At 62.9% G+C, this 57671-nt stretch carries 53 protein-coding genes (2 of these 53 only partly in view); 31 read left to right on the top strand and 22 right to left on the bottom strand.

Annotation, left to right across the window (positions count from 1 at the left end):
- The 4 genes in view from G533_RS0106415 to G533_RS20825 are tightly spaced (at most 45 nt apart) and all read left to right on the top strand, a layout consistent with a single transcriptional unit that may run on beyond the window.
- Positions 1–634, top strand: the end of a protein-coding gene (locus G533_RS0106415) for an ABC transporter ATP-binding protein (RefSeq protein ID WP_027949250.1). The gene continues 953 nt to the left of window position 1, outside the view; the window shows 634 of its 1587 coding nt (coding positions 954–1587); the start codon falls outside the window, past its left edge; its stop codon occupies positions 632–634.
- 45 nt (positions 635–679) lie between these two features.
- Positions 680–2029, top strand: a complete 1350-nt coding sequence (locus G533_RS20830; RefSeq protein ID WP_035526791.1) for an MFS transporter — start codon at positions 680–682, stop codon at positions 2027–2029.
- Positions 2030–2069: 40 nt separating this feature from the next.
- Complete coding sequence (locus G533_RS0106405; RefSeq protein WP_035526790.1) at positions 2070–2885, top strand: DUF6502 family protein; 816 nt, start codon at positions 2070–2072, stop codon at positions 2883–2885.
- 2 nt (positions 2886–2887) lie between these two features.
- The gene (locus tag G533_RS20825; RefSeq protein ID WP_035526788.1) at positions 2888–4732 is read left to right on the top strand and encodes a DUF5666 domain-containing protein; all 1845 of its coding nucleotides are present in this window, start codon (positions 2888–2890) and stop codon (positions 4730–4732) included.
- 24 nt (positions 4733–4756) lie between these two features.
- Here G533_RS20825 and G533_RS0106395 read toward each other — a convergent pair whose 3' ends face one another.
- The 11 genes from G533_RS0106395 to msrB form a co-directional block, all read right to left on the bottom strand.
- Positions 4757–5212: a SufE family protein gene (locus G533_RS0106395; protein ID WP_035526786.1), complete on the bottom strand. Its 456-nt coding sequence runs from the start codon at positions 5210–5212 to the stop codon at positions 4757–4759.
- A gap of 12 nt (positions 5213–5224) precedes the next feature.
- Positions 5225–5767 (bottom strand): putative Fe-S cluster assembly protein SufT, encoded by a 543-nt coding sequence (gene sufT, locus G533_RS0106390; protein WP_035526777.1) that lies wholly within the window; start codon positions 5765–5767, stop codon positions 5225–5227.
- Positions 5768–5781: 14 nt separating this feature from the next.
- The gene (locus G533_RS0106385; protein WP_027949245.1) at positions 5782–6138 is read right to left on the bottom strand and encodes a HesB/IscA family protein; all 357 of its coding nucleotides are present in this window, start codon (positions 6136–6138) and stop codon (positions 5782–5784) included.
- Positions 6139–6148: 10 nt separating this feature from the next.
- Positions 6149–7381 (bottom strand): aminotransferase class V-fold PLP-dependent enzyme, encoded by a 1233-nt coding sequence (locus tag G533_RS0106380; protein ID WP_027949244.1) that lies wholly within the window; start codon positions 7379–7381, stop codon positions 6149–6151.
- A gap of 14 nt (positions 7382–7395) precedes the next feature.
- Positions 7396–8700 (bottom strand): Fe-S cluster assembly protein SufD, encoded by a 1305-nt coding sequence (gene sufD, locus G533_RS0106375; protein ID WP_027949243.1) that lies wholly within the window; start codon positions 8698–8700, stop codon positions 7396–7398.
- A complete protein-coding gene (gene sufC, locus G533_RS0106370) occupies positions 8700–9446 on the bottom strand; it encodes a Fe-S cluster assembly ATPase SufC (RefSeq protein WP_027949242.1) in 747 nt (248 codons plus the stop codon). The genes sufD and sufC overlap by 1 nt, the downstream gene beginning before the upstream one ends.
- Positions 9447–9496: 50 nt before the next feature.
- Complete coding sequence (gene sufB / locus G533_RS0106365) at positions 9497–10936, bottom strand: Fe-S cluster assembly protein SufB (protein ID WP_027949241.1); 1440 nt, start codon at positions 10934–10936, stop codon at positions 9497–9499.
- 166 nt (positions 10937–11102) lie between these two features.
- Positions 11103–12527, bottom strand: a complete 1425-nt coding sequence (locus tag G533_RS0106360) for a tetratricopeptide repeat-containing sulfotransferase family protein (protein WP_027949240.1) — start codon at positions 12525–12527, stop codon at positions 11103–11105.
- A gap of 85 nt (positions 12528–12612) precedes the next feature.
- Positions 12613–13068, bottom strand: coding sequence for an acyl-CoA thioesterase (locus tag G533_RS0106355; RefSeq protein WP_027949239.1), 456 nt, complete (start codon positions 13066–13068; stop codon positions 12613–12615).
- Positions 13065–13754, bottom strand: coding sequence for a type II secretion system protein GspG (locus G533_RS23370; protein WP_051230040.1), 690 nt, complete (start codon positions 13752–13754; stop codon positions 13065–13067). The genes G533_RS0106355 and G533_RS23370 overlap by 4 nt, the downstream gene beginning before the upstream one ends.
- On the bottom strand, positions 13751–14212 hold the full coding sequence (msrB, locus tag G533_RS0106345) for a peptide-methionine (R)-S-oxide reductase MsrB (protein ID WP_027949238.1): 462 nt from the start codon (positions 14210–14212) through the stop codon (positions 13751–13753). The genes G533_RS23370 and msrB overlap by 4 nt, the downstream gene beginning before the upstream one ends.
- Positions 14213–14421: 209 nt before the next feature.
- Between msrB and G533_RS20815 the strand changes: the two genes are divergently transcribed.
- From G533_RS20815 to G533_RS0106305, 8 genes are all read left to right on the top strand, one after another.
- Positions 14422–15078, top strand: coding sequence for a putative ATP-dependent zinc protease (locus G533_RS20815; protein WP_051230039.1), 657 nt, complete (start codon positions 14422–14424; stop codon positions 15076–15078).
- A complete protein-coding gene (locus G533_RS0106335; protein ID WP_205622565.1) occupies positions 15075–16598 on the top strand; it encodes an inactive transglutaminase family protein in 1524 nt (507 codons plus the stop codon). Before G533_RS20815 ends, G533_RS0106335 begins: the two co-directional genes overlap by 4 nt.
- The gene (locus G533_RS0106330; RefSeq protein ID WP_027949236.1) at positions 16595–17587 is read left to right on the top strand and encodes an alpha-L-glutamate ligase-like protein; all 993 of its coding nucleotides are present in this window, start codon (positions 16595–16597) and stop codon (positions 17585–17587) included. Before G533_RS0106335 ends, G533_RS0106330 begins: the two co-directional genes overlap by 4 nt.
- 139 nt (positions 17588–17726) lie before the next feature.
- Positions 17727–19097 (top strand): DEAD/DEAH box helicase, encoded by a 1371-nt coding sequence (locus tag G533_RS0106325; RefSeq protein ID WP_027949235.1) that lies wholly within the window; start codon positions 17727–17729, stop codon positions 19095–19097.
- Positions 19098–19193: 96 nt separating this feature from the next.
- A complete protein-coding gene (locus G533_RS20810; RefSeq protein WP_051230038.1) occupies positions 19194–20921 on the top strand; it encodes an alkaline phosphatase D family protein in 1728 nt (575 codons plus the stop codon).
- Between the two features lie 61 nt (positions 20922–20982).
- Complete coding sequence (locus tag G533_RS0106315) at positions 20983–21348, top strand: outer membrane protein assembly factor BamE (protein WP_027949234.1); 366 nt, start codon at positions 20983–20985, stop codon at positions 21346–21348.
- The gene (locus tag G533_RS0106310) at positions 21341–21940 is read left to right on the top strand and encodes a hypothetical protein (protein ID WP_027949233.1); all 600 of its coding nucleotides are present in this window, start codon (positions 21341–21343) and stop codon (positions 21938–21940) included. Before G533_RS0106315 ends, G533_RS0106310 begins: the two co-directional genes overlap by 8 nt.
- Positions 21941–22011: 71 nt before the next feature.
- The gene (locus tag G533_RS0106305; RefSeq protein ID WP_027949232.1) at positions 22012–23685 is read left to right on the top strand and encodes an AMP-binding protein; all 1674 of its coding nucleotides are present in this window, start codon (positions 22012–22014) and stop codon (positions 23683–23685) included.
- 39 nt (positions 23686–23724) lie between these two features.
- Here the strand turns inward: G533_RS0106305 and G533_RS20805 are convergent, their stop codons facing one another.
- Both G533_RS20805 and folE read right to left on the bottom strand, forming a co-directional pair.
- Positions 23725–25065 carry an MFS transporter gene (locus G533_RS20805; protein ID WP_084638836.1) on the bottom strand — a complete coding sequence of 447 codons (1341 nt, stop codon included), beginning with the start codon at positions 25063–25065 and terminating at the stop codon, positions 23725–23727.
- Positions 25066–25201: 136 nt separating this feature from the next.
- Entirely contained in the window at positions 25202–25879 is a 678-nt protein-coding gene (folE, locus tag G533_RS0106295; protein WP_035526773.1) for a GTP cyclohydrolase I FolE, read from the bottom strand.
- A gap of 146 nt (positions 25880–26025) precedes the next feature.
- Here folE and G533_RS0106290 point away from each other — a divergent pair, with 146 nt between their 5' ends.
- The 4 genes from G533_RS0106290 (at position 26026) to G533_RS0106275 (ending at position 31353) form a co-directional block, all read left to right on the top strand.
- Positions 26026–27045 (top strand): type I glyceraldehyde-3-phosphate dehydrogenase, encoded by a 1020-nt coding sequence (locus tag G533_RS0106290; protein ID WP_027949230.1) that lies wholly within the window; start codon positions 26026–26028, stop codon positions 27043–27045.
- The gene (gap, locus tag G533_RS0106285; RefSeq protein ID WP_027949229.1) at positions 27045–28043 is read left to right on the top strand and encodes a type I glyceraldehyde-3-phosphate dehydrogenase; all 999 of its coding nucleotides are present in this window, start codon (positions 27045–27047) and stop codon (positions 28041–28043) included. Before G533_RS0106290 ends, gap begins: the two co-directional genes overlap by 1 nt.
- On the top strand, positions 28037–30691 hold the full coding sequence (ppc, locus tag G533_RS0106280) for a phosphoenolpyruvate carboxylase (RefSeq protein ID WP_027949228.1): 2655 nt from the start codon (positions 28037–28039) through the stop codon (positions 30689–30691). Before gap ends, ppc begins: the two co-directional genes overlap by 7 nt.
- Positions 30692–30777: 86 nt before the next feature.
- Entirely contained in the window at positions 30778–31353 is a 576-nt protein-coding gene (locus G533_RS0106275; RefSeq protein WP_027949227.1) for a YSC84-related protein, read from the top strand.
- On the opposite strand, the gene G533_RS20800 is transcribed toward G533_RS0106275, so the two are convergent.
- The 6 genes from G533_RS20800 to G533_RS0106245 form a co-directional block, all read right to left on the bottom strand.
- The gene (locus G533_RS20800) at positions 31350–32057 is read right to left on the bottom strand and encodes a LutC/YkgG family protein (RefSeq protein WP_051230036.1); all 708 of its coding nucleotides are present in this window, start codon (positions 32055–32057) and stop codon (positions 31350–31352) included. The genes G533_RS0106275 and G533_RS20800 overlap by 4 nt on opposite strands.
- The gene (locus G533_RS0106265; RefSeq protein WP_027949226.1) at positions 32050–33477 is read right to left on the bottom strand and encodes a lactate utilization protein B; all 1428 of its coding nucleotides are present in this window, start codon (positions 33475–33477) and stop codon (positions 32050–32052) included. The genes G533_RS20800 and G533_RS0106265 overlap by 8 nt, the downstream gene beginning before the upstream one ends.
- Positions 33474–34265 (bottom strand): (Fe-S)-binding protein, encoded by a 792-nt coding sequence (locus G533_RS0106260; RefSeq protein ID WP_084638835.1) that lies wholly within the window; start codon positions 34263–34265, stop codon positions 33474–33476. Before G533_RS0106260 ends, G533_RS0106265 begins: the two co-directional genes overlap by 4 nt.
- Positions 34266–34370: 105 nt before the next feature.
- Entirely contained in the window at positions 34371–36278 is a 1908-nt protein-coding gene (locus G533_RS23365) for a hypothetical protein (protein WP_144079807.1), read from the bottom strand.
- A gap of 38 nt (positions 36279–36316) precedes the next feature.
- Entirely contained in the window at positions 36317–37549 is a 1233-nt protein-coding gene (locus G533_RS0106250; RefSeq protein ID WP_027949223.1) for a saccharopine dehydrogenase family protein, read from the bottom strand.
- Between the two features lie 19 nt (positions 37550–37568).
- The gene (locus G533_RS0106245; RefSeq protein WP_027949222.1) at positions 37569–39116 is read right to left on the bottom strand and encodes a peptide MFS transporter; all 1548 of its coding nucleotides are present in this window, start codon (positions 39114–39116) and stop codon (positions 37569–37571) included.
- Between the two features lie 178 nt (positions 39117–39294).
- On the opposite strand from G533_RS0106245, the gene G533_RS0106240 reads away from it, so the two are divergent.
- Positions 39295–40953, top strand: coding sequence for a M28 family metallopeptidase (locus tag G533_RS0106240; protein WP_027949221.1), 1659 nt, complete (start codon positions 39295–39297; stop codon positions 40951–40953).
- A gap of 35 nt (positions 40954–40988) precedes the next feature.
- Here G533_RS0106240 and G533_RS0106235 read toward each other — a convergent pair whose 3' ends face one another.
- From G533_RS0106235 to G533_RS20790, 3 genes are all read right to left on the bottom strand, one after another.
- Positions 40989–42068, bottom strand: a complete 1080-nt coding sequence (locus tag G533_RS0106235) for a cytochrome-c peroxidase (RefSeq protein ID WP_035526771.1) — start codon at positions 42066–42068, stop codon at positions 40989–40991.
- A 95-nt stretch (positions 42069–42163) separates the two neighbouring features.
- Positions 42164–42922: an SDR family NAD(P)-dependent oxidoreductase gene (locus tag G533_RS0106230; RefSeq protein WP_027949219.1), complete on the bottom strand. Its 759-nt coding sequence runs from the start codon at positions 42920–42922 to the stop codon at positions 42164–42166.
- A 31-nt stretch (positions 42923–42953) separates the two neighbouring features.
- Positions 42954–43940, bottom strand: coding sequence for a tRNA dihydrouridine synthase (locus G533_RS20790; RefSeq protein WP_051230035.1), 987 nt, complete (start codon positions 43938–43940; stop codon positions 42954–42956).
- Positions 43941–44081: 141 nt separating this feature from the next.
- Between G533_RS20790 and G533_RS0106220 the strand changes: the two genes are divergently transcribed.
- The 14 genes from G533_RS0106220 to G533_RS0106155 form a co-directional block, all read left to right on the top strand.
- Positions 44082–44345: an OadG family protein gene (locus tag G533_RS0106220; RefSeq protein ID WP_144079806.1), complete on the top strand. Its 264-nt coding sequence runs from the start codon at positions 44082–44084 to the stop codon at positions 44343–44345.
- A 26-nt stretch (positions 44346–44371) separates the two neighbouring features.
- Positions 44372–46231 carry a sodium-extruding oxaloacetate decarboxylase subunit alpha gene (gene oadA / locus G533_RS0106215; RefSeq protein ID WP_027949217.1) on the top strand — a complete coding sequence of 620 codons (1860 nt, stop codon included), beginning with the start codon at positions 44372–44374 and terminating at the stop codon, positions 46229–46231.
- A gap of 4 nt (positions 46232–46235) precedes the next feature.
- Complete coding sequence (locus G533_RS0106210) at positions 46236–47540, top strand: sodium ion-translocating decarboxylase subunit beta (protein WP_027949216.1); 1305 nt, start codon at positions 46236–46238, stop codon at positions 47538–47540.
- A gap of 106 nt (positions 47541–47646) precedes the next feature.
- Entirely contained in the window at positions 47647–48594 is a 948-nt protein-coding gene (accA, locus tag G533_RS0106205) for an acetyl-CoA carboxylase carboxyl transferase subunit alpha (RefSeq protein ID WP_027949215.1), read from the top strand.
- A 20-nt stretch (positions 48595–48614) separates the two neighbouring features.
- Complete coding sequence (tilS, locus tag G533_RS0106200; RefSeq protein ID WP_027949214.1) at positions 48615–49976, top strand: tRNA lysidine(34) synthetase TilS; 1362 nt, start codon at positions 48615–48617, stop codon at positions 49974–49976.
- A 122-nt stretch (positions 49977–50098) separates the two neighbouring features.
- Positions 50099–51727, top strand: coding sequence for a CTP synthase (locus G533_RS0106195; protein WP_027949213.1), 1629 nt, complete (start codon positions 50099–50101; stop codon positions 51725–51727).
- Between the two features lie 21 nt (positions 51728–51748).
- Positions 51749–52600, top strand: a complete 852-nt coding sequence (kdsA, locus tag G533_RS0106190; RefSeq protein WP_027949212.1) for a 3-deoxy-8-phosphooctulonate synthase — start codon at positions 51749–51751, stop codon at positions 52598–52600.
- 22 nt (positions 52601–52622) lie between these two features.
- Entirely contained in the window at positions 52623–53918 is a 1296-nt protein-coding gene (gene eno / locus G533_RS0106185) for a phosphopyruvate hydratase (protein ID WP_027949211.1), read from the top strand.
- Positions 53872–54237 (top strand): septum formation initiator family protein, encoded by a 366-nt coding sequence (locus G533_RS20785; protein ID WP_240472386.1) that lies wholly within the window; start codon positions 53872–53874, stop codon positions 54235–54237. Before eno ends, G533_RS20785 begins: the two co-directional genes overlap by 47 nt.
- Complete coding sequence (gene ispD, locus G533_RS0106175; protein ID WP_338035393.1) at positions 54234–54944, top strand: 2-C-methyl-D-erythritol 4-phosphate cytidylyltransferase; 711 nt, start codon at positions 54234–54236, stop codon at positions 54942–54944. Before G533_RS20785 ends, ispD begins: the two co-directional genes overlap by 4 nt.
- On the top strand, positions 54941–55432 hold the full coding sequence (gene ispF / locus G533_RS0106170) for a 2-C-methyl-D-erythritol 2,4-cyclodiphosphate synthase (RefSeq protein ID WP_027949209.1): 492 nt from the start codon (positions 54941–54943) through the stop codon (positions 55430–55432). Before ispD ends, ispF begins: the two co-directional genes overlap by 4 nt.
- Entirely contained in the window at positions 55429–56484 is a 1056-nt protein-coding gene (gene truD, locus G533_RS20780) for a tRNA pseudouridine(13) synthase TruD (RefSeq protein WP_084638834.1), read from the top strand. The genes ispF and truD overlap by 4 nt, the downstream gene beginning before the upstream one ends.
- Entirely contained in the window at positions 56477–57139 is a 663-nt protein-coding gene (locus G533_RS0106160; RefSeq protein WP_027949208.1) for a protein-L-isoaspartate(D-aspartate) O-methyltransferase, read from the top strand. The genes truD and G533_RS0106160 overlap by 8 nt, the downstream gene beginning before the upstream one ends.
- Positions 57140–57143: 4 nt before the next feature.
- Positions 57144–57671: the 5' portion of a DUF368 domain-containing protein gene (locus G533_RS0106155; RefSeq protein WP_027949207.1), read on the top strand. 375 nt of this gene lie beyond the right edge of the window; 528 of the gene's 903 nt are visible here — the first part of the coding sequence; the start codon lies at positions 57144–57146; the stop codon falls past the right edge of the window.

Below are 57671 nucleotides of genomic sequence, written 5' to 3'. Positions count from 1 at the left end.
GTCGACCATAGGCCGTTCGCTGTTGCGCCTGGTACCGGTGACCAGTGGCGAGGTGCTCTTTGATGGCACCGATGTCACCGGCCTTGCCGGCGCCGGCTTGAAACAGATGCGGCGCCGCATGCAGATGATTTTCCAGGACCCCTACGCCTCGCTGAACCCGCGCATGTCCGTGTACGACACCCTGGCCGAGCCCTTGCTACTGCACGGTATTGCCACGCGCAAAACGGTCGAGCAGGGCGTGCTGCAGCTTATGGATGACGTGGGCCTGGCGCGTGCGTTCGTGCGCAAGTACCCGCATGAGTTCTCCGGCGGCCAGCGCCAGCGCATTGCCATCGGCCGCGCGCTGGCAACGCGTCCGGAGTTCGTGGTGGCGGATGAACCGGTGTCGGCGCTGGATGTCACCATCCAGGCTCAGATTCTCGAGCTGATGCTGGAACTGGGGCGTGAATACGGCCTGACCATGCTGTTTGTCTCGCACGATCTGGCGGTTGTGCGACATATCGCCGACCGCATACTGGTGTTGTACAAAGGGCGTGTAGTGGAGCAGGGCACCGGTGATGCGCTGTTCAACGCGCCAAAGGAAGACTACACACGACAACTGCTGCAGGCGATTCCCGGGCGTGGCCTGCTTTGATTCGACCCGGTATGAACGCGGTTTGCAGCCACGGTGACTGATCCCGTGGTATCTTCCCCGGCGGGTGCAGACGGGTATCCTCCGGCAGCTACAGCCAACTACGCACTGATACTGCTGTTGCTGGCGTACATCCTGTCGTTTATCGACCGCAATGTCATGGCAGTGCTGATTGGCCCCATTCGCGCCGATTTCGCCATCAGCGACTTTCAGTACAGCCTGCTGCACGGCTTCGCCTTTTCCATGTTTTACATCGTTATGGGGTTACCTATTGCGCGCCTCGCCGACCGCCACAGCCGCAAGTGGATTATCACCGCGGGGCTGGTGGCCTGGAGTGCGATGACCTGCCTGTGTGGTGCCGCCCGCAGTTTCGGTGGCCTGTTTCTCGCGCGTGTCGGGGTTGGCATCGGTGAGGCCACGCTCTCGCCCTCGGCGTTTTCCATGCTCGGTGATCTGTTTCCCCGCGAAAAGCTGGCGCGTGCGCTGGCGATCTACAGTCTGGGCATTACGCTGGGCGGTGGCATGGCTTACGTGGTGGGCGGTGCAGTGTATGCATGGTTTGCTCAGGGCGCTCCGGTGACGCTGCCGTTGCTGGGTGAAATGCGTCCGTGGCAGATGACCTTTATTGCGGTGGGCGCGCCGGGCCTGCTGCTTGCGGTATTCTTCGGGTTTCTCCCGGAACCCGTGCGCCGCGAAGACGTGGCCCGCACTGGAACGCCGGGTGAGCAGGAGCCCGCCCCCAGCCTCGCAGCGATCATGGCACACCTCAAGGCACACGGACGTGCCTATCTGGCGCCAATCGGCGCGGCGTCGGTACTGAGTATTCTTGGCTACGGCACCATGGCCTGGTACCCGGAATTCCTCATTCGCAGTTTCGATATGCCGCGGGCTGAGGCGGGCAGCCAGTTTGGGTTGATGTTTCTGCTGGCGGGCAGTGCGGGTGCGCTTGCGGGAGGCTGGTCAGTCGAACCGTTGCGGCGGCGGGGTTACGCCGATGCGCCGCTGCGCATCGTGCTGCTGGTTGCTGCACTGTGGTTGCTGCCCGCCGTTGCCGGGCCAATGAGCGGCAGTGCCGAGCTGGCGATCTGGTGGGCTGCGCCGATCGTGTTTTTTCTCAATGCGCACTTTGGCGTGGGTGTGGCCGCCGTGCAATTCATGACGCCCAATCGAATGCGCGCGCAGGTGTCGGCCTTGATGTTGTTCTTTACCAACCTGTTCGGACTCGCGTTTGGGCCCAGTGCCGTGGCAATGCTTACCGACTTCGTTTTTGCTGATGATCAGGCGCTGCGCTATGCGCTGGCTCTGCTACCGCTGTTGGTTTGTCCGTTGGCAATCGCGCTGGTTGTGCAGGGAATGCGGCCCTATCGCGAGTGCATAGCGAAAAAGCATCCGCCGTAGGCGCTTGACGCCCACATCATTTGGGAATATATTCCCAAATATGGATATGCCAATACATCAAGTGCTCAGTGACGCGGTGGTCCGAATCATGCGGCCTCTCGCCCGTGTGCTCCTCTCCCACGGCATGGCGTACGGTACCTTTGCAGAGCTCGCCAAACGCGCGTTCGTGGATGAAGGGTTTCTTCTGGTCGAGCGCGATGGAAAGCGCGCGACAGTCTCTGCTGTGTCGGCGCTGACGGGATTGACGCGCAAGGACGTCAGCCGCATCCGGGAGTCTGAGGCACTTTTGGATGGCGGCGCCAGCCAGCGTTATAACCGTGCGATACGCGTCATCAGTGGCTGGATCAACGATCCGGCGTTCAACGATGCCAGCGGGGAGCCCGCTGCTCTGCCTCTTGAGGGCGGTGACTGGAGTTTTGCGGCACTTGTGCGGCGCTACAGCGGTGACATTCCGGCTGCTGCCATGCTCTCCACGCTTCAAGCGAGCGAGAACGTCGAGGTGCGAGCTGGCAACGCGGTGCTGGTGGAGCGTGCTTATATTCCCAAGGCAACACCCCTGGAGAAGATCAATATCCTGGGCAAAGACGTAGGGGAGCTGGTTCACACCATTGGCCACAACCTTGAGGTATTGCCCGAGCAACGCTTCTTCCAACGAAAAGTGTCTAACGCCTCGATTGCTGCTGCAACAGCGACGGAGTTCCGGGCATTGTCCACCCGCAAGTCTCAGGCGTTGCTCGAAGAGTACAACGCGTGGTTGACGCAACACCAATCGGAAAGCGATGAAACGGTGGGTGAGCCCCTACGTTACGTTGCAGTTGGCATTTATTACATCGAACTTCCCGAACAGGAGCAGTAGCCATGAAGAGTCCATTCGTGCCGCGTCCCTTGGTAACCTCCAGCGCATTGGCGCTGGTCCTTTCCGCCTGTGGTGGCGGTGGGGGTGGCGATAGTCTCGTAGCGGTGAATCCATCTCCCCCTACCGGGGGTGGTGGTATCGGGGGGTCAGGCCAGAGCACGACCAGCAGCGGTACCATCGACGGTTTCGGGAGTATCTTCGTGAATGGTGTGCGCTATGAAACGGATGATGCCGAAGTCATCATTGATGGCCAGGTGCTGGATGATGATGCCTTGCGTCTTGGCATGGTTGTCCTGGTCACTGGTCAGGTCGACGATAGCGGCGTGAACGGGAATGCCGAGCGCGTTGTATATGACAACGAGTTGAAGGGACCGATATCCAGCATAGAAGTGTCTGCGGACGGTGATGCAAAGCTGCTGACTATTCTTGGCGTCAATGTGATTGTTGAGCGAGCCGGTACGGTATTCGAAGATGTCGACTTCGACAGCGTAAGTGTTGATGACTTCGTCGAGGTATCCGGGTTCACTGGTCGTGGTGACAGCCTGCGAGCCACTCGCCTGGAACGAAAGGACCCGTTTGTTCCCGGGCAGTCACTCGTTGAGGTCCGTGGCCGCGTCGGCGTGGTCTCGGGGAGCCAGTTCACCTTTGGCGATGTCAGCGTGGACTTCAGCACAGCAACGCTTGAGGATTTTGGCAGCGTGGCGGTCAGCGAAGGGCAATTGGTAGAGGTGCAGGGGACGCTTGCAGAGGGGCTCATTACCGCAACGCGTATCGAACTGGATGGGGATCCTGCGAGTCGCTTCACGGACGGCGCAACCGTTCAGGTTCAGGGCGCAGTGACCGGGTATCTGGACTCAACAAGTTTCCAAGTAGGTGGTGTCGAGGTGGACGCTTCCAATGCAATGCTGCAGCCCGCAGGTCTGATTCTCGCCAATGGGGCGGTGGTGCAGATCAATGGTATTTGGGAAGCCGGGCGGCTGCTCGCGAACACGGTCCAGTCGCGCCGCGGTCGTATCAGGGTCGAGGGCCCGCTTGGAGCAGTCGATGCAGAGGCGGGAACCGTCACGCTGCAACTCGTGCCGGGGTCGGTCACCGTAAGCATCGATTCCGCGACGCGCTTTGATGATGACACCGATCGCTCCAGTATTTTGCGCATTGGCGACCTCGTTCCCGGTGATTTTCTTGAGGTGGAAGCATACCTTGACGGCGACCGTTTGGTAGCGACAACGCTTGATCGTGACGATGACGACAATGAGCAGGAACTGCAGGGTCCGGTAGACAGTTTCGTAGCAGGTGCAAGCGTCACCATACTCGGCCTGACCTACAGCACCACTGGCGCCGAGTTTGAAGGACGTGACGATGTTGATATCAGTGCCGACACGTTTTTCGCGAACGTGCAAGCTGGCGATCTGGTCAAGATCAGCGACGACAGCATTGCCGACGGGATTGCCGATGATGTGGAGTTTGAAGACCGGGTCGCGCTGGCTGGTGAGCGAGAGTTCGCTTGCTTTGGTGACGACGACTCTGAAGATGACGACGAGACGGACGACTCCAGTGAAGGTTGTGATGACTTCGACGATGACAACCCCTTGGCGTCAGACGATGACCTGACGGATGACGACGACCTGACGGAGGACGATGACCTGACGGAGGACGATGATCTGACGGAGGACGATGATCTGACGGAGGACGACGACCTGACGGAAGACGACGACCTGACGGAAGACGACGATCTGACGGAAGACGACGATCTGACGGAAGACGACGATCTGACGGAAGACGACGATCTAGTGGATGACGACCTCGACGATGATGAGGACGATGACGTCAACGATGATGACGACTGACGTTAAATCGACTTCTTGAGAGTCTTATGGGGTCGACCTGGCAGGGTCGGCCCCCGCAATCTGCCGGATACGCGCGACCATCGCCCGCAAGCCATTGCCCCGCGTGGGAGAGAGGTGGCGCAACAGGTCGAGCTGCTCGAAATAGCTGTCTATATCGAACGCCCGGATGTCCTCGGGAGTCTTGTTGTTGTAGGCGGCCAGCACAACACCCAGCAGGCCCTTGACGATAAACGCATCACTGTCGACTGACAGCTGCAGGCGGTTCTGTTCCAGTCGGGTATCGATCCACACCTGGCTCTGGCAACCGCGGATCTTGCGGTCGTCCGTGTGTAGCTCATCGGGCATGGCGGGCAGCTCTCGGCCCAGATCAATGATGTACTTGTAGCGGTCTTCCCAGTCGTCGAAAAAGGCGAGGGTTTCGACAATGTCGTCACTGGTGATGCTGTGGCCAAACGGGTTGGCGGGCGCCGGGTCTGGCACGATGCACTCTCCCTAGTAAAACATGCCGGTTTCGAGCTGTGCTTCCTCGGACATCATGTCGCGGCTCCACGGCGGGTCGAACACAAGTTCCACATCAACCGTGTTGACGTTGGGTACCTGTGAAACACGGTATTTTACATCGCCCACCAGCACGGGGCCCATGCCGCAGCCCGGCGCCGTGAGCGTCATGCTGATGGCGACACTGGCGGCGCTCTGGTCGATATCCACGCGGTAGATAAGCCCGAGGTTGACCAGATCGACCGGCACTTCCGGGTCGTAGACCGTACCCAGCGCCTCCCACACCTGTGACTCATCGATCAGCCCGTCTGCCGGCGGAGTAAATTCCAGCCGCTGCGGCGTCAGCCCCAGGGCGTCGGCATCGGTGCCGTCTACCCGCACCATGTTGCCGTTGTGGATGACGGTGTAATTACCGCCCAGGGCCTGGGTCAGGGTGACGAAGGTATGCGCCGGGATGGTGACCGGGTCGCCCACGGGTACCAGACGGCCCGGGCAATCGCGCTGGGTGGTGAGCAGGGTTCGTTCCTGGGCGCTCATGCAATTTTCACCAATCAACTGATACTGAAGCTTTCGCCACAGCCACAGGCGGCAGTGACGTTCGGGTTGTGGAACTTGATGGTGCGATTCAGCCCTTCCTTTTCGAAGTCCAGCCGCGTGCCCTGCAAAACAGGCAGCGAGGCGCGGTCCACGAAAATATCCAGGTCGGCATCCGGATGCAGGGCGAGGTCATCCTGTTCGCCGCTATCCACCTCATCCATGACATACATGAAGCCGGTACAGCCACTTTCCCGCACACTGATGCGCAATGCCCGCTTGCCTGACTGGCCGAGCTGTTTCTTCAGGTAGGCTGCCGCTGCGGGGGTAACCTGCAGGGCATCGGTGTTCACGTCAAACGTTTCAACGCTCATAAGTAACCTTCTAGCCAAAGAGGCGTTTTGCTTTGTGGATGCCGGCGAACAGCCGCTCCACGTCATCTGCCGTATTGTACAGTGAATAGGACGCGCGTACGGTTCCCGGCACCTGGTAATGCGCCATGAGTGGTTGCGTGCAATGGTGGCCGGTGCGCACGGCTATGCCCTGTTCGTCGAGCAGCATGCCCAGGTCGGAGGGGTGCACGCCCTCCAGTACGAAGCTGAATATGCCAACGGTCTGCGCGGGGTTGCCGATGCGCCGCAGCCCGTCGATGTCACCTGCCAGGTCGATGGATTGCTGCAGCAGGCTGCACTCGTGAGCCGCTGCGGCGGTAATGTCGATGCCCGCGAGGTAATCGATGGCGGCCGCCATGCCAATCGCGCCGGCAATATTGGGCGTGCCGGCCTCGAATTTGAAGGGCAGTGCGTTCCAGGTGCTGCCGCTGAAACTCACCGTCTCGATCATTTCACCGCCACCGAGGAATGGGGGCATGGCGTCGAGCAGCGCTTCCTGCCCCCACAACACTCCCATGCCGGTAGGGCCAAACAGTTTGTGCCCGGAGAACACGTAAAAGTCGCAGCCTATGGACTGTACATCTACGGGCATGTGAGCAATCGCCTGGGCGCCGTCGACCAGCACTTTTGCCCCCGCCGCATGCGCCAGCCGGCTGATCTCCGCCACCGGGTTGATTGTGCCAAGTGCATTCGACACGTGATTCACGGCCACCAGCTTGACCCGCTCGTCGAGTAGCCCCCTGAATGCTTGCAGGTCGATGTCACCGGCCTCCGTGATGGGAATCGGCACGACTTCGGCACCGGTGGCGGCGGCCGCCAGCTGCCAGGGCACGATGTTCGAGTGATGCTCAAGGTAGGACACGAGAATCCGGTCGCCGGCACGCAAATGCGTGTGCCCCCAGCTGTAGGCAACCAGGTTGATGGCCTCGGTAGCACCCCGTGTCCAGATGACCTGATTGTTGCGCGGGCTATTGATGAATCGCGCAACCGTTTCCCGCGCCGCTTCAAAGGCAACGGTGGCCCGGTCGCTGAGTGTGTGTGCGCCGCGGTGCACATTGGCGTTGTCACGGCGGTAGTAGTTGGCAATCGCCTCAATAACCACCTCGGGTTTCTGTGTGGTGGCGGCATTGTCGAGGTACACCAGGGGTGCGCCATTGACGGATTGCTGCAGGATAGGGAAATCCTCGCGCAGGGCGGCGGGGTCAAAGGGGGCTGCAGAGGCCATGGCGGTCGATGCGTTCACAGGATATGCCTCGTCAGGCGTGCATCGCGCGCGAAACGCCTGGCCAGGAGGGGCTTGAGAAACGCCTGCACGGCCGGTTGCGCGATAGCCTCCACCAGTTCGTTGATAAAGCCGTAGCTCAGCATCACTTCAGCCTCTTCGCGCGGCACACCGCGGGTGCGCAGGTAGTGCAGGGCAAGCGGGTCCAGCTGGGCAACGGTCGCTCCGTGGGCACACTGCACGTCATCGGCGTAGATTTCCAGCTCCGGCTTGGTGTTGATTTCCGCCTTGTTGCTGGTCAGCAGGTTCTTGTTGCTCAGCTCCGCGCGGGTTTTCTGTGCCTGCGGGTGGATATGAATCCGCCCGTTGAAAACCGCAGTGGCTTCATCGGCGATGATGCCGCGGAAGCGCTCCTGGCTGGTGCAGTGCGGGACAGCATGTTCAATGCAGGTGTGGTAGTCCACGGTTTCGGTGCCGCGGGGCAGGTACAGGCCGTCCAGTGCGCAATGGGCGCCGCTGCCCTGGTGGTCCACTACCAGATCAATACGTTTCAGCGCGCTGCCCAGGGCGAGGTGAAAGCCGTTCAGCAGGCTGTCTGCTTCCTGCCGTGCATGTACGCCGCCAATATGCACCGCGTCACCCTGCTCCAGGTGCAGGCGGTAGTGGTTCAGCTGCGCGCCGCGGGCCAGCAGCAATTCGGTAATACCGTTGGTGAATGCCGTGCCTCCGGTCGCCGTGTTGGCGAAAGACTCAACCAGCGTGGCGCTGCTGTTCTCGGCGAGACACACCAGCAGGCGCTGGGTGATGCTGATCGATTCATTCTGCCCGGTGGTTAGCCAGGCAATGTGCACCGGCGTATCAATATGGGCGTTGGCCGCGACCTCCAAGAACACACCGTCGGCGAGCGTGGCGTCATTCAGGGGCGCGAAAACATGGCGGCCAGGCTGCAGGGCACTGCCCAGAGCGGCCGCAATGCGCGCTGCCTGCTCGCTGTTTGCATCGGCGAAGCGCACCAGGTTCAAGCCGGCGGGAAGTTCACCGTGAGACAGCTCGGCGCGGTAGTGGCCGTCGGCGAATACCAGCGTTGGGCCGTCCAGCGCAGGCAGCGGGATGTCGTCAAGCGGTGAGCGCGCGGATTCAGTAGCCGGTGCGCTGAACGTTTGCTGCAGGGGTTGCAGACTGGTGTATTTCCAGGCCTCGGTTTTGCGCGTGGGCAGTGCCGTTTTGGACCATGCGTCGCGGCCGCGGGCCTGAACGGGCTCCAGCCAGGCCGGCGCGGTGCGCGCGGCGGCCGCCAGCGCCTGCTGCATGAAGTCACTCATCAGGCTACGTCCTCCAACCAGGCATAGCCGCGTTCTTCAAGCTCCAGTGCCAGCGAGTGGTCACCGGACTTCACGATGCGACCGCCGGACAGGACATGCACCCGGTCCGGTTTGATGAAATTGAGCAGGCGCTGGTAGTGAGTCACCAGGATAAAGCTACGCTCGCCGCTGCGCATGGCGTTGATGCCGTTGGCGACAACCTGCAGCGCGTCGATATCCAGCCCGCTGTCGGTTTCATCCATGATGCAAAGCTTGGGTGCAAGCAGCATCATCTGCATCAACTCGTTGCGCTTTTTCTCGCCACCGGAGAACCCTTCATTGACACCGCGCTTGAGAAATGCGGCGTCGAGGTCTACCGCCTTGCAGGCTTCGCGGGCCTGTTTCATGAAGGTCACGCTGTCCAGCGCGGCTTCGTTGCGGTGTTCACGCACGGCGTCGACGGAGGCCTTGAGGAACTCCATGTTGCTGACGCCGGGAATTTCCACCGGGTACTGGTAGGCGAGAAACAAGCCCAGGTGCGCACGCTCCTCCGTGTCCAGTGTCAGCAGGTCCTGCCCCAGCAACTGTGCGCTGCCTGCCGTCACGGAATAGCCGGGTCGCCCGGCGAGTACGTGCCCGAGTGTGCTTTTGCCCGAGCCGTTGGGCCCCATGATAGCGTGTACCTCACCGGGGCCGACCGTGAGGTCCAGGCCCTTGAGGATAGCCTTGTTCTCCACGCTGGCGTGCAGGTTGTCGATCTTCAACATGGTTCTCTTGCTCCGAAGTGCGACCGCAGGGCCGCACGCTAGTGTTTGCCTTAGCCGACAGAACCTTCGAGGCTCACTTCCAGCAATTTGCCCGCTTCCATGGCAAATTCCATGGGCAGCTCCCTGAAGACTTCCTTGCAGAAGCCGTTGACGATCATGGACACCGCTTTCTCGGCATCCAGCCCGCGTTGTTGGCACAGGTACAGCTGATCGTCGCTGACCTTGGAGGTCGTGGCTTCGTGTTCCACAACAGCCGAAGGATTGCGGCTTTCGATATACGGGAATGTGTGCGCAGCGCAGCGGTCACCAATCAGCAGGGAGTCGCACTGGGTGTAGTTGCGTGCGCCCTCTGCGCGCGGGCTCATGCGCACCAGCCCGCGGTAGGCGTTGGAACTCTTACCCGCGGAAATCCCCTTGGAAATGATGGTCGAGCGAGTGTTCTTGCCCAGGTGGATCATCTTCGTGCCGGTATCCGCCTGCTGCGCGTTGTTGGTCAGCGCTACCGAGTAGAACTCCCCGATGCTGTTGTCGCCACGCAGTATGCAGCTGGGGTACTTCCAGGTGATGGCCGAGCCGGTTTCCACCTGGGTCCAGGAGATCTTGGCGTCGCGGTGCGCCACGCCGCGCTTGGTGACGAAGTTGTAGATGCCGCCTTTGCCTTCGGCGTCTCCGGGGTACCAGTTCTGCACGGTGGAGTACTTGATTTCGGCACCGTCGAGTGCCACCAGTTCAACCACCGCCGCGTGCAGCTGGTTCTCGTCGCGCATGGGGGCCGTACAGCCCTCAAGGTAGCTGACGTGGCTGCCTTCGTCGGCGACGATCAGCGTGCGCTCAAACTGGCCGGTGTTGGCTTCATTGATGCGAAAGTAGGTGGACAGCTCCATGGGGCAGCGCACCCCCTTCGGGATGTAGACAAAGGAACCGTCGCTGAACACCGCGCTGTTGAGAGCGGCGTAGAAGTTGTCTTTGCGCGGCACCACACTGCCCAGGTATTTCTTGATCAGCTCGGGGTAATCGTGCACCGCCTCTGAAATCGAGCAGAAGATCACGCCGGCTTCCCAGAGCTTCTCGCGGAACGTGGTGGTGACGGACACTGAGTCGAACACGGCATCGACGGCAACGCCCGCGAGCGCGGCCTGCTCATGCAGGGGGATGCCGAGCTTGTTGTAGGTTTCGATCAGCTCCGGGTCGACTTCATCGAGGCTCTGGGGCCGGTCCTTCATCGCCTTGGGCGAGGAGAAATAGGAGATTTCGTTGAATTTGACCGCCGGGTACTGCACATGCGCCCATTCCGGCTCAGCCATCTTCAGCCAGTCGCGGTAGGCCTCCAGACGCCATTCGAGCAGCCACTCGGGCTCGTTCTTGCGGCCGGAAATGAACCTGATGGTGTCTTCATTCAGGCCCGGTGGCAGGGTGTCGGACTCAATATTCGTGGTGAAGCCCGCAGCGTACTCCTTGCGTATGGCGTGTTCGATGTGTTCCTGCGACATAATCAGTGACCTGTGCTGACGGGCGAGACGACGGTAACGGTGATTCAGTGCATTTTCGCACGCGCTGCACCCGAATGGCGACAAGCGCGATGGGGTGCCGATGAATACCCGAGTATTTTAGTCGACTATTGCGGTCGGTGCAACGCACGGCAGGCCGCCAGCGCGTTTACCGTGCTGTAGGGCGCTTGCGCCGTCGCTCCCGGTAACCGCCTGACTCCGGTGGGCTGCTCAGGCGGGGCCGCGCGAGCTCATCCTCGTAGGCACGCTCAAGCGGCGCCAGTTGGTGGCGAAAGCGTTTCGCAAACCCCACCAGTGCCGGACTGATCTCGCCAACGGCATCCAGGGACCGGCTGGGAAACACGCGCCAGTTCTGCCCCGGGCCGGAGCCATTCGGCGCGGGCCGACGCGCAGCGTCGAGTGCGAGCAGGGACATCAGCTGGTCGCGCACCGCAGCCGGCTCGCTCACCAGTGTTTCGTACCGGATCTCAAGCAGGGGGTTGGGCAGGGCCGCCCGCCAGTGGGCGATGAGCTTCTCGGCCAGGGCAATTGCCCGGCCAATAGTGGCCAGTTGGTAACTGTAACGGTGCCCGCTGCGAAAGTTCTTGAAAAACAGCGCGAGCCCGAGGTCCAGCGGTGCCCGGCGACACAGGACCACTGGTATGTCCGGGTGCAACAGGCCCAGCCAGCCGAGACGGCTGAGGTTTGCGGGCGACGTGTCCACGAGGTAGCGTACGTCACGCCCTGCAAGCGGCGGACACAGTGCCACCAGGGGCGAACCCGGTTCCGCTGCCAGCCTGGCTGCCTGGGCCTGGACGTTCTCCCGCGTCGGGAGGTTGGCGGCCAGTTTGCGCGCCAGCGCCAGTTCACCCCCTGCCGCCACTCCGGGGTGTTGCGCCAACAGTGTTTCAACCAGGCTTTTGCCAGAGCGGGGCAAGCCGGCTACCACCAGCAGTGGGCAGGCAGGCGCCGGGTGTTTGCGCGGGTGGCGTTGAAAGAACTGCCGATCCATGACGGCGGCGCTGGGGGAGACCTGGTACTCGCGGTTTCCCGCGATGTCCTTTGCGGCAAAGCGGTTGGCCTGCTCGTAGAAGGCGAAGCCAGGGTTGTCGAGACCGGATTCCGTGTAGATTTGTCCGAGTAGGAACAGCGCCCGGGCACGGGCTGAATGGCTGCGCTCGGTATCCAGGGCAAGTTTCAGCAGGGTTGCCACTTCCGGGCTGTCGAGGGGAATCTCACGGAAATTCAACAGGCCGCGGTAGGCATCGGTGAGGCTGGCGTCCGCCGCCATTGCCCTGCTGAAACAGTCGCAGGCTTCGTCCCCGCGGTTCTGTCGGCTTAACAGGTGGCCGAGTTGCACCAGCAGGCGGGGTGCGTCACGACAAGCGCCCAAGCCGTTGCGATAGCTGGCTTCGGCCTCTGCCAGGCGCCCCAGACCCTGCAGCGATTGCCCCTGCAGGCTCCACAGCTCCGCCATGTTGCTGTTCTGTTCGAGCAGCAGCGTGGATTCACGCAAGCTGCGCTCGAACTCCTTGCCTTGTACCTGCTCGCGTATCACCGCAAGCGCTGTTTTATAGTCAGGCCGCTGGGGCATGAGCCGCTTTCCTGCTAGGACGCCCTGACGCGCGGAATCGCGGTTTGCGCCAACAGCTGAATAGTTGCGCAGGGTGCTGCTGTGGTCAACTGCTTTGACCGCGCTGTTCGGTGTTGAGTTCGGGCTGGCGCGCCAGGATGGCAGCGCGGAAGTGGGCGGGAATGCTTATCGCCTTGCGGCTCTGTTTGTCGGTGAACACCTGGGTGAGGCTGCCGCGGGCAAGGGGGCGGCCACTGTCTTTCTCCTGCAGGTTGAAGGCGAGCTCGGCACTGCTGCGGCCGAGGCGGGTGTAGCCAAGCTCCACGGTGACGGTTTCGTAGGCCCGGCATTCACCCAGGTAGTCGCAGTTGATGTTCACGGTGAAGATGAAGCAGGGTGCTGTTTGCGGGTTCATCGCGCCCAGGCCCAGTTCTTCCATGTAAAAGCCGGCGACTTCATCGGCGTAAACCAGGTAGTTGGCAAAGTAGAGATGTCCCTGGGCGTCGGTGTCGCTGAAACGCACCACCATGTCCCCGCTGTAGGCTGGTTTGGCTGGGCTCACGGCTGCGCAAGCTCCAGGGCGTGTTGCAGGTAATGCAGTTCATTGAGGGAAATGTCCGCGTTTTCGTCCACGCCGCCCGGGGCATTGTCAGCGCCGAGGGTCAGCAGTGAAGGCGGTTGGCGCGAGCCTGCAAAGTCCGGCGCGGCGTAGCGGTAGGGGCGCTGCCACGGGTCTTGCGGAATCACTTCAATATAGCCGCCGTCCCTGAAGCGACCGGCACGACGCATGCTGCCAATGGGGCGTACCAGGCTCTCAAGGCCGGGTTCGCTTTGCGGGAAATTCGCCATGTCTTCGTAGTACGCGTCCAGTGCCGCTTGCAGGCGGGTGAGGTCATCCGCAACCTTGTGCAGCTCTGCGCTCGGGGTAGGGGAGGTCTGGATGCCGGTCATTGCATACAGCACCGCCTGCGGTTGTTCCGAGCAGAACACCCGGATGTCTTCGGCAGTGGGTAACACATCCGCCCGGCCGGCGCGGAAAATGAACGGCTTGAACCCCGGGCTGTCGCCATAGCGCTGGATGGAGCGATAGTCGCCGCACACCACCTTGCCGGGGTAGTTGGCCAGCTCCCGGAATTCAATGGTCTCCACTGCGGGCAGGGCCGTTGTCACGGCTTCCTGCGCTCGCTGGGCCTGGTTGGTACATGCGGTCAGCCCGGCGAGGCCGAGAATGAGGAGCAGCTGTTTCATTGCGCATCCTCGGCGTCCGCGAGTTTGCGCAGCGCGACCGCGTTCATGCAGTAGCGCAGGCCACTTGGGGGCGGTCCGTCCGGGAATACGTGCCCGAGGTGTGCGTCACAGGTGTTGCAGGTGGTCTCGATGCGTGTGCGCCCGAAGCCGTGATCGTTGTGGTAGGCAATTACGTTGGCTTTTACCGGCTGTGTAAAAGAGGGCCAGCCGCTGCCCGACTCAAACTTCTGCTCGCTGTCGAACAGCAGTGTGCCGCAGCAGACGCAGGCGTAGTCGCCGGGCTCAAAGCGTGAGCACATCTCGTTACTGAACGCACGCTCCGTGCCGGCCTGGCGGGTGACGTGGTACTGTTCCGGCGTGAGCAGGGCGGCCCACTCCTCATTGCTGCGTTGCAGCCTTGTATCAGGTTCGGGATTGCCTTCGTTGGCGAGGCGACAGATTTCATTCCAGGTGAGCATGGCAACAACCTCGTAGTGACATGTGAGCCAAACACGTTCAGCGGGCCCGGTCGGCGCACAGTAGGGGCAAGCCGCGGCAAGATCAAGAGGTAGCGAGCGCGTTGCCGTGATGTAAAAACTGCGCTTTTCACGCAGGTGCTTTGCCGAGAGCGGGTGCAGTATACTGTGTTTAAAGGTCGCCTTGGTGGCGGCTGCGATAAGGGGTTTTCATGGTTTTGCGATTCACAGGAACAGCGCTTGCGCTGTGCGTGGTGTTGGCGGGTTGCCAGAGTTTGCCCGAACAGGCTCCGGAGGCGGTCGCCTGCCCCGAGGTGCCGGTGGTGGAATGTCCGGTGTGTCCGCTGCAGGAGTGTCCGGAGCCCCGGGTGCTGGAGAAAATCGTGCTGCGCCCCGCAGCACCGATGGCGGTGCCTGTGCGGCCGGAAACCGCCGGGGAACTTGAGCTGCCTATCATTGGTGTGCTGGAGTTCATCCGCGTGGAACCCTCGGGCCTGACGCTGGAAGCCGTCGTGGATACGGCGAGCGAGCACACCACGATTGCTGCGCGCGATGTGCGGCTGCTGGAAAAAGACGGCAAGCGGTTCGTCAGCTATGTGCTGGTCGACCCGGCCAGCGATGAACAACATGCGCTGGAGGCACCACTCCTGCGCCGTGCTTCGGTGGTTGACGCGCACGGCGGGAGCGCGCGCAATTACGTCGTCACCATGTGGCTGACCCTGGGCGACAACCGCACCCGGGTAGAGGTCAGCCTGTCTGAAAACACCGATATGCCCTATCCGTTGGTGATAGGGCGCAACCTGCTGACTGACGTGGCCATTGTCGACGTCAGCCGGCGCCACACTCTCGAGCATCCGGCGGCCCCATGATTGCATCCCGCGCCAAAGTCGGCATCGTTGCCGGCGCACTGATCCTGTTCGGTATTGCGGTCGCGGCCTACAAGGTGGTCGGGCTGGATCTGCCGCTGTGGCCGGGCGAATCCCGTGAAGTGTGGACCATCGAGACGAAAGTGAGTTTCAAGCCGGCCAGCGGGCCGGTCGAGGTAGATCTGGCCCTGCCCTCGGGCCTCGGTGGCTGGGTGACACTGGAAGAGCATTTTGCCTCTTCCGGGTTTGGTTTTTCCGTTTCCGAGGAAGCCGGTGGCCGGGTGGCGCGGTGGTCGCGGCAGTTACTCGAGCACCCGACCACGCTCTATTACAAGCAGCAGGTGTATCGGGCGCGGCGCGCCCAGCTGCCCGACATGCCCATCGAAACGCCGGATCCGCCGCTGCTGGAACCTGATCAACAGGCCGCCATGGAGCGCTTTGTGGCGGATTTGCGCGAACGCTCCAGCAGCCCCGCGACGCTGACCGCACTGATGATTCAGGAATTGCGCAGGCCGCAGCCCAGCCAGGATGCGGAATTCCTTCTTGGCACCTATAGCGATACTCCCCTGCGGGTGATGTTCGATGTGCTGGCCTATGCCGACGTTCCCGTCTATCCCGTGCGCGGTATCGCGCTGCAGGACGGCCGGCGTCGGCAGACACTGAGTACCCTGCTGCAGGTTTACGATGGCAGCGACTGGGAGGTGTTCGACCCGGAAACGGGGCAGGCCGGCCTGCCCGAGGATTTTTTCGTCTGGCGTCAGGGCAACGGCGCGGCCCTGCGGGTGCTGGGAGGGCGTGATTCCAGGCTGGAGTTTGCCCTGGTCCGCAACAGCCTGTCGGCGAAAACGGTGGTCAGCATGGAAGAGCGCAGCGATGAGTTCGCGCTGCTGGACTTCTCCATTTATGCCCTGCCGGTTGAGCAACAGGGTATCTTCAAGGGGATTCTGTTGCTGCCGGTGGCTGCTTTCGTGGTGGTGATGATGCGTGTGCTGGTAGGCATCAAAACCTCGGGCACGTTCATGCCGGTGTTGATAGCGCTCGCCTTTCTGCAGACCACGCTCTGGGTGGGTCTGGCGATCTTCCTCCTGCTGGTGAGTGTGGGGCTGTGGATTCGATCCTGGCTCAGCCATCTCAACCTGTTGCTGGTGGCCCGTGTTTCGGCTGTGGTGATTGTGGTGGTGTTGCTGATGGCTGCGCTGTCACTGATCAGCTACAAGTTGGGTGTGGACCAGGCGCTTACGGTCACCTTCTTCCCCACCATTATTCTCTCCTGGACCATCGAGCGCATGTCGATACTCTGGGAAGAAGAGGGGGGCAGGGAAGTCATGATGCAGGGGGGTGGCAGCCTGTTGGTCGCCGTACTCGCCTACCTCACCATGTCGGTGCCTCTGGTTGAACACCTCACCTTCAACTTCCCGGAGCTGTTGATCAGTCTCCTGGGTGTGATTCTGCTGACCGGAAAATACACGGGCTACCGCTTGTCCGAGCTCTATCGTTTCCGCGACATGGCGCAGATGAAATGATCAAGCTGGTAAAGCCCTCCGTGCTGCGTGAGCGTGGCATTCTCGGTATGAACAGGCGCAACCTGACGTTTATCGGCGCGAATAACCCGCGGCGTAATTACCAGCTCGTGGACAACAAGTTGCTCACCAAGAAAGCGGCGCTGGAGCGCAACGTGGTGGTGCCGGAACTGTACGGGGTGATCGAGCACCAGTTCCAGATCAACCGGATGCTGGAGATGCTCGAGGGCCGTGAGGCATTCGTCATCAAGCCGGTGCAGGGCAGCGGAGGCAAGGGTATTCTGGTGATCACCTCGCGCGATGGCGACCACTTTGTAAAGTCCAGCGGCGGTGTGATCGATGACCGCGACCTGCGCCGGCACACGTCGAACATCCTGGCCGGCTTGCACAGCCTCGGCGGGCGCAACGATGCTGCCATGATCGAGGCGCTGATCGACTTCAATCCGCTGCTCGCGGAATATAGCTACGAAGGTGTGCCTGATATTCGTGTGATTGTTTTTCGCGGTGTGCCGGTGATGGCGATGATGCGCTGTGCCACACATGCCTCGGACGGCAAGGCGAATCTGCATCAGGGTGCCGTGGGTGTGGGCCTTGATATTGGCGAGGGCTTCAGTGTCGCTGCGGTACAGCATGGCAGCCTGGTCACCCATCACCCGGATACAGGCGCGTGTTTCAAGTCGCTGCGGCTGCCGGATTGGGATGCCATTCTCGACCTTGCAGCCAGCTGCGCAGAAATGACGGGGCTGGGTTATCTGGGCGCAGACATTGTGCTCGACCGCACGCGCGGGCCGATGTTGCTGGAGCTGAACGCCCGTCCCGGGCTGGCGATTCAGGTAGCCAACCAGGAGGGCCTGATTCATCGCCTCGGTATTGCGGCCGAGATTGCCCGCACTGCAGCGGATCACGACGCGCGCATCCGCGAGGCCAAAATGCGCTTTCATCGCCCGGAAGCCGTGTTGCAGGCCTCTGACAGCGCGGCGGCTGGGAGCTGACCAGCCGGGCAAACTTGCATTCAGCTTGCATTCGAGTACCATGCCGCTCGCACCCGCTGACGGTGCAAGTCCTCGTCAGCATTACCCCGCCAGACATTGCCATTTTTCTGGCGACTTATTTATCCAGAGATTGCTGACCATGACTTTTGATTCTCTCGGGCTGTCCGCCAGCCTGCTGCGTGCTGTTGCCGACCAGGGCTACGCAACCCCTTCACCCATCCAGGTAAAAGCCATTCCGCTGATCCTTGCAGGCAGGGATGTCATGGCCGCCGCACAAACCGGTACCGGTAAAACCGCGGCGTTCACCTTGCCACTGTTGCAGCGCCTCGCAGGAGGCCCGCGTGTGCAGGCCAACCGCTGTCGCGCCCTGGTGCTGACGCCGACCCGCGAATTGGCGGCTCAGGTGCAGGAAAGCGTGCGCGACTACGGCAAGTACGATGGCTATCGTTCCGCTGTCGTGTTTGGTGGCGTGAACATCAATCCGCAAATCGCGCAGCTGAAGCGTGGTGTCGACGTGCTGGTCGCCACGCCAGGCCGTTTGCTCGACCTCCATGGGCAGGGTTTCGTGGACTTCCGCGACCTGGAAGTGCTGGTGCTCGATGAGGCTGACCGCATGCTGGACATGGGCTTTATTCACGATATCCGCCGTATCGTCAAATTGCTGCCCGTAAAGCGCCAGACGCTGATGTTCTCCGCCACTTTTTCCACCCAGATTACGCAATTGGCACAGGGCTACATGCAGGGCCCGGTCAAGGTAGAGGTCAGCCCGCCGAATGCCACGGCCGAAACAGTGCAGCAGTGGGTGTATCCGGTGGACAAGAAGCGCAAGCCCGAGCTGCTGAGCCACCTGGTGCATGCCAACAGCTGGGAACAGGTTCTGGTGTTTACGCGTACCAAGCACGGCGCCAACAAACTGAGCCAGCAGCTTGAGAAGAACGGTATCCGGGCGGTTGCCATTCACGGCAACAAGAGCCAGAACGCGCGCACCCGAGCCCTCGGCGATTTCAAGCAGGGGCGGGTACAGGCTCTGGTGGCTACCGACATTGCGGCACGGGGTCTGGACATTGAGCAGTTGCCGCAGGTGGTCAACTTCGACCTGCCCAACATCGCGGAAGATTACGTGCATCGTATCGGCCGTACCGGGCGCGCCGGCGCGGCCGGACAGGCCTATTCGCTGGTCAGTGCCGACGAGGCGGATTACCTGTACGGCATTGAACGCCTGATCCGCAAAACATTGCCGCGGGAAGAGGTGGAAGGCTTCGAGCCCGAGCACTCGGTTCCGCAGGGTCGCCCGACAGCGGCGCGCCCGGCTCAGGGGCGCCCGGCTCAGAGGCGTTCAGCGCCGGAGGGGCGCGGGTCGCAGCGTGCGCGCGCAGGCAATGCTGGTGGGCGTGAAGGTGCGCCTTCGCAGACTCGTCGCCGTCGCCGGGGCGGCGCGGGCGGTGGTAACGGACAGTCCCGTGGCAACAGCAATGGCAATGTGGCACCGCGCGGTGGACAAGGCCGCTAAGGCCCGCCTGGCGCGCTTGCGCCGGTAACACGATTGCTGTAATTCTGTGCGCTCTAACCAAGCATGCTGCCTGCAGCATCTCCCACGGAGCACACAATGACCGATCATCCTCAACTGCGTCGCCGCACCCTGGTCAAGGGGATTGCGGCGGCATCGCTGTTGCCGCTCCTGGGCGGCAATCTTGTGGGCTGCTCAGACAGCGCGGACGCCCCGCCCGCGCCGGAAGGTGTGGCCGCTGACTTCAATCACGGGGTTGCCTCCGGCGATCCGCTCACTGATCGCGTCATCATCTGGACGCGTGTTACTCCCCGTGAACCGGGCTTTGTGACGGTCGAGTGGGAGGTCGCCAGCGATGATGGCTTCGCCGATATCGTGGCCAGTGGGGTTGGCAACACCGATGAAGCGGTGGATTTCACGCTGAAGGCTGACGTCACCGGCCTCGCAGCGGGTACGACCTATTTCTACCGCTTCCGCGTGGGTGACGTACTCTCCACGACAGCGCGGACGCGCACGGCACCCTCGGGTGCGACTGCGAGCGCGGCGTTTGCCGTTGTCTCCTGCTCCAATTACCCGGCAGGCTACTTCAATGTTTATCGTGAGGTCGCGGCACAGCCGGTGGACGCGGTGTTGCATCTGGGGGATTACATCTACGAATACGCCCCTGGCGGCTATGCCAGTGCCAACGCCGAGGCTCTGGGCCGCGTGGTACAGCCCGCCAGTGAGCTTTTCAGCCTTGCGGACTACCGAGGGCGCTACGCACAGTACCGCACCGACCCCGACTTGCAGGCGGCACATGGGGCACACCCGTTTATCGTAGTTTGGGACGACCATGAAATCGCCAACGATGCCTGGCGTGAAGGCGCGGAGAATCACGATCCGGCTACCGAAGGTGAATACTCCGAGCGCCGCGCGGCGGCGATCCAGGCCTGGTACGAGTGGTTGCCTGTGCGCCCCCCGGCCAGTGAGCAGGAGATCATCTACCGTCGCCTGCCCTACGGCGACCTCGTGGACCTGATTATGCTGGATACCCGTGTGATTGGTCGCGACCGTCAGTTCGTGTATCCGGATTTCGTCAGCGGTGGCCGCATCGATATCGACGCGACGCGTGCAGCCAGCAACGCAGCAGACCGTACCCTGCTCGGTGCGGAGCAGCTCGCCTGGCTGGAAACGCAACTGATCGATTCCAGTGCACGCTGGCAAGTGCTGGGCCAGCAGGTGCTGATGGCGCGCTACCTGTTGCCCGCACCCATCCTGGAAGCGCTGGAACCGAGTATCAGTGGTGGCGATGCACTCGCTGCCGGCACTGCGGCGGTGCTCGCTGCGGTCGCTGCCAAGAACAAGATACCGGAAGAGCGCACCGTGGAAGAGCAGGCGCTGCTGGATTCCGCCGTGCCCTATAACCTTGACGCCTGGGACGGTTACGCCTTCGAACGTGACCGGGTGCTGGAAGTGGCGCGCCAGATGAACAGCCGACTGGTCGCTCTCGCTGGTGACACGCACAACGCCTGGGCGTCACAGCTGGTAGCGAGTACCGGCGAGGTGGTGGGTGTGGAGCTGGCGACTGCGAGTGTCAGTTCTCCCGGGTTGGAGGCCGTGCTTGGTGTTGATGCCGCGGGGCTGTTTTCGCCGCTCATTGCCACCCTGGTCGACGACCTCGTGTATGCCAACCTCATTGATCGCGGGTATCTGGTCACAAGGTTTGGCCAGGATACGGTCACCGCCGAGTGGCGCTATGTCTCAACCATCGACTCGCAGGACTACAGCGAGAAAACGGCCGCCTTCAGGCAACAGGTGGTGCAGCGCGGTGACCTCCTGTTGACTTGAGCAGTCCGCCACCGGTCCTATTGCGTATGTTACGCACTGTTGTTTGCATTGAGAGGAAACCATGAAGCGTGTTGCCCGCCTGTTGCTGCCGGCCCTGTTGTTGGCCCTTGCCGGTTGCGCCCAATACGAAAACCGTCGCGGCGTCGAAGTGGGTTGGACAGACGCCTACATGCAAAGCTTGCAGCCGGGCGTCACCACCCGTGCCGAGGTCATGGCCGCCCTGGGGCCGCCGTCACAGGTTATCGCGCTTGAAAGCGAGTCGATTCTTTACTACCTGTTTGAACGCTCCGACGGTGAGGGCATCGTTCTGGTGCTCTACAACCGCATGCAGATCGACACGCACTACGATCGCGCCATCTTCTTCTTCGACGAGGACGGCCTGCTGACCGATGCGTCCAGCCGCATTGCCGACACCGACAATGGCTAGGCTTGTCCGCGGTTTGCTACTGACCCTGATGTGCGCCCTCGGCGGCTGCACCCAGTGGCATTACAACCTGGGCGAGACGTTGCCCGGCGCAGCTGCGAGTCTCGCCACGGAGACGGGTCTAGACAGCCGCGAGGTGCTTGCTCGTCTGGGGCCGCCGCTGCGCGTGTCTGCCATTCCCGGTGGCTACGTCCTCGGCTGGGAATCCTGGCAGGTCACGGAGAATGTGTTCGGGTTCAGCCTGGGTGCGCTGGGAGTGGATTTCCTGTCCATTGATGTGGGTCGTGCCGACACACGCAATGAAGCGCTGCTGCTGACTTTCGCCAGCGACCATCGCCTCACCGGCGGCAGCTGGCACGGACGCGAAGACAGTGTGGGTGGCGGGCGCTCAGTGCAGCCGCTGGTTGGCCTGGTGCCGGTGGTGGACGTTGACGACATCACCGAGCGCCTGCCACAGCACAACTGGGGTCGCGCCGCCCTTGAGCCTTTACCCATTGGCCTGAATCGCGCTCAGCGTCCGGATATGGGGCAGGGCGGTGTGGCCCAACGGGCCACACCAACCGGTACCGGCCAGCAGGCGCTTGAGCTGCGTTGAGCACGAATTTGCTGGTAACCCTCGCCCGGTTTTGTACACTGGACGTATAAAATCAAAGAGAGGATTTCACCATGCAGGCCGATACACTCGACAAGCTCCTTGCCCACTGGGCGCGGGAAACGCCTGACACGGTCTGGCTCAAGGACTTGCTGCCCGAGGGCTCCCGGGATATCACCTGGGGCGAGGCGGCCGCGACCGTCAATGCGATGGCGGCGATGCTTGAGCATCACTTCGGCCGCGGGCAGCGCATCTCGCTGCTGTCGCGCAACTGTGCACACTGGTTCCTTGCCGATCTCGCGATCATCAGTTCGGGCAACGTCACGGTGAGTATGTTTACCACGCTGCCGGCGTCGACCGCACAGTACATCATGGATTTTACCGAGACCCGTGTTCTGATTGTCGGTGAAACCACCAACTGGCAAGCCGTGCGCGAGGTGCTGCCGGAGGGAGTCACCCTGATAACGTTGCCCGGCGTGGAACTGGAAGAGCCGCATCTGCGCTGGGAGTCACTGCTTGCGGAGTGGCAGGGCAAGGCCCCCGCCTATCGCTGTCAGCCCGATGACGTGATCTCACTGGTGTTCACCTCAGGCACCACCGGCTTGCCCAAAGGTGTTATCCAGACACACCGCAGCAACCTTGTGCCGATCACGCGGTTTCGCACCGCCTTCGGCACGCGCGACAACGCGCGCTATTTTTCCTACCTGCCGCTTTCACATATTGCCGAACGGCAGATCGTCGAGTTTTCCTCGTTGACCTGTTGTGGTGAGGTGAGCTTCAACCAGAGCCTGGAAACCCTGGCGGCGGACCTGCAGCGTACCCGCCCGCACATGTTCTTTGGTCCACCGCGTGTCTGGGAGCAGTTGAAGCAGGCGGTCGTTGCCAAGTTTGGCGGCAATGACGCGCTGGAGCAGGCGCTGGCTCAGGATGCGGAAGGTATCGGCCGCCTGGTTCTTGAGGGCCTGGGGCTGGATCAGGTGGAGTACTGCCTGGTGGCAGCGGCACCAACACCGCCGGCATTGATTGAATGGTGGCAACGGCTGGGGCTGATCCTCATGGAAGGCTTTGGCCAGACCGAGGCGATGGGTGTTATTGCCAGCGGGCATGATTCACGACGGATCGGTTCTATCGGCAAGCCCATCGGCGAAGTGGAATTCCGCATCACTGAGGAGGGCGAGCTGGCGGTGCGTGCCGATGGCTGTACACCGGGTTATTACAATCAGCCGGACAAGACTGCCGAGCTGATCCGCGACGGTTGGTTGCACACCGGCGACAAGGCACGGGTGGACGAAGACGGCTTCGTTTACCTTACGGGCCGGGTGAAAGACTATTTCAAGACGATTCAGGGAAAGTTCGTGGCTCCGCCCCCCATTGAGGGTGAATTTGCCAAGAACCCCCATACCGAACAGCACTGCCTGTTGGGGCGTGGTTTCTCCAAGACGGTGATGGTAGCTGTGCTCAACGAGGCGGCACGGCAGCTGGCGGCAGCGTCGCGCGAGCAGGCAGAAGCGGAGATCGCGCAGGCGATACACCAGGCGGTACAGAGCATCAACGAGGCTGTCGAGAAGCACGCCCGCATCGGCGCCGTGATCCTTTCCCGGGAGGAGTGGACGATCGACAACGAGGTGCTCACGCCAACCCTGAAGATTCGCCGTGAAAAGGTTGAGGAACGCTACGGAGAGCTGGCAGAAGGCCTCGCCCGCAATGCAGCAGAACAGCGCGAAGTGCTGCTGCACTGGGCTGACTGAGGGCACCCGAGGTTCCCGGGGGCCCGGCGTGGCAACCGGTCAGCGCTGCGGCGCTGGATCCATAGCCGCAGTCTCGGACTCGGACTCGGACTCGGCTTGGATGTCGCTGTGGTGCTCGTCCTGCCCCGACTCCGAGGGTAACAAGTCGCCCACAGCATCTTCCGGGCCGCGCGGGTCCAGGCTAAAGCCTGTGGGGGCGGCTTCGGTAGCGGCGGCGGAGAAGGGTACCTGGTCTTCTGCAGCAACCACCTGACCCTTGTCCCGGGTTTGTACGGCGAGGTAAAGGGTGAAGACTGCGCTCAGGGCACAGAACGACCAGAACAGCGCGGTAGCATCGTAAAGGCTCATTAGCTGACCCAACAGGATGGGCGCAGAGGCGGCGCCCAGCGCGTTCAGCATCAATACGGATGTCCCTATTTCCACAAACTCTTCCGCGGAAGAGTTGTCAGCCGCCGTGGCCAGCGAGATGGCGTAGAGCGGCATGGTCATGGCGCCGAAAAGGAAAACCGCAATCAAGTGCGCGCTGTGCTGCACCGTGAGTGCGACCGCTGCTGACGTGGCGATAGCGCCGATACTGAGGCACACCAGCACGTAGCGCCGGTCGATGCGGTCGGAGAGCCAGCCAATCGGGTACTGGAATAGCGCACCCCCCGCGATACCCGCAGTAATAAACCAGGTGACGTCTGCCATGCTCGTGCCGTAGCGGCGCGCGAACACCGCCCCCAGCGCCCAGAAACTGCCTACCACCAGCCCGGAGAGCAAGGTGCCTGCAAAAGCCGCGCGTGAGCGTCGATAGAGCAGGTTGAAGCGAATGCGCGTTGATTCGATGGGTGCGGGTGCCAGCCGACTGGTGAGTCCAACCGGTACGATGGCCAGGGCCATGAAAATGGCTGCCAGAATAAACGGCGTGGCGCTACTGACGGGGCCGACGTTGATCAGCACCTGGCCTACCGCCATTGCGGAGAGAATAATGAAAGTGTAGATGGCCAGTACCTGGCCGCGTGATTGAGCGCTGGTCTGGTCGTTCAGCCAGCTTTCGATCACGGTATACAGCCCGCAGATCATTGCGCCCGTGAGAAAACGCAGCAATAGCCATGGAACCCAGCCGTCCAGGGTTTCCAGGGCGAGAATTGCGCTCATCATGATCGCTGTGAGCACGGCGAAGCTGCGAATGTGCCCCACCTTGGCGATGATCCTGGGGATCAACAGGCAACCGGCCACAAAACCCATGAAATACGCGGAAGCGCTGACGCCGATAATGAAATCCGATAAGCCGATACTGCTGGCCCGCAGGGGCAGCAGGGTCAACTGCATGCCCTGTCCGACCAGAAGCAGGGCGGTGGAGATCAGCAGTGAGGTGAGGGTGAGCAGTGTTCTCATGGTATGGCCAGCGCGGGTGCACAGTGCAGTTGCGAAGGAGGCAGGTTACACGCTTTGCCGCGGCCAAAAAACCGAAATTGAGGGCAAAAAAATGCCCGGCAGTGCCGGGCCAAGCAGCCGAGTTCCCAGGGGGGGATCAGTTCAGGAACTCGGCTCGGGTGCTCGCGTTGGATTTGAAGGCGCCGCCCAGCGACGTGGTCCGGGTTCTGGAATTACTGTCCATCACACCGCGCGACTTGACGCAGTAGTGCACAGCGTCGATAGTGACAGCAACATCGTCGGTATCCAGCAGTGCCTGCAGGGCGACAAGAATTTGCTGGGTTAGCCGCTCCTGCACCTGGGGACGCTGGGCAAAGAAACGGACGATGCGGTTGATTTTCGACAAACCAATGACCTTGTCCTTGGGGATGTAGGCGACGCGGGCCAGGCCGTCGATGGTGACGAAGTGGTGTTCGCAGGTGCTGACAACATCAATGTTGTCGACCTGAACCATTTCCTCCACCTGCATTTTGTTGGCGATCACCGAGATTTTGGGAAACTGTGCGTAGTCCAGCCCGGAGAAAATCTCGTCGACGTACATCTTGGCGATGCGGTGCGGTGTTTCGGCGAGGCTATCGTCATTGAGGTCGAGTCCCAGGGTCCGGGTGATCTCGGTGAAAGATTGCACGATGCGCCGGTATTTCTCGTCGCGTGTCAGGCCATTCTGGATCATGGGGGATTCCAGGCCGCGCTCCAGCAGGGCCTCGCGCACCATGGCAGCCTCGGCTGACATCTTGCTCGGGTAGGGAATATTGCCAGCCAGTGCAGTTTCCATGTCGCATCTCCATTGTGTTTAGCTTAGTTACGATGAGGTGTGCAGGATGGATTGCCGGCGTGTGCGCCGAGCGAAGCACTTGTCGGACAATTTGTGGACAAAAGCTGGTCACCCGCGTGCGGGTGGCCTGACTCAGGAGGCGAAAAATGACGCGTGGACAACCGATCAGGATCGGCTTGATGGGCTTCGGCCAGATCGGCCGGCAGGTGTATGACATCGCGGCGCGCAGCACGGATATCGAGATCGTGGCGATAGCGGACATTGGTGAGCCGGCGATTCTGCATTACCTGCTGGGTGCGGAAATGGGCGAGGACGCCTACCAGCTGGAGGGCAATTTCCTCCACAACAGACGCTTTCGCAGTCGGCTTCTGCGCACCGACTCGCCGGCCGAGATGCCCTGGGATGTGTTTGGCGTGGATATCGTCATCGACGCTACCGGCAGGTTTCGTGACCGCGCCGCCATGCAGCAGCATTTGCAGGCGGGTGCGCCACGTGTGCTGCTGCGCACCCTGCCCACCGACCACATAGATCGCCTGGTAATGCCCGGTATCAACGCCGACTCGATTCGGCCTGAAGACCGCATGCTCTCGGCAGGCTCGGCCACCACCACCGCGCTGTGCCTGCTGCTGCACGCACTCTCGCGTGATTTCGACATCGACTGCGGCAGCATGACCACGGTGCACGCCTACACCTCAGACCAGGTGCTACAGGACTACGCCGGCAGTGATTTCCGCCGTAGCCGTTCGGCGGCCGAGAACATTATCCCCAATCAGCACGAGGCGGGAGCCTGGCTGGGGCACGTGCTCCCCGCGCTGGCGGGCAAGGTGCTGACCTCCGCGCTGAACGTGCCAATTCATCAGGGTTGCCTGCTGGACGTCAATCTCGTCTTTGCCGACAGCGCGGTAACCGCCGATACAGTCAACGACTGCATGCGTCGGCGTGCGGCCGACTACGCCGGTATCGTGACTGTTGTCGAGGATCCTGTGGTGTCCTCGGATGTCATCGGCAACCCCCACTCGCTGGTATTTGACGCCTGGGGCACCATCAAGGCCGGCAGCAACACCGTCAAGGCGCTGGGCTGGTACGAAACCCTGGGGCACGCTGCGCGCCTGCTGGATGTGGCGCGTCTCTATGCGGATCTGGATCATCGTCAGGAGGCTGCGTAATGCGCGTTGCGATCAATGGTTTCGGCCGCATCGGCCGCTCGGTATTTCGCATTCTGGAAAACGACCCGGACATTCAGGTCGTTGTGATCAACGACCTGTTTGACCACGCCGCGTTGCGGTACCTGTTGAATTACGACACCGTGATGGGTCCGTTCGGCAAGTCGCTGTTGCTCGAAGGCGACGAACTGGTGACTCCGGGTGGGCGCTGCAAGCTAATCAGCGAGCGCGACCCGGCCGCGTTGCCCTGGGCGGAACTCGGCATAGACGCGGTGGTGGAAGCAACCGGAGCCTTTCGCAAGCGGGCCCAGCTGGAGGCGCATCTGGAAGCCGGGGCGGGCCGCGTGGTGCTGACGGTGCCGGCGTCCGACCCGATCGATTACACGGTGGTGCTGGGCGTGAACGACGCCGGACTGCGCCCGGAGCACCGCATCGTGTCCAATGCGAGCTGTACCACCAATTGCCTCGCGCCCATGGCCAGCGTGCTGGATAGCGCTTTCGGTATCGAAGAGGGTGTCATCAATACGGTACACGCCTACACCAACGACCAGCGCCTGGCGGATGTGCCGCACTCCGATTGGCGCCGCAGCAGGGCGGCGGCGGAAAATACCATTCCCACCTCAACCGGTGCGGCAAAGGCAGTGGGTGAAGTGTTGCCGCAATTGAAGGGCCGTTTGCACGGCATTGCGTCCCGAGTGCCGGTGCCCGACGGCTCCGTTGTCGACTTGTTCGTGAAACTGGCGCACCCGGTCACGGTGGATGCGGTGCACGATGCGGTGCGCACGGCTGCCGGTTCGAGTGCGCTGCAGGGGATTCTGGCATTCAGTGAGCGGCCAATTGTGTCTACCGACATTATCGGCAACGCACATTCCTCCATCTATGACGCGGGTTTCACTGCCGTGGTGAACGAGCGATACCTGCGCGTGCTGAATTGGTACGACAATGAGTGGGGCTATTCGGCCCGAGTATGTGATTTGTTACGGAGGTTCAAGCAGTGGTAAGCAGCAGAGAAGCGGGCAGTGGCGAACGTTCGGATTACAGTGAGCTACGCAGCAACGTCAGTTTTCTCGGCCACCTGCTCGGTGACACCATCGCGGCGGCGAACGGTGCCGATTTTCTCGCCCTGGTGGAAAAAATCCGGCGCCTGTCAAAATCTGCACGCGCAGGTGGTGAAGATGCGGCGCACGCCGAACTGCTCGCCGTCCTGCGCTCTCTGGACAATCAGCAGCTGGTGCCGGTGGCGCGGGCTTTCAGCCAGTTCCTGAATCTCGCCAATATCGCCGATCAGCACCATACCGTGTCGCGGCAGATGGACCCCCTGTTCTCTGCCTCGCGCAATCTCAGCGGCAGTTTCGAGACATTGTTGGACGAAGGCGTGTCCGCCGCAGCCATTGTCGATGCGGTGGCGGCTTTGCGTATCGACCTGGTGCTCACTGCGCATCCTACCGAAATCATGCGTCGCACACTGATCCACAAGCAGACTGAAATCGGTCGTTGCCTGTCGCAACTTGAGTTGGGCGGTCTTACCCGTCGCGAGCAGGACCAGCTGCACACGCGCCTGCGCGAGCTGATTGCGCAAATCTGGTACGGCGATGATTTTCGTACTGAGCGCCCCTCGCCGGTGGACGAGGCGAAGTGGGGTTTTGCTGTGGTGGAAGACTCGCTGTGGCGTGCCGTGCCCGAGTATCTGCGTCGACTGGATGCGGCGCTGCAGGAGACCTGCGACAGCCGTCTGCCGCTGGATGCCGCGCCGGTGACCTTTGGCTCCTGGATGGGCAGCGATCGCGACGGCAACCCGAACGTGACGGCCGAGGTGACCGCCGAGGTGCTCTGGCTGAGCCGCTGGCAGGCCATTGAGCTCTACCTGCAGGACGTGACGCGTCTGGTGGAAGAGCTGTCGATGACGGTGTGCGACGCGGCGCTGGAAGCAGCAGCCGAAGGCTCGCATGAACCTTATCGCGCTGTGCTGCGCAGCCTGCGGGAGCGCCTTAAAGGCGACCTGAAGACCATCGAGGCGGCGCTGGCCGGGGAGGTGGTCGACAACACCGCACTGCTGACCGCTGACGACCTCTGGCAGCCCCTGGTGCTGTGTTATGACTCGCTGCAGCACTGCGGTATGCAGGTAATTGCCGATGGCGCGCTGCTGGACCTGCTGCGCCGGGTGCGCTGCTTTGGCGTGCATCTGGTGCGCCATGACATCCGCCAGGACAGTGCACGACACACCGAGGTCCTGTCGGAATTGACCACCTGGCTCGGCCTTGGCGACTACGCAGCCTGGGACGAGGACGCACGCTGCGCCTTCCTGCGTCAGGAACTCGCCAGCCGCCGTCCGCTGGTGCCGCCACGCTGGGCGCCCAGTGAGTCGGTGGCCGAAGTCCTGGCGACCTTTGCCGTGATTGCCCGCCAGCCGCGCGAGGCACTGGGTGCCTATGTGATCTCCATGGCGCGGCAGGCCTCCGATGTGCTGGCAGTGCATCTTTTGTTGCGCGAGGCGGGTTGTCCCTTCGATTTGCCCGTGGCTCCGCTGTTTGAAACCCTGGATGACCTGTCGCGGGCCCGCGAGGTGGTGACGGCGTTGTTGGCAGACCCCTGGTATCGCGGGCACATCCAGGGACAGCTGATGGTGATGATCGGCTATTCGGATTCCGCCAAGGACGCCGGTGTACTGGCGGCCGCCTGGGCCCAGTACCGTGCGCAGGAGGAATTGCTGGCGGTATGCGCTGCCAGCGATGTTCGCCTCACCCTGTTTCACGGTCGTGGAGGGACGATCGGGCGTGGCGGGGCGCCGGCACAGGCTGCTCTGTTGTCGCAGCCACCCGGCTCGCTGGAGCAGGGCTTGCGCGTGACCGAACAGGGGGAAATGATTCGCACCAAACTCGGCTGGACCTCACTGGCGGTGAAAACCCTGGCGTTGTACACCGGCGCTATTTGCCGGGCGAACCTGCAAACGCCACCGGCGCCAGAGCAATCGTGGCGCGACCTGATGGAGGAGCTCGCCGCGGGCTCGTGTACCGAGTACCGCCGGGTGATTCGCGAAGAGCCGGACTTCATCGCCTATTTCCGTTACGCCACCCCGGAGCAGGAGCTGGCGGGGCTGCCGTTGGGCTCACGTCCGGCCCGTCGTCGCGGCGGCGGCGGCATTGAAAGCCTGCGCGCCATTCCCTGGATTTTTGCCTGGTCCCAGAACCGCCTGATGCTGCCGGCCTGGCTGGGAGCGGGTACGGCCCTGCAGCAGGCGCTGGATGCCGGTCACGCGGGCCGCCTGCGCGAGATGGCAGCCGGCTGGCCCTTCTTCGCAACGCGTCTGTCCATGCTGGAAATGGTCTACGCCAAGGCGGACACGGGGCTTTCGGCACACTACGATGCCTGCCTGGTGCCCGAAGAGTTGCAGGGCCTTGGGCGCGCGTTGCGGGCTTCGTTACAGCGGGATGTGGGCACGGTGCTGGAGATCAGCGGAGGGGATACGCTGCTCGCCGATTCACCCTGGATTCGCGAGTCGATTCAGTTGCGCAATATCTATACAGACCCGCTCAACGTGTTGCAGGCCGAACTGCTGCAGCGCCAGCGGCGTGAGCCTGAGGGTGGGCTGGAACAAGCCATCATGGTCACCTTCGCGGGGATTGCTGCGGGCATGCGCAACACCGGGTAAATACAGCGACGACGTGTCGTGCTATTGCCACCCGTCATTCGGTGCTATTGTTGAAATTGGCTCCCAACTGACAAGTGAGATGCATCATGAAGAAGATCGCTGTTATGCCCATCCTGTACGTTCTGCTGGCACTGGTATTGGCGCCATTGGCGCGGGCAGACAATTACGCGGAGGCGCTGGAGTCGTTTCGCGACGCGGGTGAAAGCGCTGCCTATTTTGACTCGGCTTACGGCTACGCCCTGTTTCCGACCATCGGTAAGGGCGGTATTGGTATTGGCGGTGCCCACGGCAAGGGGCGGGTGTATCGGCAGGGAAATGTCATAGGCGAGGCGACCATGACGCAGCTCACGGTCGGGTTTCAACTGGGTGGCCAGGCATTCAGCCAGATTATTTTCTTTGAGAGTGCCAATGCGCTGGAGCAGTTCACCAGCGGTAACTTCGAGTTCGGCGCTCAGGCAACCGCGGTCGCGATCACCGCGGGTGTTTCAGCAGAAGCGAGCACGGGTGGCGGTGTCAGCGCCGGTGTTAGCGGTGGCCGCAACGACGCTTCCACGGCGAGCCTGGGCTATCGCAAGGGCATGGCGGTATTTACCATCGCCAAGGGTGGCCTGATGTACGAGGCGACTCTGGGTGGACAGAAGTTCAACTTCACTCCGAACTAAAGCGGGGCAGCCGCAAGGCTTTCCCTGGCGGCATCCACAGCCGAGGTTGGCGTGTCACCCACCAGGATGACATGCCAGCGCCGCGGGCCGTGTGCGCCCAGAACCAGCTGCGCCTCCACGTCAGCAGTGCTTGAGGGCCCGGCGATAAACTGAATGCCGCGCGGCCAGTTGCCGGCTTGAGTGTCCTTTCTTATCCGCACCCAGGCCTCTTCCAGAGTCGACACAACATCTTCACGGTTCACCAACACCAGATGATCCTCTGGCAGCAGGTTGTTGCGTCCCGGGTTTGCGCGCCCGGTGAAAGTGACAATGGCACCGGTTTCGGCAACCCCCAGTTTTGCGTAGCTCAGCGCGGCGGCATCGCCGGCCTCTGCGGCCCCGAATCGGGGCAGCACGCCGCCGTCCCGCCAGGGCATGGCGGCCAGCCTGGGGTCGTTGCCGGCAACCAGCTTGTGCGTGCGAAAGCGTTGGTAGAGATAACGACCGATCGCCTGCACCGCGGCGCCACGGTCCCGTGCCAGCTCGACCGTGCCCTGATTGGCCAGTACATTGGCGAGAAAGGCCGTATGCACATCGGGGTGGGGCGCGCGGGCAGCCTGTGCATGGCCGAGAGCAGCCAGCGCGCGTGCTATCTCCTCCGGTTCGGTCTCTGTTTCCTGCGCGCGCAGTCGCGCCAGCAGTTGGGCGCGTACGGAATCAGCCACGTCGTGCCCCCCTGCGCCTGCCCGCGTACTGACGCATGAAGGTGCCACCGCCTTCGGGTGCCGGAAAGTCGCGCTGCCCGGTCCAGCCGCTGGCGAAAGGCATGCGCCGGAAGGCTCCGCGGCGTTTGCCCAGCCAGCCCAGCAGGCTCATGGTCCAGCCGGTGGAAAGTTGGTAGAGGCGAGGCTGACGCAACAGCCAGGCGTGCAGCCGCAGCCCGTGGCGCCAGCGCGCGGGCTTGATGCGCTGCACACTTTCTTCCTGGCGCAGGTCGCGCAGCAGGTCCGGCAGCGGTATGTTTGCCGGACACACCTCGGCGCAGCGACCACAACTGGTACAGGCGTTGGGTAAGGCCTGCGCCTGCTCCAGCGAGGTGAGCAGCGGTGTCAACACGGAACCCATGGGCCCGGGGTACACCCAGCCGTACGGGTGGCCGCCTACACCGATGTAAATGGGACAGTGATTGAGGCAGGCACCGCAGCGGATGCAGTCGAGTATCTCCCGGTAGTCGCTGGCCAGGATGTCACTGCGCTTGTTGTCGAGCAGAATGATGTGGGTTTCCAGCGGCCCATCGGGGTCGTCTTCCCGCCGCGGGCCCGAATAGAAGCTGGTGTAGCAGGTTTGCGGCTGACCCGTGGCCGAGCGCACCAGCAGGCGCTGCAGCGCTACGGCGTCTTCCGCGCGGGGCAACAGGCGTTCAAAGGTAGTGCACACAATCAGCACCGGCGGCAGGTTGGCACAGAGGTCGCCGTTGCCTTCGTTGGTCACCAGCATGCTGGTACCGTGTTCGGCGACCAGCGCATTGGCGCCAATGATGCCCACATCCGCTGCGAGGAACTGTTCGCGCAGAATCCCGCGTGCCTCTTCCACGACCTCACTCGCCGTTTCCAGGCTGCGCTCGCCCAGTTTGTGTTTGTCGAGAAACAGCTGCCGGATCTCGGCCAGCGACTTGTGAAAGGCCGGGCCTACAATGTGGCTTGGGGTTTCACCCGCCTGCTGAATAATGTATTCCCCCAGGTCGGTTTCCAGCACCTCAAGCCCTGCCTTGAGCAGAAGCTCGTTGAGGCCGGTTTCCTCGGTAACCATCGACTTGCCCTTGGCGACCCGCCTGGCGCTGTGTGCCTGGCAGATCGATAACACCTTGCTATTGAGCTGCTCGGCGTCGGCAACGAAATGCACCTGGTTGCCGTGTTGTACCGCCGCTTCCTCAAACTGTTGCAGGTAATGGGAGAGGTGCTCGCTGGTATGTCGGCGCACCCGTTTCATGTGCGCTCTCAATGCGTCGAAGTCACCGTATTTACTGGCGGCGCTGCCCCGGGCCAGCGGCAGGAACTGGCCGAGCAGGTTGCGCCGCGCCACTTTTTCCTGCGCGTTGAGCGCAGCGCTTGCTTCCTGCAGGAAGTTTTCGCTGGCGAGCTTCATTCGCGGCCGTCCCCAATGCCCGGACCGCGAGGCTCGCCGACCAGCAGTTCGGCAACATGCCGGAACTCCAGGTCCACACCCCTGCGTCGCGCGCGGCCGGCGAGATGCAGGAGACAGCCGAGATCGCCGCCTGCGATAATTGTGGCGCCGCTGGCCACCGCATCGTCCAGCTTGTCGTCAGCCATTTTCCCGGAGATTTCCGGCATGCGCGCGCAGAACGTGCCACCGAAGCCACAACACACCGTGTTCTGGCTCAACTCCTGCACCTGGGCGCCGCATTGTTCTTGCAGTAATTGCCGTGGCTGCTGCTGCACGCCGAGCTCACGCAATCCGGCGCAGCTGTCGTGGTAAGTGATGGCGCTTTCCAACGGTGGACGTTTTGGTGCCGGCAGGCGCGCCACTTCCGTGAGAAACCGGGTGAGCTCCCAGGTCTTGGCGGCAAGGGCCAGGGCGCGGTCATGCCACTCGCCTTCGAACAGTGCGGGATAGTGGTGGCTGAGCATGCCTGCGCAGGAACCGGACGGCACAACCACGTAGTCGTAGGGCTCAAACGTCTCAATGACCGCGCGGGCAACGGGCACTGCCGCATCAATCTCGCCACTGTTGTAGGCGGGTTGTCCGCAACAGGTTTGCTGCTCGGGCACGCTCACCCGGCAGCCGGCGCGCTCCAGCAGGCGTATGGCGGCAAAGCCGACTGAGGGGCGCATCAGATCTGCCAGGCAGGTGACCATCAATGCCACATCGCGCCGCTGACGGCTGCGTTTGCGTTTTGGGTGTGGCTTGTCCATGCGAGGTCCTTGTTTCTGTCCGCGTGTGCTGCCGTCTGGCGAGGCGTTTGCGCTCGCCGAGTATAACGAATTTGCCTTGCCCGCGCCGTGTTTGGCGCAGCGCGCTCAGGCCATCAGGGCCAGGACCAAAGCGGTAACGAGCAGAACCGGCACGGCGGCGCCCGCCAACGCCAGCGGCTGTCTGGCCTCCAGCATCGTGATTACAACGCCGGCGGCGTCGCCACGGCTACAGCCGGATAGCAGCCTTTCGACATCGGGCCAGCGGGCAGTCTTGAAAAGCGGCTTCCTGGCTGAGCCGGTGGGCACCTGAACCCCTTCGATACGCAGGAACCGCGGATGCCGCTGAACCTGTATGCCGTTGCCGGCATGATAAACCCCGCGGTGGTCGACCAGGACCAGCAGCGGGCCGAGCAGGCCGATGTGCCCGCGCCCCTGCGCCGCGTGCCCGCCTGAAAAGCCGCGCCGCTTCGTGGTGTGAGCGGGCTGCAGCCATTCGACGTGCTGCATACGCGGCCCGAGCATGGGGGCATGACGTCCTCGATCCAGCGCGAACACCCTGTATCTGGCGTACTGCCAGACACCGTAAAATATGGCCAGTATACTTGCCAGCAGCAACAGGGCGCGTGCACTCCCGAGCAGGGTTGTGCGCAATTGCAGCGCGCGGCTGCGCTGGGTTGCGCGCATATTGAGTGCTTCCACCTCCAGGGCCGCCCCCGCGGTGCCATCTGCTGCGTAACGCTGCAGAACATAGGCACCGGCCGGTAACAGCAATAATCGCTCCTCCCAGGGGACCAGCGCGAGGGCGGGTGTTGGCGCCGGTGGCACTACGGTTGGCAGCGCGTTCCACTGGGCGTCGAAGCGAAATACGCCGCGCTGGCCAGTGTCCGTATTGTCGAGAACCGCCCACCAGAACGCGCCGACCCGCGCGAAGTCCTGCACATTACCCAGTTCGGCGGCGACGGCGGCCGCTGGCAATAGCAGCAGCTCATCAAGCTGCTCGGCAAACGCTGCGACCTCATAGCGATAAACGCTCAGGGCAGGGCCAGCGGCACTGTTCGTGAACAGGAGTCCGTCGTGGATGCGCAGTCGCGGCCTCGTCGGCAGTGCGGTGCTGCGCTCGGCCACCACATTGCCGGCGCTGTCCACGCGCAGCAACCTTCCATTCGCGCTGTCGGCGAGTACGACGTGCGGGCTATTGGGAACCCGGACCATGGCGTCTGCGCGCCAGTGCCCCTGATCGCCGGCAAAGGCCCTGCATTGGGCCTCGGGGATCACACAGCGGTAAAGGTTGCCGCCTTCGGTGGTTGCGACCTGCACCAGCAGGCGCGCGCGATCCAGCCAGAGGAGTTGCTGCAGAGGTGCTGTGAGCCCTAGCTGTGCGCGCGACAGCGTGCCCAGTGCGGCGCCGGATCGGTCGTGGTGCAGCAGGAGCTGTCGGGTTGCCAGCATCAGTTCGCCCGCGTCGTTGCTCGCCGCTGCGCGCAGTGCGGGCACGGCGGGGGGTGGCGGCAACAGCTGCGCCAGCGTTGTGAGCGCAAACAGCAGGCAGATGGCCAGCAGTGCCGTGCCGAGGGCGACGTGGGCGCGCTTGCGTGCTTGCAGCGCGCGCTCGGCCACGGCGGCCGGCGCACGGTAGGGCTTCAGCGTGTAGGGGTTGGGCCCCCAGCGCGCCGTACCTGTGGCAGCGGGCGGAGCCGGGGTCTGCTTGCCGGGTTTTTGCGCGGCTGGCACAGGCGGTAACCCGGCTGCAGGTTGCAGGTGAGCCTGCAGGCCAAGGCCGCGCATGCGGACAAACCAGGCGGCAGCCGCCTTTTGCTCCAGGCCGCGGCGCAGAATGATCGGTGCGCCGCTGAAGAAGCGTGCAATACGCTTCGGGTCGTCAATCTGGAACAATGTACCGAAATGCCGGCGCGCCGCGGCCGGGTCGGTGCCGCTCAGGATCTCTCCCGAGAACACCAGGTTGAAGCGTTTCAACCCGGACGTTGAGGCCTGCGTAGAGGGTTGGTCAGGCAATGGGCGATCTCCCGCCGTGTTATGTGCGGCCGCGTGGGTTAATCGATCGCCACTTCCTCGAAGGTGAGGCCGGCACGCGAGGTCAGGCGCTCAAGCAAATGTTCACCGAGCGCCGAGGAGGGCGTCCAGAAGCCACCTCCGCAGGTGAGCGGGTCCTGTGCCAGGCTCACTGCGGACTCGGCCAACATGCGTGCCGTGGACCCGTAGCCCGGGTCGAGCTGGCCGGCGACGCGCACCCGCATGTCGTGGGCGCTGTCGTCCGGGTGTACGCCGTGGAAGAACAGTTCGTAGTGTCCGGCCTCCCGTTGCTCCCGGTCCGGGCCTTCTCCCGGGGCCGGCAGGAAACGTTGCAGTAGTTTGCGTCCGGGTCCGGTTGACAGGCCCAGCATGGCGCCGCCTATGCCCAGTGTGTTGCGCAGGGCCTGTGCGCGCGAGGTGCACAGCTGTGCCTCGTCGAAGCGAAAGTCCTCACCCCAGGGCATGCCTAGCAGGTGATGGCTGCGGCGCACAACGCGACCGTTGATGGCGGCCATGATGAAGGGGCAGGTCCAGCGCTGGAAGTCGGCGTCGTAGCGAGCGCCGGCCTGGTCGCGCCCGTCGGGGCCGGTAGTACCTTCCGGGCAGAGGGAGTAGGGGTCGGCCAACAGCTTGCGAATTTGCTTGTCGCGGCGTGCCTCATCAAGAACTTCGAGCATGCTGGCGATGGTGCCCCCACTCGCGGTGCCGCGAGTGCGGCCTACCCGGGACTTTACGTGGCGTGCTGCCACCCCCTGTCGTGACACCATCTGACGTTGCAGAAACCAGGTGCCCATGTCCGAGGGAATGGAATCGAAGCCGCAACTGTGTACCAGGCGTGCGCCACTGGCAGCCGCCGTGGCCTGATAGGCGGGTATTACGCGCGCCATCCACTGTACTTCTCCGGACAAGTCGCAATAGTGAGTGCCACTCTCCGCACAGCACGCGACCAGTGGCGTACCATAGCGTGCGTAGGGCCCTACCGTACTGCACACCACCGCGGCGCGTGCCACCATGTCGCGCAGGCTTTGCTCATCATCACTGTCGGCCACCACCAGCGGGACTGCCATGCCGCTGGTGTGGGCCATCAGCGATTGCTGCACGGCCTGCAACTTGGCCTCATTGCGGCCCGCCAGCGCCCAGCGCAGGGTGCCGTTGGCGCCATAGCTCGTTGCCAGGTACTCCGCGACCAGTTGGCCGGTAAAACCGGTGGCCCCCCAAAGGATAATGTCGAACTCGCGATCCGCGCTTGTCATGGCTTGTGTCCTGTGCCGCTCAGTGAATGCCGTGCATCATTTTCTTCAGCAGGGGCGCCAGCAGGAATTGCACTGCCGCCACCCCGAGGCCGACGTAGAACAGACTCGTGAAAAGCTCCGTGTAGGTGGCCAGAGCCGTGGCGACGTCACCGGCGCCGGCCTGCAGATCCAGTGCCGCCAGCTTGGAAAGTTGTGCCGCCACATGTTGCGAATAGGCGGTGGCGAGGAACCAGGCGCCCATCATAACGCCCACCACACCGGGTACTGACAGTTTGGTGACCGCAGACAGGCCGACTGGCGAAAGGCAGAGTTCACCGGCGGTGTGCAGCAGGTACGCCAGCACCATCCAGTAGCCGATGACCAGGCCCGCCTCATTGGGGGACGCGGCACCCAGTACCAGGGCGCCAAAGCCCAGCCCGGCAAACGCCACACCCAGACCGAACTTCACGGGTGTGGAGGGTTCGATACCGCGTCGGCCCAACACGGTCCACAGCCAGGCGAACACCGGTGCCAGCAGGAATATGAAGAACGCGTTGAAAAAACCGAACTGCGCGGCGGTGAAGTTGATGCCGAAAACAGTGCGGTCCATCACCCGGTCGGCGTACAGCGTCATCGATGCGGCGCTCTGCTCAAACAACGACCAGAACACTACACTGCAGATGGTCAGTGCAACCAGTACCAGCATACGGCTGCGCTCTACCGGATTGCAGCGGAAGGCGATGAACCACGCGAGGCCCAGGAGTACGACGATGGCGAGCACATTCAGCAGCACGCCCACGGCGCCGTGGAACTGCAGCATCTGCCAAGCGGCGACAACGCCGGCGCCGGCACCCAGGTAAATCGCCCACTCCTTGTTCAAACCCGGCAGTGCAGGCTCTCGCAGACGCTCGGGTACGGGCGGTTCTGCGTGGCCGCGCAGATGCTTCTGTCCGTGCAGGAAGGTCACCAGGCCAAACAACATGCCGATACCGGCCACACCGAAGCCGTAGCCCCAGCCATAGGTCACTCCCAGGTAGCCACACACCAGTGTGGCGGTCAGCGCGCCGAGGTTGATGCCCATGTAGAAGATGGTGAAACCGGCGTCCCGTCGCGGGTCATCGATGCCATACAGCCGGCCGACAATGGTGGAAATGTTGGGCTTCAGGAAGCCGACGCCGACCACGATCAGGGCCAGCGAAAAGTAGAACACCTGCAGGGCGCGGTCATCGCGTACCACGGTATCGCCGACCAGCCGCGCCTGCTCACCCTCAACCGCCATGCCGAGGTGGCCGAGGACCAGTAATAGCCCGCCAAACACTACCGACTTGCGCATGCCAAGATAGCGGTCGGCGAGCAGGCCGCCGATCACCGGCATCGCATACACCAATGCGGCGTAGCCACCCAGCACCTCCAGGCCGTTGGCATCCGAAAACAGGTGGTACTTGGTGAGGTAGAGCAATAAGAGGTACTTCATGCCGTAGAACGAAAAGCGCTCCCACAATTCCGTGGCAAAGCATACGTAGAGGCCGCGGGGATGGCCGAAAAAAGCGGTGTCGTCCGAGGGAGCGGGGCTGGCTGTTATTGTCATTCCACAGGTTCCTGGTGGCGATGGGGTGTGGGCGCCGGGCGCTGGATTGGAGAATACCATTCATGGGATGACTTTGCGCAGCCCCCAGCCGCAGTGCGTGTGATCCCCGGGGGCTCGTGCGGCGCGGGGTGAAACCGTCTATGCTTCGGGTCACGTTGTTGCAACCGCTGGAGCTCCCATGACATCACACCTTGCTACCCTGGTCGCCGCCTGTGGCCTGAGTGCCACGCTCGTATGGTCGCAGGCGGCCGCTGCGCTGACTGCTGACGAGCAGGTGCAGAAAGACCTGCATTTTCATATTGCCGAACTGGCGCAGGACACTTACGCGGGCCGTGAACCGGGGACAGCCGGCGAAGAGATGACCATCGACTGGCTGGTGAAGCACTTTGCTGCGCTCGGGGCGAAGCCCGGCAATGGTGACAGCTGGCTACAGGAAGTGGCCATCACCGCGGTGACCACTGACCCCGCAGCCGTGCTGGCCATACGCGGTGATGCCTTCAATGCTGATTGGGCCTACGGCGAGGAGATGATGGTGTCGACCCAACAGCAGGTGGCAACCACCGGTATCGCCGATTCCGAGCTGGTGTTTGTGGGCTATGGAATCAACGCGCCCGAGCGCGGCTGGAACGACTATGCGGGCGTGGACGTGACCGGTAAAACCGTGGTGGTGCTGATTAACGACCCCGGCTTTGCCACGCAGGATCCCGCACTGTTCAACGGCAATGCCATGACCTACTACGGGCGCTGGGATTACAAGTACGCCGAAGCGGCCCGGCAGGGTGCCGCGGGTGCACTGATCGTGCATGAGACCGATGCCGCCGCCTACCCCTGGGAAGTGGTACGCAACAGCTGGTCGGGCGCCAAAATCGGCCTGACGGCAGAGAACCGTCATCGCGACAAGCTGGCGGTGGAAGGCTGGATTCCGCTAGCGCAGGCGCAGAGGCTGTTTGCCGCGGCGGGGCGCGACTATGCCGCCGACAAGGCAGCGGCGGCCCGGGCGGATTTCGAAGCGGTGGCCCTGGGAGGGATGCAGGCTTCGGTGACGCTCAATAACAGCCTGTCAGACCGTATGTCACACAATGTGGCGGCGCTGGTTCCCGGCTCGCAGCATTCCGATGAGGTGATCATTTACACCGCCCACTGGGACCACCTCGGCGTGCGCCCGGGTGATGCCGGCGACAATATCTACAACGGCGCCAGCGATAACGCGTCCGGGGTGGCGGGGTTGCTTGCCCTGGCGCGGCAGTTTCTCACCGGCGGGGAGCCGCCCGAGCGCTCGGTGCTGTTTCTGGCGGTAACGGCGGAGGAGTCCGGGCTTCTGGGCTCGAAGTTCTACGCCGAAAACCCGCTGTTTCCGCCTGAGAAAACAGTGGCCAATTTCAATATGGATAACATCGCGGCGGGAAACCTCGGGCGCACTCGCGACGTTGCCGTGGTGGGGTATGGCAACAGCGAACTGGAGGACTATCTGCTGCGTGCGGCGCAGCGGCAGGGTCGGGTGGTGGTGCAGGAGCCCTACCCGGAAAAGGGCTCCTACTATCGCTCGGATCATTTTTCCCTGGCCAAGGTGGGCATTCCCGCACTGTACCTGACTAATGCGACCGACAGTGTTGAGCACGGCAAGGCCTGGGGCGATGCGCGCCTGCGTGACTACGTGGCCAACCACTACCACAAGCCTTCGGATGAATACGATCCCGCCTGGGACCTGAGCGGGGCGGCTCAGGAAGTGTTGTTGTTGCTGGAGATGGGCCGCGAACTGGCGTCCAACCGCGACTTTCCCGAATGGCGTGACGGTGTGGAGTTCAAGGCAGCCCGGGAGGCTTCACTGACGCCGTAGCAATGGGGGCGGCGCGCCGCCCCTGGTTAATGACCCTAGTGGCCGGCGGTCGGTTTCCACAACGGGTCGGGCCGCGGTGTATCAGCCGTGCTGGGCGGCAGTAACGGGTACTCGATGTGCGGCTGTTCCCCGGTGAGTGACTCCAGGAATGCAGTAATCTGGCTGACTTCTTCGGCGTCCAGCTCGGCGCCTAGCTGGGAACGGCCCATAATGGCAACCGCCTCCTCAAGGCTCCAGACTGCGCCCGAGTGGAAATAGGGTGCGGTAAGGGCCACGTTGCGCAGGGGGGCTGCGCGAAACACATACTCATCGGAGGCGGTGCGCGTGACGGCAAAGCGCCCCTTGTCGCCCACCGGCAGGATGTCAGCGCCCGGCCGTGCAATCAGGCCGAAGGGAAAGTAGTGTTGGCCGCCCAAATTGACCCCGGTGTGACAGGCCGCGCAGCCCTTGTCCATGAACAGGCCGAGGCCTGCTTTCTGCTGCGCGGTGAGCGCCGCAGCGTCGCCGTTCAGGTAGGCGTCAAACGCCGAGCCCGGCGTGGTCAGGGTGGTTTCAAAGGCTTCTATGGCCAACGCCATGTTGTCGAAGCTCACGGGCTCCGCTGCATCGGGAAAAGCGGTTTGGAAGCGCTCGACATATTCCGGCATGCTGTTCAGCGTTGCGGTGACCCGCGCCGGCGTGCTGCTCATTTCCACGCTGGCCTGTACCGGGCCTTTAGCCTGTTCGGCGAGGTCGGCCGCGCGGCCGTCCCAGAACTGGGCCGCATTGAATACCGCATTGAATACGGTGGGTGAATTTCGGGGGCCCCGCTGCCAGCCGTGCCCGATGGAGGTGGGCAGGTAGTCGTGACCACCAAAGCCGACGTTGTGGCAGGTATTGCAGCTGATTAAATGGCTGGCGGAAATGCGGGGTTCAAAGAACAGCATTTTACCCAGCTCGACCTGGTCCGGGTTGAGCTTGCCGTCCGCAGCGCTGTTGCCGCTTGCCGGAACAGGGTTAAAGAGGTCGTTGGCGCGATCCCGCAGGGGCTCAGCTTCGACGGCGGGTGCCAGTGCGAGCGCGCTGAGCAGGCTGATCGCCAGTGACAGACGGTGGCGCGGTGAAATCAATGTCATAGTAAAGCCCTCCCGGTGAATACCCTTGTATTCATGATGGGGGCGGTAACAGATGGGAGCAAGCGTGGCACTTCCTGTTATTGATTCAGGTCAAATCAGCGCCGGGAAATGGTGAAGGGTGACCAGGACTGGCTGACCGGCATCAGCTCCAGCGAATTGACGTTGAGGTGCGCCGGCAGGGTTGCCAGCCAGAATACAGTGTCGGCAATGTCCTGCGGCTGAATGGGGTCGGCACCGGCGTAGAGCGCATCGTAGGCTGCCTGGTCACCGCCGGTACGCACCAGCGTGAACTCGCTCTCCGAAAGCCCCGGGGCCAGGCAGCTCACACGCACGCCGCTACCTTGCAGGTCACTGCGCAGCGCGAGTGAAAACTGCTCGACAAAGGCCTTGCTGCCGCAGTACACATTGCCACCGGGGTAAGGCCAGTGGCCGGCAACGGAGCCGATATTGATGATGCTGGTGCCGCGACCGCGGGCCACCAGCGTTGGCAGCAGGGCATGCGTCACGGTGGTCAGCCCCTTGATGTTGGTATCGATCATACGGTGCCACTGCTCGAGATCGCTGTGCTGTGCCGGAGCGGTGCCGAGCGCCAGCCCGGCGTTGTTGACCAGTACATGCACCTCGCTGAACGGCTGCGGCAGGCTTGCCACGGCGTCCTGTACTGCGGCGGTATCGCGCACATCAAGGCTGATTGTGTGCACGGCGCAGCGCGCCTGGAGTGCGTCCTGGATTTCCTGCAGGCGGTCGCTGCGCCGGCCGCTCAAAACAAGGTTCCAGCCGGCATCGGCGAAACGGTGGGCGCAGGCGCGACCAAAGCCGGAGGTGGCGCCAGTGATGAATGCGGTATGGGGCATAACGTGAGCCTTCTGTGCTGATGCTGCTGCCTCAGGCGGCAACGGCCGTGGAGTGTTCCCCGGTACGCGAGGGTGTGTGGGCGCGAATGACCGCGCAGACCGCTTCCGGGTCTGTGAGGCGTTTAACGTCGGCAAACAGCGCTGCGGCCTGGGGGTAATAGTGACGCAGGTAACCCAGCCACTGTTTGACCGGCCCCGCGGCGTGCCGTTCTGCACACTCCCTTTGCTTCTGTTGCGCAAAGCCCTGCAGCAACTCGGCAATATCCAGCCAGGACAGCCCCCGGGCGTCCACGCCGTCAGTGGCTGCGCGCACCAGTCTGGGCAGGTCCGGTCGGCACAGCACACCGCGGCCCAGCATCAGGTCTTCACAGTGGCTGGCACTGCGCGCTCGCTGGCTGTCCTCGGGGCTCCAGATTTCGCCGTTGGCGATGACGGGGAAATCCACCAGCGCCACCGCCCGCGCAATTTCGTCCCACCAGGCCGGTGGCTTGTAGCCATCGCTGCGGGTGCGGGCATGGATAGCCAGCTCGTTGACGCCCGCATCGGCGAGGGCGCGCACGTTGTCCAGAAATGGTGAACGGTCTTCGAAGCCGAGACGAATTTTTGCGGTAACCGGCAGGTGGGCGGGCACCGCACGGCGCACGGCAGCCGCGATTGCGCCCACGCGCTGAGGTTCGCGCAGCAGAACGGCGCCGCCATCGGAGCGGTTGACCGTTTTCGCCGGGCAGCCAAAGTTGATGTCGATGCCCGGTGCACCGAGTTCAGCGGCCCGCAGCGCGTTGTCCGCCATGGGTTGCGCCTGCCCGCCCAGCAACTGCAGATAAACCGGTACGCCTGCCGGGGTAAGGCCTCCTTCCCGCAATTCGGGGCACAGCCGATGGAATACACGCGGCGGCAGCAGGCGGTCGCTGACCCGCACGAATTCGGTCACACAGCGATCCAGCCCGCCGATCTGGGTCAGCAGGGCGCGCATGCCGGCGTCAATGACGCCTTCCATGGGGGCGAGAATCAGTCGCACATCGGATCTCCGGTCAATGCACCAGTATACCGCTGTGCGCCTGCCGGGTTAAGCGCTGAGGTGGTGGGGGCGGGGCGCACGTTGGCGCCCCGCAGCCAAGATGATTTATGATGCGAGCGTGAACTGAAGCGGGACGTGGTTTTGCGCGAAGACGAACTTTTTATGCAGGGCGTAGAGCTGATGCTGTTTGGCGTCAGTGCGGTGGTGATTTTCCTTTCCCTGCTGGTACTGGCCATCGGGCTGGCTTCGCAGGTGATCCTGCGTTTCTTTCCGCAGCCTGCAGAGTCGCAAGCCGTGGCTCCGCGCCGCACCAGTGCAGCGGCAGAGTCCTCACTGGATGCGGAGCGCATCGCGGTCATTACCGCCGCGGTGCACCAGCACCGTCAACGTCGCCGCAATGGCTGAACCTTCCTCGAGGAGATTGAAACCGCATGGCTGAAAACAAGCGCCCCCTGGGCATCACCGACGTGGTTTTGCGCGACGGCAACCAGTCGCTGCTGGCAACCCGGGTCCGTCTTGAGGACATGTTGCCGGTGGCCGCAGAGCTGGATACGGTGGGTTACTGGTCGGTCGAAACCTGGGGCGGCGCCACTTTCGACGCCTGCATCCGTTACCTCGGCGAGGACCCCTGGGAGCGCATTCGCGAGTTCAAGAAAGCCATGCCCAACACGCGTCAGCAAATGCTGCTGCGCGGCCAGAATATTCTCGGTTACCGGCACTACGCGGATGATGTCGTCGAGCGCTTTGTGGAGCGGGCTGCGGTGAATGGTGTCGATGTGTTCCGTGTGTTTGATGCGATGAACGACATGCGCAACATCGAGGTGGCGCTGAAAGCCGTAAAGGCGGTGGAACGCCATGCCCAGGGTACGATCTCCTATACACTGAGCCCCGTACACACGCTGGATGCCTGGGTAGATCAGGGCAAGCGTATAGAGGATATGGGCGCCGATTCCATTGCCATAAAGGATATGGCTGGCCTGCTGCGGCCCTACACAGGGTACGAGTTGGTGCGGCGTCTCAAGGAGAGCTGCGATATTCCTATCCACATGCAGTGCCACGCCACCACCGGGCTGTCCACCGCCACCATTCTCAAGTGCGTGGAAGCCGGTATCGACAACGTGGATACCTCCATCTCCTCCATGTCGATGACGTATGGCCATTCGCCGACAGAGTCCGTTGTGGCGATATTGGCCGGCACCGAGCGCGATACCGGCCTTGATCTGGAGAAGCTTTCCGACATCGCCGGCTACTTTCGCGGCGTGCGCAAGAAATACGCGCGCTTCGAGGGGTCCCTGCGCGGCGTGGATGCGCGCATCCTGGTGGCCCAGGTCCCCGGCGGCATGTTGACCAACATGGAAAACCAGCTGCGTGAGCAGGGCGCCCTGGATCGCATGGACGAAGTACTGGAGGAGATACCGAAAGTTCGTGAGGACCTGGGCTTTATCCCGCTGGTTACCCCCACCTCACAGATCGTCGGCACCCAGGCCGTGTTGAACGTATTGACCGGTGAGCGTTACAAGTCGATATCGCGGGAAACCGCCGGCGTGCTCAAGGGAGAGTACGGCGCCACTCCCGCGGCGGTTAACGAAGCCCTGCAGCAGCGCGTTCTCGAGGGTGACAAGGTCATCACCTGCCGCCCGGCCGACCTGCTGGAGCCGGAGCTGGATGGGTTGTCCAACGAACTGCGCGCACTGGCGAAAGAAAAGAACATTACGCTGGCCAGCGGCGAGCAGGAAGTCGACGACGTGCTCACCTACGCGCTGTTTCCCCAGATCGGCCTGCGCTTCCTGCAGCACCGCGGTGACCCCTCGGCCTTTGAGCCGGCACCGGGGGAGGAGCCATCAGCGGCTGACAGAGAGCCCTCAGCGACAGGTAAAGAGCCCTCAGCGGCGAATAAAAAGCCCTCAGCGGCGAGTCAAGACGCCTCAGCAGAGGAGCCCGGCGTCTACACCGTTCGGGTCAATGGCCAGTCGTACGTGGTAGAAGTCAGCGCCGGTGGTGAAGTCGACACGGTGCGCGAGTCCGCCGCGGAGGCGCCGGCGGCAAAGCCGGCAGCCGGGCCTGCAGCGGCAGCAGACGCCACTTCCGTGCCGGCACCGCTGGCCGGCAATATCTTCAAGGTCAATGTGCAGGTGGGTGACGCGGTGTCCACGGGCCAGGTGATTGTGCTGCTTGAAGCCATGAAGATGGAGACCGAGGTGCGCGCGCCGCAGGACGGCAAGGTCGCGAGCGTCGAGGTGAAGGCGGGCGATGTTGTTGCAGTCGGCGACACTTTGATCACCCTGGCCTGACCCTATGAGCAATCTGTTGCGTCTGTGGGACTCCACCGGGCTGGCCCACTTTCAGCCCGGCCAGGTGGTGATGATATTGATCGGTCTCTGCCTGCTGTTTCTGGCTATCCGCAAGCAGTTCGAACCGCTGTTGCTGGTGCCGATCGGCTTTGGTGGTGTGTTGGCGAACATTCCCGGCGCCGGCCTTGCGTATTCTGCCGCGGAAAATGCGTTGCATAGCGCGGACCCCGCCGTGCTGGCGGAGATGGCCCGGTTGCTGGGCCAGTCCGTGGCCAGCGATGCCGAAGCGCTTTTGCAGGCGCTGGGGCTGGCCGCGGCACCCGTGCAACAGGCGGCGGCCAGTGCCGCGGAAGCAGCGGGTTTCAGCGACGGCATGCTGCATACCTTCTACACGGTGGCCATTGCCAGTGGTGTGGCGCCATTGGTGATCTTCATGGGCGTTGGCGCCATGACTGATTTCGGCCCGCTGCTGGCCAATCCCCGCACGCTGTTCCTGGGGGCGGCCGCGCAGTTCGGCATATTTGCCACCGTGCTGGGCGCGGTTGGCCTCAGCACCCTGGGCTTGATGGACTTCAGCCTCGCGGATGCCGCCGCCATCGGCATCATTGGCGGCGCGGATGGTCCCACCGCCATTTACGTCGCCAGCCTGCTGGCACCGGACCTGCTGGGGCCAATCGCGGTAGCGGCGTATTCCTACATGGCACTGGTGCCCCTGATTCAACCGCCGATTATGCGCGCGCTCACCACGCAGGCGGAGCGGGAGATTGTCATGACCCAGTTGCGCGAAGTGTCGCAGCGGGAAAAGATTGTATTTCCTCTGATGTTGCTGATTCTGGTGGCGCTTTTGTTGCCCGCAGCGGCGCCTCTGCTGGGCATGTTCTGTTTTGGCAACCTGATGAAAGAGTGCGGTGTGGTGAAGCGTCTGAGTGATGCCGCCCAGAATGCCCTGATCAACATCACCACCATTTTCCTTGGCTTGTCGGTTGGCTCGAAACTCGTTGCCGACAAGTTCCTGGATATAGAAACCCTCGGTATCATGCTGCTGGGTGTGGTGGCCTTCGCCATCGGCACAGCCTCGGGAGTACTGATCGCCAAGCTGATGAACCGGTTTGGCAGTCACCCCCTCAACCCGCTGATCGGCTCTGCCGGGGTTTCCGCGGTACCGATGGCGGCGCGCGTCAGCAATCGCCTGGGTCTGGAGGCGAACCCCAGTAACTACCTGCTGATGCACGCCATGGGCCCCAATGTCGCGGGCGTCATAGGCTCTGCCGTGGCTGCGGGGGTAATGATCAGCCTGGTTGGCGTGTAGGCAGCGGTTGCTGGTTGTACCTGCCGGCAACTCTCCTCCGGGAATTGGTGTGCACAGGATTAATTTTGTACACTGCGCGCTTGTGAACTGCTGAGTCCGAGAGCGCATGAACCCCAATTACCTTGATTTTGAACAGCCCATCGCCGAGCTTGAGGTCAAGATCGAAGAGCTGCAACTTGTTGGGACTGATGCCGACATCAACATCAGCGAAGAGATTCGCACCCTGCGCGAGAAAAGCGCCAAGCTCACCGAAAAGATCTACGCCAACCTGAGCCCCTGGGATATCGTCAAAGTGGCGCGTCACCCGCGTCGCCCTTACACGCTCGATTATATTTCCCGTCTCTTCACTGACTTTGATGAGCTGCACGGCGACCGCCACTTCGGAGATGACCGCGCCATCGTCGGCGGCACCGCACGCCTCAATGGGCGCCCGGTGGTGGTTATCGGCCAGGAGAAGGGGCGCGCCGTGAAAGACAAGGTGCTGCGCAACTTCGGCATGCCGAAGCCGGAAGGGTATCGCAAGGCGCTGCGCCTGATGTCCATGGCCGAGCGGTTCAAGATGCCGGTCATTACCCTGATTGACACCCCCGGAGCCTACCCGGGTATCGACTCCGAGGAGCGGGGCATCAGCGAAGCCATCGCGCAGAATCTGGCGGTGATGTCACGGCTGGCCACCCCCATCATCTGCGTGGTCATTGGCGAGGGCAGTTCCGGCGGTGCGCTGGGCATCGGTGTGGGGGACCACCTGGCGATGCTGCAGTACGCCACCTACTTCGTTATTTCCCCCGAAGGCTGTGCCAACATCATCTGGAAGAGCACTGCCAACGCACCGGAAGCGGCGGCGGCAATGGGGGTGACCTCCAAGGTGTTGCAGGAACTGGGTATCGTCGACGCCACCATTCCTGAACCCATGGGTGGTGCGCACCGCAACGTCGACCTGATGGCTGAGCGCATACAGGCGCACCTCATCAAGGAGCTCGACCGCCTGGAGCAATCCCCGGTCGAGGAAATGCTTGAACGGCGCTACGAGCGCCTCATGTCCTACGGCAACTGAGCGCCGCCCAGTCCGGTGCCGTGACCGCGCCCCCAACTCCGACCCCGTTTGACAGCGCGGCGCTGGAGGCCGCACTGGCCCCTTGGCGCAGCGCGCGCCGCTGGTGGGTCGCCTTCAGTGGCGGGCTGGATTCCACGGTGTTGCTGCATCTGCTGTGCGCCCAGCGCAGCGCAGGACAGACTCCGCCCATCAGTGCCGTGCACATCAATCACCAGTTGCATCCGGCGGCAGAGCAATGGCAGCAGCGCGCCGGCGCGTTTTGTGCGGCGCTGGACGTGCCGCTGAAAATCTGCAGGGTCAGCGTGCGTCAAACAGGCTCCGGCCTGGAGGCGGCCGCCCGCGAGGCGCGTTATACCGCGCTGGAGCCTCTGCTGGAGGTGGGTGATGTGATGTTCTTTGCCCATCACCAGGACGATCAGGTGGAAACCGTACTGCTGCGCTGGCTGCGTGGTGCGGGCCTGCGCGGATTGCAAGGCATGCCGCAGCAGCGCGCATTGGGGCGAGGGCAGCTGGCCAGGCCGCTGCTGGCGCAACCTCGCAGCGCGCTGCAGGCCTATGCCGTCGCCGAGGGGCTTACCTGGATCGATGACCCTTCCAACGTCGATACCTCACTGGACCGCAACTACCTGCGGCACGCGGTGTTACCAGCCATTGCTGAGCGCTGGCCCGGTTACCGCGGCAGCGTGGAGCGCTCTGCGCATCAGCTGGGCGCCGCGGAACGTGTGTTGGAAGAGCTGTTGCCCGCGCCGAGGGCGGTGACCAGCGTTTTCGGCGACCCGGGCCTGGACCTGCATGACCTTCTTGCGCGACCGGGCGCGGCGGGCGCCATGGCGCTGCGCGGCTGGCTGGAGGATACGGGCCTGCCCTTGCCGCCGGGGGCCACGGTCGCGGAGTTTTTGCGCCAGCTTCACGCGGGGGGCGGCAGCCCGCTGCTGACCTGGCAGGGATATGCTTTACGCCGGTTTGGCGATGGTGTATTTCTCCTGCCCCCTGCGCGCGAGCGCAATGCAGGCGGCGCGCAACTGGCGCCGGGCATGTCGCTGCAGTTCGGTGGTGGTCAGCTGTGTCTGGTGCCGGCTGGGCACGACCCAGGCATTCGGCTGCCTCAAGGCTCGGCGCTCACGGTGCACTGGCGCCGAGGTGGCGAGCGTTGCCGTCTGCCGGGGAGAGCGGGCAGTCGACGCCTGAAAACGCTGCTGCAGGAGGCGGGTATCCCTCCCTGGTGGCGCGACGATATTCCGCTGCTCTACCACGATGGAGCGCTGGTGGCGGTGGCGGACCTCTGGCTGTGTGACGGCAGCTGGCTCGTCCGGGACGGCGGCAAAGATGTCTGGCGGGTGCGCTGGAGGCGAAATACAGACGCCCGCGCGATTGAGCTCTGAGGGCCTTTCTGGTAATCTGATTTCCCATCTTTTTGCAGGTCTTGCGGGCCTCGGAAGCAGCTTCACGCCTCCATCTGCAGGCCCCGTGATGCCCTTGTTCACAGCGTACAGATAGGCTTTGCATGACGCGTTATGTCTTCGTCACCGGTGGTGTGGTTTCTTCCTTGGGCAAAGGGATTGCAGCGGCATCCCTCGCGGCGGTGCTCGAGGCGCGCGGCATCAAGGTCACCCTGCTGAAGCTCGACCCCTACATCAATGTTGACCCTGGCACCATGAGCCCGTTCCAGCACGGTGAAGTCTTTGTGACCGAAGACGGCGCCGAGACCGATCTGGACCTGGGTCACTATGAGCGTTTCACCCGCGCGACCATGAAACGCACGAATAACTTCACCACCGGACGGGTCTACAACACCGTGTTGAAGAAAGAACGCCGCGGTGACTATCTCGGTGGCACCGTGCAGGTCATTCCGCACATCACCGATGAAATCAAGCGCCGGGTGATTCTGGGTGCGGGCGATGCCGACGTAGCCATCGTCGAAATCGGCGGCACGGTGGGCGACATCGAGAGCCTGCCGTTCCTGGAGGCGGCGCGTCAGCTCCGCGTGGAAGTGGGTTCCAGCCGGGCACTGTTGATGCACCTGACGCTGGTGCCGTATATCGCCACCGCAGGGGAAATCAAGACCAAACCCACCCAGCACTCGGTCAAGGAACTGCGCTCCATCGGCCTGCAGCCCGATATCCTGCTCTGTCGCTGTGCGGTGCCTATCGAGGAGAGCGCCTGCAAGAAGATCTCCCTGTTTACCAACGTGGAGGAGCGGGCGGTTATTCCTTTGCTCGACGCCGATTCCATCTACCGTATTCCCGGCATGCTGCACGCCTACGGCCTCGACGAGTTTGTGGTTGAGCGCTTTAACCTCGACTGCCCGCCGGCAGACCTCGCCGAGTGGGACGACGTGTTGCGCCGCGAGTTCAGCGACACCTGTGGTACCGTGCGCATCGCCATGGTCGGTAAGTACATGGATCTGCTGGATGCCTACAAATCGCTGAACGAAGCGCTCAAGCACGCCGGCCTGCAAACCCTGGCGGATGTCAAAATCGATTACATCGATGCCGAGGATATCGAGCGCCACGGCACCTCTGTACTGGCGGGTGCCGATGCTATTCTGGTGCCGGGCGGTTTCGGTGACCGGGGTGTTGAGGGCAAGATTACTGCCGTGCGCTACGCCCGCGAGAACAAGGTGCCCTTCCTGGGCATTTGCCTTGGTATGCACGTTGCGCTGATTGAATACGCCCGCAACGTTATGGGTCTGGAAGGTGCCAACTCCACCGAAATGCAGGCCGCAACGCCGCACCCGATTGTCGCCCTGATTACCGAGTGGCAAAATGCCGATGGTTCCAGGCAGCAGCGCGATGCCAGCTCCGACCTCGGTGGCACCATGCGCCTGGGTGCCCAGACCTGCTACCTGGAAGCCGGCTCTCAGGTGCGCACCATCTACGGCGAAGACAGCGTGGTAGAGCGGCATCGTCACCGCTATGAAATCAACAACAATTATGTAGAGCAGCTCACGGCCGCCGGCGTGCGGGTGGGCGGCTGGTCTGCTGATCACGCCCTGGTCGAGATGATCGAACTGCCCGACCACCCCTGGTTCATCGCCTGCCAGTTTCACCCGGAATTCACCTCCCGGCCGCGTGGCGGGCACCCGCTGTTTACCAGCTATATCGAGGCCGCGCTGGCGCATGCCCGCGGCTGATTGGGCAGCGGGGCCAGGGCGATGAGCGCACGCATAGAGCAACTCGGTGCCATCACCATAGGCAATCGCGAGCCGTTCGTGCTGTTCGGCGGCGTGAACGTGCTCGAAAGCCGGGACTTCGCCCTGCGCGTGGCGGAACACTACGTCGACGTCTGCGCGCGCTTGTCGATCCCTCTGGTGTTCAAGGCTTCCTACGACAAGGCCAATCGCTCCTCGATTCATTCCTTTCGCGGCCCGGGGTTGGAAGAAGGACTGGCGATTCTGGCAGCGGTGAAAGCGGAGTTCGGCGTGCCGTTGATCACGGACGTGCACGCACCGGAGCAGGCCGCGGCGGCGGCAGAAGTCTGCGACATCATCCAGCTGCCGGCTTTCCTCGCCCGCCAGACCGACCTGGTGGCGGCAATGGCGGCGACCGGTGCCATGATCAACATCAAGAAACCCCAGTTCCTGAGCCCGTCGCAGATGGCGAATGTGGTTGAGAAGTTTGTGGAATGTGGCAACGAACGACTGCTGATCTGCGAGCGCGGCAGCAATTTCGGCTACGACAACCTGGTGGTCGACATGCTGGGTTTTGGCGTCATGAAGCAGGCCTGCAACGATCGCCCGCTGATTTTCGACGTCACCCACGCGCTGCAGTGTCGGGACCCGTCGGGTGCCGCCTCGGGTGGACGCCGTGCACAGGTGCTGGAATTGGCCCGCTCGGGCATGGCCCTGGGCCTCGCGGGGCTCTTTCTGGAAGCCCACCCGGACCCGGCACGCGCGCTGTGCGACGGCCCCAGCGCGCTCGCGCTGCACCAGCTGGAACCGTTCCTGGCGCAGGTGCAGGCCGTAGACAGCCTGGTCAAACAACTGCCAACCCTCACCATCGATTGAACAGCCATCTGGAGTTGACGCAATGAGCAAGATCGCCAATGTACAGGCCTTTGAGGTCATGGATTCCCGGGGCAACCCGACCGTCATGGCCGAGGTCACCCTGGACAGCGGTGAGGTGGGCTCCGCCTGCGCCCCGTCCGGTGCCTCTACAGGCTCGCGCGAGGCCCTGGAACTGCGCGATGGCGACAGTAGCCGCTACTTGGGTAAAGGCGTGCTGACCGCCGTAGGCCACGTCAACAAGGACATCCGTGCGCTGCTGCTGGGCATGGATCCAGGCCGCCAGCGCGATATCGATACCACGATGATCGACGCCGATGGCACCGAGAACAAAGGGCATTTCGGCGCCAACGCCATTCTCGCCGTATCACTGGCCACGGCCAAGGCGGCGGCGCAGGCGCGCAAGCTGCCTTTGTACCAGCACATTGCCGAACTCAACGGCAGTGAGGCACTCAGTATGCCGGTGCCTATGATGAACATCCTCAACGGTGGCGAGCACGCCGACAACAACGTCGACATCCAGGAGTTCATGGTGCAGCCGGTGGCGGCGCCAACCTTCGCCGAGGCTTTGCGCGCAGGTGCAGAAATTTTTCATGCCCTGAAGAAAGTGCTGTCCCAGCGTGGCCTGAGCACAGCGGTGGGCGATGAGGGTGGATTTGCACCGAATCTGCCTTCCAACGAGGCGGCGCTGGAGGTGATCGCCGAGGCCGTGGCCAATGCGGGCTATCGTCTGGGCAGCGACATCACGCTGGCACTGGACTGCGCGGCCTCCGAGTTCTATCGCGACGGTGTGTACGACCTCGCGGGAGAAGGCAAGCGCTTCAGCAGTGCAGAGTTCACCGACTACCTCGCTGACCTGGCTGCTGCACACCCGATCGTGTCGATAGAAGACGGCCTGGATGAGTCGGACTGGGATGGCTGGAAAATGCTCACTGACAAGATCGGTGATCGCGTGCAGCTGGTTGGCGACGATTTGTTCGTCACTAACACGCGTATTCTCAAGCGCGGCATTGATACCGGTGTGGCCAATTCTATCCTGATCAAATTCAATCAGATCGGCAGCCTGTCGGAAACCCTGGACGCCATTGCCATGGCGCGCAAGGCCGGTTACACCGCTGTGATCTCGCACCGCTCCGGGGAAACCGAAGACACGACCATCGCCGACCTGGCGGTTGCTACGGCCGCGGGGCAGATCAAAACCGGTTCACTGTGCCGTTCCGATCGCGTAGCGAAATACAATCGCCTGCTGCGCATTGAAGCGGAGCTGGGTGCGCGTGCCGCCTACCGCGGGCTCGCCGAAATCGCCGGTCGGCGCGGGTGAGATGAAGTACCTGCTGGCCGGTATGTTGTTGTTGCTGGTCGCTCTGCAGTATCGACTGTGGTTCGCCGAGGGCAGCCTGGCTGAAAAGCATCGTTTGCAACAGCAGGTGCAGCGCGAGGAAGCCATTAACAGTGAGCTGCGCGCCCGCAACGCCGTCCTGGAGCGGGAAGTATTGGACCTGCAATCGGGTAATGACGGGCTCGAACAGCGCGCACGCGAGCAACTCGGATTGGTGCGCGAAGGCGAAGTCTTCTATCAGGTGGTGCCGAGCGACGGTGTCGGGCACGCACAGGCACCGCGCCCCGAGCCACAACAGTGAGCGAAGTGGCCCGGTGTTGGGGGGTCATTCCCGCTGCGGGAGCCGGAGTGCGCATGGGGCATTCCCAGCCCAAACAGCATGTGCTGCTGGGTGGGAAAACGCTGTTGCAGCGCAGCCTGCAGGCCTTGCTTGGCCTGCCGGGCATGCAGGGGGTGGTGATTGCCTTTGCCCCTGACGATCCGCGTGCGGCAGACTACCGCGATACAGACGAACGGGTTCGGATCGTGCAGGGTGGCGCCCAGCGTGCGGATTCCGTGTTGGCTGCGCTACACTGTTTGCAAAAAATTGCATATAACGATGATTGGGTACTGGTACACGATGCGGCGCGCCCTTGCCTGGCCGCTGCGGATGGCGAGCGGCTGGTGACGCAGGTCGTGGCGAAAGGCTGCGGCGGACTGCTGGCCGAGCCGGTGGTCGACACGCTCAAGCGCGTCGATGCCGATGGCTACGTGCAGGCGACTGTGGATCGCCGCGGCCTGTGGCGTGCCCAGACGCCGCAAATGTTTGCACTGGGCCAGCTGCACAGCGTGCTGGCGGCTGCCCTGGCAGACGGTGTCGAGATCACCGATGAGGCGTCCGCGATGGAGTGGGGTGGTCATCCCGTCCTGGTGGTGCCGGGGTCCCCGTCCAACTTCAAGGTGACAGTCCCGGGGGATCTCGAGCTGGCCGCATTCTATCTGGGTATCAATCACGAGGGGCGGGCATGAGCAGCTTACGCATCGGGCATGGTTACGATGTTCATCGCTTCGGCCCGGGCAGCGCCGTGGTGCTTGGCGGAGTAAGCATTGCGCACACTCAGGGGCTGGTGGCCCACTCGGATGGCGATGTGCTAATCCATGCGCTCTGTGATGCTCTGCTCGGCGCAATCGGGGCAGGGGATATCGGTCGCCATTTTCCCGATAGCGACCCTGCGTTTGCCGCCATAGACAGCCGGATTCTCTTGCGTCGCGTGGTTGCGCAGGTGCACAGCAGGGGCTGGCAACTGGCCAACCTGGATGCCACTTTGATTGCGGAGGCACCACGCATGGCGGCGCATATCGGCGCCATGCAGAGTCATCTTGCTGAGGATTTGCAGGTAGGTGTCGGGCAGGTCAATGTGAAGGCCACTACGACAGAAAAACTCGGCTTTACCGGCCGCGGTGAAGGTATTGCCGCACATGCGGTGGTGCTCTTGCAGGGTGCCGCCGACGCATGATGCCTGAACTGAGCCGGGTAGGCCCGGTCGCGCAAACGCGCGCGCTGATTCGCTGCAATCCCGAGGATTTTCTGGTCGACGAGCAACTGGGCTTCGCGCCTGACGGGCAGGGCGAGCACGTATTTCTGCACATCGAGAAACGCGGTTTGACCACGCCTGACCTGGTAGAGCGGGTATCATCGCTTGCCGGCATACACCCGCGCGATATCGGTTATAGCGGCCTGAAAGATCGTCACGCCGTTACCCGGCAGTGGATCAGCGTGCGTATGGCGGGCAAGGCCGAGCCCGACTGGCGGCGCCTGCAGGTGCCAGGTGAAGTTGTCGTGCTGGATTGCTGCCGTCATTCGCGCAAGCTCAAGCGCGGCGTGCACCGCGGCAATGCGTTCACACTCCACCTGCGTGAGCTGCAAGGCGACGAGGCGGGTTTGCTGAATGCGCTGGAGCGCATACGCCATCGCGGCGTGCCGAACTATTTTGGCGAGCAGCGTTTCGGGCGCGGCGGCGCGACCCTGTTGCAGGCGCGCGCCTGGATGCAGCGCGGGGCGCGCAAACTGAGCCACAGTAAACGCGGCCTGTTTCTGTCCGCGTTGCGTAGCGAGCTGTTCAATCGCCTGCTGGCGGAGCGGGTGCAGGCGGGTACCTGGTCGTGTCTGCGCGAGGGCGACGTCTGCCTGTTGCAGGGCAGTCGCAGCCTGTTTCCCTGCACCGAGCTGGACGACGCGTTGCAGCAACGCGCGCTGGACGGCGATGTGCATCCGGGTTTGCCGCTCTGGGGCAGTGGCGCCAGCCTGCAGAGTCCCGCCCTGATGGCTGCACAGACGGCAGTGCTGTCTTCCGAGGCAGCGGTGTGCGAGTTTCTGGAACGCGCCGGCCTGACGCTGTCGTATCGTCCAGCGCGGCTGTTGCCGGATGACTTTTCCTGGCGCTTTTGTGATGATGAGTCGCTGATTCTGACATTCAGCCTGCCGCCTGGCAGCTATGCGACCGCCGTGTTGGCGGAATTACTGGATTACAGGGAAGGATATCGAGAGCGTGAGGGGCGCAGTGAATAACGTCGATCTCAAGGGTATCGGGATGACCTCGCAGCGCACGCGCGAGCGACTGGTGCGACGCCTCGCGGAGCAGGGTGTGCAGGATGAACGCGTGCTTGACGTGATGCGGCGCACGCCCCGACACCTGTTTCTGGATGAGGCGATGGCGCATCGGGCCTATGAGGACACCGCCCTGCCCATCGGTTTTCAGCAAACCCTGTCCCAGCCCTACATAGTGGCCCGCATGACCGAGTTGCTGCTTGAGCAGGGGCCGCGCAGCCGCGTGCTGGAGATCGGCACCGGGTCCGGCTACCAGACGGCAGTGCTGGCGCAGCTGGTGGAAGAAGTCTGGAGTATCGAACGCATCAAGCCCCTGCTGGACAAGGCGCGTGCCCGGCTGCGCCAGTTAAAGCTGCGCAACGTGCGCTTCAGCCATGCAGACGGTGGACTGGGCTGGGTTGAGGGGGCTCCGTTTGATGGCATCATCAGCACCGCAGCCCCCGAAACCATCCCTGAGGACCTGCTACTGCAGCTGGCACCCGGCGGCTGCCTGGTCATTCCCGTGGGTGCTTCTCTGCAGAACCTGCAGGTGATCACCCGCACCAGCGAGGGTTACGATACGCGCCTGGTCGAGGCGGTGCGCTTTGTGCCGCTGCGTTCCGGCACGGTCAAGTAGCGCCATGACACCGATGGGTGTTTTTCTCCGCGGTGTCCTGATGGGGGCGGCGGATATCGTCCCCGGGGTGTCCGGCGGCACCATGGCCTTTATTACCGGTATCTACGATCGCCTGCTGGGCAGCATTCGGGCCTTCGACCTGCAGTTTCTACGCTGGCTCTCCCGCGGTAACGTGCGCCGTGCGTGGGAGCATGTCGACGGTGCCTTTCTGCTCACGCTGGGCGCGGGTATTGCCACCAGCATTCTGTCTCTGGCCCGGGTGATCGCCTGGTTGCTGGACGCCTATCCTGTTCCCCTCTGGGCGTTTTTCTTCGGTCTCATTCTGGCCTCGGCGCTGGTGCTGCTGCGTCAGGTGCCGCACTGGACCGCAGCCCGGTGCGCCTGCCTGGCCGCGGGGCTTGTAATCGCCGCGGCGATTGCCCTGAGTCCCGTGGTGGCGTTGCCGGCAGGGTTTCCGGCGGTCTTCATCGCCGGCTTCATTGCCATTTGCGCCATGATCCTGCCCGGTATTTCCGGCAGTTTCATCCTCATA

Origin of the sequence: Haliea salexigens DSM 19537, assembly GCF_000423125.1 — a bacterium.
Lineage (GTDB): Bacteria > Pseudomonadota > Gammaproteobacteria > Pseudomonadales > Halieaceae > Haliea > Haliea salexigens.
Note: the sequence above shows the minus strand (reverse complement) of the source record. Positions and strands in the feature narration are given on the sequence as shown.

Excerpts from the sequence above, each read along its gene's own strand:
- truD (WP_084638834.1), top strand. The coding sequence starts at position 55,429 with ATGATGCCTGAACTGAGCCGGGTAGGCCCGGTCGCGCAAACGCGCGCG.
- G533_RS0106315 (WP_027949234.1), top strand. The coding sequence starts at position 20,983 with ATGAAGCGTGTTGCCCGCCTGTTGCTGCCGGCCCTGTTGTTGGCCCTT.
- sufC (WP_027949242.1), bottom strand. The coding sequence starts at position 9,446 with ATGTTGAAGATCGACAACCTGCACGCCAGCGTGGAGAACAAGGCTATC.
- folE (WP_035526773.1), bottom strand. The coding sequence starts at position 25,879 with ATGGAAACTGCACTGGCTGGCAATATTCCCTACCCGAGCAAGATGTCA.
- G533_RS0106335 (WP_205622565.1), top strand. The coding sequence starts at position 15,075 with ATGATTGCATCCCGCGCCAAAGTCGGCATCGTTGCCGGCGCACTGATC.
- G533_RS20825 (WP_035526788.1), top strand. The coding sequence starts at position 2,888 with ATGAAGAGTCCATTCGTGCCGCGTCCCTTGGTAACCTCCAGCGCATTG.
- G533_RS0106405 (WP_035526790.1), top strand. The coding sequence starts at position 2,070 with ATGGATATGCCAATACATCAAGTGCTCAGTGACGCGGTGGTCCGAATC.
- G533_RS0106260 (WP_084638835.1), bottom strand. The coding sequence starts at position 34,265 with ATGGACAAGCCACACCCAAAACGCAAACGCAGCCGTCAGCGGCGCGAT.
- G533_RS0106265 (WP_027949226.1), bottom strand. The coding sequence starts at position 33,477 with ATGAAGCTCGCCAGCGAAAACTTCCTGCAGGAAGCAAGCGCTGCGCTC.
- G533_RS0106305 (WP_027949232.1), top strand. The coding sequence starts at position 22,012 with ATGCAGGCCGATACACTCGACAAGCTCCTTGCCCACTGGGCGCGGGAA.
- accA (WP_027949215.1), top strand. The coding sequence starts at position 47,647 with ATGAACCCCAATTACCTTGATTTTGAACAGCCCATCGCCGAGCTTGAG.
- G533_RS0106360 (WP_027949240.1), bottom strand. The coding sequence starts at position 12,527 with ATGCCCCAGCGGCCTGACTATAAAACAGCGCTTGCGGTGATACGCGAG.
- msrB (WP_027949238.1), bottom strand. The coding sequence starts at position 14,212 with ATGCTCACCTGGAATGAAATCTGTCGCCTCGCCAACGAAGGCAATCCC.
- gap (WP_027949229.1), top strand. The coding sequence starts at position 27,045 with ATGCGCGTTGCGATCAATGGTTTCGGCCGCATCGGCCGCTCGGTATTT.
- G533_RS0106330 (WP_027949236.1), top strand. The coding sequence starts at position 16,595 with ATGATCAAGCTGGTAAAGCCCTCCGTGCTGCGTGAGCGTGGCATTCTC.
- G533_RS20810 (WP_051230038.1), top strand. The coding sequence starts at position 19,194 with ATGACCGATCATCCTCAACTGCGTCGCCGCACCCTGGTCAAGGGGATT.
- G533_RS0106385 (WP_027949245.1), bottom strand. The coding sequence starts at position 6,138 with ATGAGCGTTGAAACGTTTGACGTGAACACCGATGCCCTGCAGGTTACC.
- G533_RS0106380 (WP_027949244.1), bottom strand. The coding sequence starts at position 7,381 with ATGGCCTCTGCAGCCCCCTTTGACCCCGCCGCCCTGCGCGAGGATTTC.
- G533_RS0106235 (WP_035526771.1), bottom strand. The coding sequence starts at position 42,068 with ATGACATTGATTTCACCGCGCCACCGTCTGTCACTGGCGATCAGCCTG.
- G533_RS20805 (WP_084638836.1), bottom strand. The coding sequence starts at position 25,065 with ATGAGAACACTGCTCACCCTCACCTCACTGCTGATCTCCACCGCCCTG.
- G533_RS0106240 (WP_027949221.1), top strand. The coding sequence starts at position 39,295 with ATGACATCACACCTTGCTACCCTGGTCGCCGCCTGTGGCCTGAGTGCC.
- G533_RS0106275 (WP_027949227.1), top strand. The coding sequence starts at position 30,778 with ATGAAGAAGATCGCTGTTATGCCCATCCTGTACGTTCTGCTGGCACTG.
- sufB (WP_027949241.1), bottom strand. The coding sequence starts at position 10,936 with ATGTCGCAGGAACACATCGAACACGCCATACGCAAGGAGTACGCTGCG.
- G533_RS0106310 (WP_027949233.1), top strand. The coding sequence starts at position 21,341 with ATGGCTAGGCTTGTCCGCGGTTTGCTACTGACCCTGATGTGCGCCCTC.
- G533_RS0106245 (WP_027949222.1), bottom strand. The coding sequence starts at position 39,116 with ATGACAATAACAGCCAGCCCCGCTCCCTCGGACGACACCGCTTTTTTC.
- G533_RS0106210 (WP_027949216.1), top strand. The coding sequence starts at position 46,236 with ATGAGCAATCTGTTGCGTCTGTGGGACTCCACCGGGCTGGCCCACTTT.
- G533_RS23370 (WP_051230040.1), bottom strand. The coding sequence starts at position 13,754 with ATGAAACAGCTGCTCCTCATTCTCGGCCTCGCCGGGCTGACCGCATGT.
- G533_RS0106290 (WP_027949230.1), top strand. The coding sequence starts at position 26,026 with ATGACGCGTGGACAACCGATCAGGATCGGCTTGATGGGCTTCGGCCAG.
- kdsA (WP_027949212.1), top strand. The coding sequence starts at position 51,749 with ATGAGCGCACGCATAGAGCAACTCGGTGCCATCACCATAGGCAATCGC.
- ispF (WP_027949209.1), top strand. The coding sequence starts at position 54,941 with ATGAGCAGCTTACGCATCGGGCATGGTTACGATGTTCATCGCTTCGGC.
- sufD (WP_027949243.1), bottom strand. The coding sequence starts at position 8,700 with ATGAGTGACTTCATGCAGCAGGCGCTGGCGGCCGCCGCGCGCACCGCG.
- sufT (WP_035526777.1), bottom strand. The coding sequence starts at position 5,767 with ATGAGCGCCCAGGAACGAACCCTGCTCACCACCCAGCGCGATTGCCCG.
- G533_RS0106230 (WP_027949219.1), bottom strand. The coding sequence starts at position 42,922 with ATGCCCCATACCGCATTCATCACTGGCGCCACCTCCGGCTTTGGTCGC.
- G533_RS0106250 (WP_027949223.1), bottom strand. The coding sequence starts at position 37,549 with ATGACAAGCGCGGATCGCGAGTTCGACATTATCCTTTGGGGGGCCACC.
- G533_RS0106325 (WP_027949235.1), top strand. The coding sequence starts at position 17,727 with ATGACTTTTGATTCTCTCGGGCTGTCCGCCAGCCTGCTGCGTGCTGTT.
- G533_RS20815 (WP_051230039.1), top strand. The coding sequence starts at position 14,422 with ATGGTTTTGCGATTCACAGGAACAGCGCTTGCGCTGTGCGTGGTGTTG.
- G533_RS0106195 (WP_027949213.1), top strand. The coding sequence starts at position 50,099 with ATGACGCGTTATGTCTTCGTCACCGGTGGTGTGGTTTCTTCCTTGGGC.
- eno (WP_027949211.1), top strand. The coding sequence starts at position 52,623 with ATGAGCAAGATCGCCAATGTACAGGCCTTTGAGGTCATGGATTCCCGG.
- oadA (WP_027949217.1), top strand. The coding sequence starts at position 44,372 with ATGGCTGAAAACAAGCGCCCCCTGGGCATCACCGACGTGGTTTTGCGC.